Source organism: Ensifer adhaerens (genome assembly GCF_000697965.2).
Taxonomy (GTDB): domain Bacteria; phylum Pseudomonadota; class Alphaproteobacteria; order Rhizobiales; family Rhizobiaceae; genus Ensifer; species Ensifer adhaerens.
On the sequence record NZ_CP015880.1, the window covers coordinates 2907142 to 2962007 of the forward strand.

The 54866-nt window shown below is 62.5% G+C and carries 55 protein-coding genes, 1 tRNA gene and 2 pseudogenes (2 of these 58 only partly in view); 31 read left to right on the forward strand and 27 right to left on the reverse strand.

Features of this window, described 5'->3' with window-relative positions:
* Positions 1-93, forward strand: partial view of a cupin domain-containing protein gene (locus FA04_RS14180; RefSeq protein ID WP_034806580.1) — the final stretch only. The gene continues 345 nt to the left of window position 1, outside the view; 93 of the gene's 438 nt are visible here — the last part of the coding sequence; its start codon lies off the left edge, out of view; its stop codon occupies positions 91-93.
* A 12-nt stretch (positions 94-105) separates the two neighbouring features.
* Here FA04_RS14180 and yddG read toward each other — a convergent pair whose 3' ends face one another.
* Together yddG and FA04_RS14190 are read right to left on the reverse strand one after the other, a co-directional pair.
* Positions 106-996 (reverse strand): aromatic amino acid exporter YddG, encoded by an 891-nt coding sequence (yddG, locus tag FA04_RS14185; protein ID WP_034806577.1) that lies wholly within the window; start codon positions 994-996, stop codon positions 106-108.
* Positions 997-1093: 97 nt separating this feature from the next.
* A complete protein-coding gene (locus FA04_RS14190; RefSeq protein ID WP_034806574.1) occupies positions 1094-1870 on the reverse strand; it encodes a DUF3108 domain-containing protein in 777 nt (258 codons plus the stop codon).
* Between the two features lie 387 nt (positions 1871-2257).
* Between FA04_RS14190 and rpmB the strand changes: the two genes are divergently transcribed.
* Positions 2258-2548 carry a 50S ribosomal protein L28 gene (gene rpmB, locus FA04_RS14200; RefSeq protein WP_034806568.1) on the forward strand — a complete coding sequence of 97 codons (291 nt, stop codon included), beginning with the start codon at positions 2258-2260 and terminating at the stop codon, positions 2546-2548.
* Between the two features lie 171 nt (positions 2549-2719).
* A complete protein-coding gene (locus FA04_RS14205) occupies positions 2720-3361 on the forward strand; it encodes a VUT family protein (RefSeq protein ID WP_034806565.1) in 642 nt (213 codons plus the stop codon).
* 103 nt (positions 3362-3464) lie between these two features.
* Here FA04_RS14205 and FA04_RS14210 read toward each other — a convergent pair whose 3' ends face one another.
* From FA04_RS14210 to FA04_RS14230, 5 genes are all read right to left on the reverse strand, one after another.
* Entirely contained in the window at positions 3465-3917 is a 453-nt protein-coding gene (locus tag FA04_RS14210; protein ID WP_034806561.1) for a GNAT family N-acetyltransferase, read from the reverse strand.
* Positions 3918-4187: 270 nt separating this feature from the next.
* Positions 4188-5192, reverse strand: coding sequence for an esterase-like activity of phytase family protein (locus FA04_RS14215; RefSeq protein ID WP_034806556.1), 1005 nt, complete (start codon positions 5190-5192; stop codon positions 4188-4190).
* Positions 5193-5376: 184 nt separating this feature from the next.
* Entirely contained in the window at positions 5377-7272 is a 1896-nt protein-coding gene (gene cobT / locus FA04_RS14220; RefSeq protein ID WP_034806554.1) for a cobaltochelatase subunit CobT, read from the reverse strand.
* A 105-nt stretch (positions 7273-7377) separates the two neighbouring features.
* Positions 7378-8373 (reverse strand): cobaltochelatase subunit CobS, encoded by a 996-nt coding sequence (gene cobS / locus FA04_RS14225; RefSeq protein WP_034806552.1) that lies wholly within the window; start codon positions 8371-8373, stop codon positions 7378-7380.
* Positions 8374-8447: 74 nt separating this feature from the next.
* Entirely contained in the window at positions 8448-9083 is a 636-nt protein-coding gene (locus FA04_RS14230; RefSeq protein WP_034806549.1) for a J domain-containing protein, read from the reverse strand.
* 145 nt (positions 9084-9228) lie between these two features.
* On the opposite strand from FA04_RS14230, the gene FA04_RS14235 reads away from it, so the two are divergent.
* The gene (locus FA04_RS14235) at positions 9229-9510 is read left to right on the forward strand and encodes a BolA family protein (RefSeq protein WP_034806546.1); all 282 of its coding nucleotides are present in this window, start codon (positions 9229-9231) and stop codon (positions 9508-9510) included.
* Between the two features lie 15 nt (positions 9511-9525).
* Here FA04_RS14235 and FA04_RS14240 read toward each other — a convergent pair whose 3' ends face one another.
* Genes FA04_RS14240 through FA04_RS14250 form a run of 3 tightly spaced genes read right to left on the reverse strand, consistent with a single transcriptional unit; the run spans position 9526 to position 12546 of the window.
* Positions 9526-10833 carry an HlyC/CorC family transporter gene (locus FA04_RS14240; protein WP_034806542.1) on the reverse strand — a complete coding sequence of 436 codons (1308 nt, stop codon included), beginning with the start codon at positions 10831-10833 and terminating at the stop codon, positions 9526-9528.
* The gene (aroB, locus tag FA04_RS14245; protein WP_034806539.1) at positions 10830-11963 is read right to left on the reverse strand and encodes a 3-dehydroquinate synthase; all 1134 of its coding nucleotides are present in this window, start codon (positions 11961-11963) and stop codon (positions 10830-10832) included. Before aroB ends, FA04_RS14240 begins: the two co-directional genes overlap by 4 nt.
* Positions 11956-12546, reverse strand: coding sequence for a shikimate kinase (locus tag FA04_RS14250; protein ID WP_034806536.1), 591 nt, complete (start codon positions 12544-12546; stop codon positions 11956-11958). Before FA04_RS14250 ends, aroB begins: the two co-directional genes overlap by 8 nt.
* A 235-nt stretch (positions 12547-12781) precedes the next feature.
* On the opposite strand from FA04_RS14250, the gene FA04_RS14255 reads away from it, so the two are divergent.
* From FA04_RS14255 to FA04_RS14275, 5 genes are all read left to right on the forward strand, one after another.
* The gene (locus FA04_RS14255; protein WP_034806731.1) at positions 12782-12931 is read left to right on the forward strand and encodes a hypothetical protein; all 150 of its coding nucleotides are present in this window, start codon (positions 12782-12784) and stop codon (positions 12929-12931) included.
* Entirely contained in the window at positions 12928-13884 is a 957-nt protein-coding gene (locus tag FA04_RS14260; RefSeq protein ID WP_034806533.1) for a site-specific tyrosine recombinase XerD, read from the forward strand. Before FA04_RS14255 ends, FA04_RS14260 begins: the two co-directional genes overlap by 4 nt.
* A 64-nt stretch (positions 13885-13948) precedes the next feature.
* Positions 13949-14902, forward strand: coding sequence for an acetyl-CoA carboxylase carboxyltransferase subunit alpha (locus FA04_RS14265; RefSeq protein WP_034806530.1), 954 nt, complete (start codon positions 13949-13951; stop codon positions 14900-14902).
* 280 nt (positions 14903-15182) lie between these two features.
* A complete protein-coding gene (locus FA04_RS14270; RefSeq protein ID WP_034806527.1) occupies positions 15183-16625 on the forward strand; it encodes a L,D-transpeptidase family protein in 1443 nt (480 codons plus the stop codon).
* Entirely contained in the window at positions 16625-16861 is a 237-nt protein-coding gene (locus FA04_RS14275; RefSeq protein WP_034806524.1) for a sulfurtransferase TusA family protein, read from the forward strand. Before FA04_RS14270 ends, FA04_RS14275 begins: the two co-directional genes overlap by 1 nt.
* Positions 16862-16906: 45 nt before the next feature.
* On the opposite strand, the gene FA04_RS14280 is transcribed toward FA04_RS14275, so the two are convergent.
* Complete coding sequence (locus FA04_RS14280) at positions 16907-18082, reverse strand: CobW family GTP-binding protein (protein WP_034806522.1); 1176 nt, start codon at positions 18080-18082, stop codon at positions 16907-16909.
* 12 nt (positions 18083-18094) lie between these two features.
* On the reverse strand, positions 18095-19165 hold the full coding sequence (locus FA04_RS14285) for a D-alanyl-D-alanine carboxypeptidase family protein (RefSeq protein WP_034806728.1): 1071 nt from the start codon (positions 19163-19165) through the stop codon (positions 18095-18097).
* 201 nt (positions 19166-19366) lie between these two features.
* Here FA04_RS14285 and FA04_RS14290 point away from each other — a divergent pair, with 201 nt between their 5' ends.
* Together FA04_RS14290 and FA04_RS14295 are read left to right on the forward strand one after the other, a co-directional pair.
* Positions 19367-20530 carry a M20 aminoacylase family protein gene (locus tag FA04_RS14290; protein ID WP_034806520.1) on the forward strand — a complete coding sequence of 388 codons (1164 nt, stop codon included), beginning with the start codon at positions 19367-19369 and terminating at the stop codon, positions 20528-20530.
* Positions 20531-20549: 19 nt separating this feature from the next.
* Entirely contained in the window at positions 20550-21014 is a 465-nt protein-coding gene (locus FA04_RS14295; RefSeq protein ID WP_034806518.1) for an Lrp/AsnC ligand binding domain-containing protein, read from the forward strand.
* A gap of 68 nt (positions 21015-21082) precedes the next feature.
* Here FA04_RS14295 and FA04_RS14300 read toward each other — a convergent pair whose 3' ends face one another.
* Entirely contained in the window at positions 21083-22135 is a 1053-nt protein-coding gene (locus FA04_RS14300; RefSeq protein ID WP_034806516.1) for an NAD(P)-dependent alcohol dehydrogenase, read from the reverse strand.
* A 217-nt stretch (positions 22136-22352) separates the two neighbouring features.
* Here FA04_RS14300 and FA04_RS14305 point away from each other — a divergent pair, with 217 nt between their 5' ends.
* Complete coding sequence (locus tag FA04_RS14305; protein ID WP_034806513.1) at positions 22353-23291, forward strand: AraC family transcriptional regulator; 939 nt, start codon at positions 22353-22355, stop codon at positions 23289-23291.
* Between the two features lie 30 nt (positions 23292-23321).
* Here the strand turns inward: FA04_RS14305 and FA04_RS14310 are convergent, their stop codons facing one another.
* Complete coding sequence (locus tag FA04_RS14310; protein WP_034806510.1) at positions 23322-23756, reverse strand: Lrp/AsnC family transcriptional regulator; 435 nt, start codon at positions 23754-23756, stop codon at positions 23322-23324.
* Between the two features lie 126 nt (positions 23757-23882).
* Between FA04_RS14310 and FA04_RS14315 the strand changes: the two genes are divergently transcribed.
* Entirely contained in the window at positions 23883-26939 is a 3057-nt protein-coding gene (locus FA04_RS14315; RefSeq protein ID WP_034806506.1) for an aminotransferase class III-fold pyridoxal phosphate-dependent enzyme, read from the forward strand.
* Between the two features lie 118 nt (positions 26940-27057).
* The gene (locus FA04_RS14320; protein WP_034806725.1) at positions 27058-28068 is read left to right on the forward strand and encodes an amino acid ABC transporter substrate-binding protein; all 1011 of its coding nucleotides are present in this window, start codon (positions 27058-27060) and stop codon (positions 28066-28068) included.
* Between the two features lie 100 nt (positions 28069-28168).
* On the opposite strand, the gene FA04_RS14325 is transcribed toward FA04_RS14320, so the two are convergent.
* On the reverse strand, positions 28169-31093 hold the full coding sequence (locus FA04_RS14325; RefSeq protein WP_034806503.1) for an aminotransferase: 2925 nt from the start codon (positions 31091-31093) through the stop codon (positions 28169-28171).
* Between the two features lie 115 nt (positions 31094-31208).
* Positions 31209-31952, reverse strand: coding sequence for a histidine utilization repressor (gene hutC, locus FA04_RS14330; protein ID WP_034806500.1), 744 nt, complete (start codon positions 31950-31952; stop codon positions 31209-31211).
* A gap of 136 nt (positions 31953-32088) precedes the next feature.
* Between hutC and hutF the strand changes: the two genes are divergently transcribed.
* The 6 genes from hutF to FA04_RS14360 all read left to right on the forward strand — a co-directional run bounded on the left by hutF (position 32089) and on the right by FA04_RS14360 (position 38409).
* Positions 32089-33465 (forward strand): formimidoylglutamate deiminase, encoded by a 1377-nt coding sequence (hutF, locus tag FA04_RS14335; protein WP_034806497.1) that lies wholly within the window; start codon positions 32089-32091, stop codon positions 33463-33465.
* 36 nt (positions 33466-33501) lie between these two features.
* Positions 33502-34536: an ABC transporter substrate-binding protein gene (locus FA04_RS14340; protein ID WP_034806494.1), complete on the forward strand. Its 1035-nt coding sequence runs from the start codon at positions 33502-33504 to the stop codon at positions 34534-34536.
* 143 nt (positions 34537-34679) lie between these two features.
* Positions 34680-35537, forward strand: a complete 858-nt coding sequence (locus FA04_RS14345; RefSeq protein WP_034806492.1) for an ABC transporter permease — start codon at positions 34680-34682, stop codon at positions 35535-35537.
* Positions 35530-36357, forward strand: a complete 828-nt coding sequence (locus FA04_RS14350) for a quaternary amine ABC transporter ATP-binding protein (protein WP_051659742.1) — start codon at positions 35530-35532, stop codon at positions 36355-36357. The genes FA04_RS14345 and FA04_RS14350 overlap by 8 nt, the downstream gene beginning before the upstream one ends.
* Positions 36350-37831 carry an HAL/PAL/TAL family ammonia-lyase gene (locus FA04_RS14355; RefSeq protein WP_034806489.1) on the forward strand — a complete coding sequence of 494 codons (1482 nt, stop codon included), beginning with the start codon at positions 36350-36352 and terminating at the stop codon, positions 37829-37831. The genes FA04_RS14350 and FA04_RS14355 overlap by 8 nt, the downstream gene beginning before the upstream one ends.
* Positions 37828-38409: a HutD/Ves family protein gene (locus FA04_RS14360; RefSeq protein ID WP_034806486.1), complete on the forward strand. Its 582-nt coding sequence runs from the start codon at positions 37828-37830 to the stop codon at positions 38407-38409. The genes FA04_RS14355 and FA04_RS14360 overlap by 4 nt, the downstream gene beginning before the upstream one ends.
* A 21-nt stretch (positions 38410-38430) precedes the next feature.
* On the opposite strand, the gene FA04_RS14365 is transcribed toward FA04_RS14360, so the two are convergent.
* Positions 38431-38871: an acetyltransferase gene (locus FA04_RS14365; RefSeq protein WP_034806719.1), complete on the reverse strand. Its 441-nt coding sequence runs from the start codon at positions 38869-38871 to the stop codon at positions 38431-38433.
* Between the two features lie 311 nt (positions 38872-39182).
* On the opposite strand from FA04_RS14365, the gene FA04_RS35160 reads away from it, so the two are divergent.
* From FA04_RS35160 to FA04_RS14375, 3 genes and pseudogenes are all read left to right on the forward strand, one after another.
* Complete coding sequence (locus FA04_RS35160; RefSeq protein WP_156133954.1) at positions 39183-39341, forward strand: hypothetical protein; 159 nt, start codon at positions 39183-39185, stop codon at positions 39339-39341.
* 216 nt (positions 39342-39557) lie between these two features.
* Positions 39558-39923 (forward strand): hypothetical protein, encoded by a 366-nt coding sequence (locus FA04_RS14370; RefSeq protein WP_034806483.1) that lies wholly within the window; start codon positions 39558-39560, stop codon positions 39921-39923.
* 144 nt (positions 39924-40067) lie between these two features.
* Positions 40068-40496: pseudogene (locus tag FA04_RS14375) on the forward strand (DUF3164 family protein); the annotation flags it as partial.
* Here the strand turns inward: FA04_RS14375 and FA04_RS14380 are convergent.
* Together FA04_RS14380 and FA04_RS14385 are read right to left on the reverse strand one after the other, a co-directional pair.
* Positions 40471-41220 carry a hypothetical protein gene (locus FA04_RS14380; protein WP_034806466.1) on the reverse strand — a complete coding sequence of 250 codons (750 nt, stop codon included), beginning with the start codon at positions 41218-41220 and terminating at the stop codon, positions 40471-40473. The pseudogene FA04_RS14375 and the gene FA04_RS14380 sit on opposite strands and share 26 nt — an antisense overlap.
* A 93-nt stretch (positions 41221-41313) precedes the next feature.
* Positions 41314-42081 carry a hypothetical protein gene (locus tag FA04_RS14385; protein WP_034806463.1) on the reverse strand — a complete coding sequence of 256 codons (768 nt, stop codon included), beginning with the start codon at positions 42079-42081 and terminating at the stop codon, positions 41314-41316.
* A gap of 95 nt (positions 42082-42176) precedes the next feature.
* On the opposite strand from FA04_RS14385, the pseudogene FA04_RS14390 reads away from it, so the two are divergent.
* A pseudogene (locus FA04_RS14390) lies at positions 42177-42461 on the forward strand (phage protein GemA/Gp16 family protein); the annotation flags it as partial.
* Positions 42462-42592: 131 nt separating this feature from the next.
* On the opposite strand, the gene FA04_RS14395 reads toward FA04_RS14390, so the two are convergent.
* The 3 genes from FA04_RS14395 to FA04_RS14405 all read right to left on the reverse strand — a co-directional run bounded on the left by FA04_RS14395 (position 42593) and on the right by FA04_RS14405 (position 44975).
* Positions 42593-42669, reverse strand: a tRNA-Met gene (locus tag FA04_RS14395).
* Between the two features lie 135 nt (positions 42670-42804).
* Positions 42805-44058 (reverse strand): tRNA 2-thiouridine(34) synthase MnmA, encoded by a 1254-nt coding sequence (gene mnmA, locus FA04_RS14400; RefSeq protein ID WP_051659745.1) that lies wholly within the window; start codon positions 44056-44058, stop codon positions 42805-42807.
* 167 nt (positions 44059-44225) lie between these two features.
* The gene (locus FA04_RS14405) at positions 44226-44975 is read right to left on the reverse strand and encodes a helix-turn-helix transcriptional regulator (RefSeq protein WP_034806462.1); all 750 of its coding nucleotides are present in this window, start codon (positions 44973-44975) and stop codon (positions 44226-44228) included.
* Between the two features lie 478 nt (positions 44976-45453).
* Between FA04_RS14405 and sciP the strand changes: the two genes are divergently transcribed.
* Both sciP and FA04_RS14415 read left to right on the forward strand, forming a co-directional pair.
* Positions 45454-45729: a CtrA inhibitor SciP gene (sciP, locus tag FA04_RS14410; RefSeq protein WP_003527546.1), complete on the forward strand. Its 276-nt coding sequence runs from the start codon at positions 45454-45456 to the stop codon at positions 45727-45729.
* 206 nt (positions 45730-45935) lie between these two features.
* Entirely contained in the window at positions 45936-46217 is a 282-nt protein-coding gene (locus FA04_RS14415) for a GNAT family N-acetyltransferase (RefSeq protein ID WP_034806461.1), read from the forward strand.
* Positions 46218-46545: 328 nt separating this feature from the next.
* Here the strand turns inward: FA04_RS14415 and FA04_RS14420 are convergent, their stop codons facing one another.
* Positions 46546-46896, reverse strand: coding sequence for a flagellar export protein FliJ (locus tag FA04_RS14420; RefSeq protein ID WP_034806460.1), 351 nt, complete (start codon positions 46894-46896; stop codon positions 46546-46548).
* Positions 46897-47337: 441 nt separating this feature from the next.
* Between FA04_RS14420 and ctrA the strand changes: the two genes are divergently transcribed.
* Positions 47338-48039: a response regulator transcription factor CtrA gene (gene ctrA, locus FA04_RS14425; protein WP_025424706.1), complete on the forward strand. Its 702-nt coding sequence runs from the start codon at positions 47338-47340 to the stop codon at positions 48037-48039.
* A gap of 274 nt (positions 48040-48313) precedes the next feature.
* Here ctrA and FA04_RS14430 read toward each other — a convergent pair whose 3' ends face one another.
* Both FA04_RS14430 and chpT read right to left on the reverse strand, forming a co-directional pair.
* Entirely contained in the window at positions 48314-48676 is a 363-nt protein-coding gene (locus FA04_RS14430) for a response regulator (protein WP_034806707.1), read from the reverse strand.
* Positions 48677-48929: 253 nt separating this feature from the next.
* Complete coding sequence (chpT, locus tag FA04_RS14435; protein WP_034806457.1) at positions 48930-49580, reverse strand: histidine phosphotransferase ChpT; 651 nt, start codon at positions 49578-49580, stop codon at positions 48930-48932.
* Positions 49581-49854: 274 nt separating this feature from the next.
* On the opposite strand from chpT, the gene FA04_RS14440 reads away from it, so the two are divergent.
* Together FA04_RS14440 and FA04_RS14445 are read left to right on the forward strand one after the other, a co-directional pair.
* Positions 49855-50448 carry a DUF1134 domain-containing protein gene (locus FA04_RS14440; RefSeq protein WP_082572792.1) on the forward strand — a complete coding sequence of 198 codons (594 nt, stop codon included), beginning with the start codon at positions 49855-49857 and terminating at the stop codon, positions 50446-50448.
* A gap of 161 nt (positions 50449-50609) precedes the next feature.
* Positions 50610-51773, forward strand: a complete 1164-nt coding sequence (locus tag FA04_RS14445) for a hypothetical protein (protein WP_034806704.1) — start codon at positions 50610-50612, stop codon at positions 51771-51773.
* A gap of 46 nt (positions 51774-51819) precedes the next feature.
* On the opposite strand, the gene FA04_RS14450 is transcribed toward FA04_RS14445, so the two are convergent.
* Both FA04_RS14450 and FA04_RS14455 read right to left on the reverse strand, forming a co-directional pair.
* Positions 51820-52656: a TrmH family RNA methyltransferase gene (locus FA04_RS14450; protein ID WP_034806450.1), complete on the reverse strand. Its 837-nt coding sequence runs from the start codon at positions 52654-52656 to the stop codon at positions 51820-51822.
* A 4-nt stretch (positions 52657-52660) separates the two neighbouring features.
* Entirely contained in the window at positions 52661-53044 is a 384-nt protein-coding gene (locus tag FA04_RS14455; protein ID WP_034806447.1) for a hypothetical protein, read from the reverse strand.
* A 29-nt stretch (positions 53045-53073) separates the two neighbouring features.
* On the opposite strand from FA04_RS14455, the gene FA04_RS14460 reads away from it, so the two are divergent.
* Positions 53074-54102: an RluA family pseudouridine synthase gene (locus FA04_RS14460; protein WP_034806444.1), complete on the forward strand. Its 1029-nt coding sequence runs from the start codon at positions 53074-53076 to the stop codon at positions 54100-54102.
* A 210-nt stretch (positions 54103-54312) separates the two neighbouring features.
* Positions 54313-54866, forward strand: the 5' portion of a protein-coding gene (rpoH, locus tag FA04_RS14465; protein ID WP_034806441.1) for an RNA polymerase sigma factor RpoH. The gene runs 352 nt beyond the window's last position; the window shows 554 of its 906 coding nt (coding positions 1-554); the start codon lies at positions 54313-54315; the stop codon falls past the right edge of the window.

Here is a 54866-nt window from a genome sequence, read left to right on the forward strand (position 1 = left end):
GATTGGACGCTGGTTGGCTGCACGGTCGCGCCGGCCTTCGATTTTGCCGCCTTCGAGATGGCAGCCCCCGACTGGCAGCCGCCGACCCGATAGCGATCTTTCGGACTACTCCGCCGGCTGGGTGGCCGCGGCATCCTTGCGCAAGATCAGATCCTGGGCGGCGAGCACCGCCCCGCCGGTGACGAACAGGCAGGCAAGCGCTATGCGCCAGGATGGCTCGGCAAAGCCGAAGAGGATCAGGATCAGCGTCGAGAGCACCGGTGCTGCATAGCTCGAAACGCCGAGAAGCTGGATGTCGCCGTTCTTCACCCCGAAGTCCCAGGCATAGAAGGCCGCCCCCACCGGCAAGAGGCCGAGGCCCGCGACCGCCAGCCACTCGAAGGTCGTCGCCGGCCAGACCGTCGTTTCGAGCGCGAGATGGCAGACGAAGGACAGGATCGAGGTGGCAAGGCAGAAGCCGGTGACCACATCGGTCGAAACCGCCTCGAAGCGGCGTGTGATCAGCGAATAACCCGACCAGGTAAAGGCGCAGAGGAAGGCCGCGCCATAGCCGATGAGATAGGCACCGTCGAAGGCGACGCCGTTGCGCGCGACGATCAGGATCGTGCCGACGAGGCCCGCAAGCGCGCCGGCGATGTGATACCAGCGCAGCCGCTCCCCCGGCAGCAGTGCCGAACCGACAACGATCAAGAGCGGCCAGAGATAGGCGATCAGCCCGGCCTCCACCGCCGGCGCATTGCGCAGCGCCGTGAAGTAGAGGAAGTGATAGCCGAAGAGGCCGGCAATGCCCGTGATCCAGACCTTCGCCGGCTGCTTGAGCAGCGCCAGGCGCTCCGGTTTTGCCACAAGCACCGCAAGGCCGGGCAGGCTGCCGATCAGGAAACAGATTGCCGAAAGCTGGAACGGCGGCATCTTGCCCGATGCCGCCGTGAACAGCGCGAGCAGCGACCACATCAGGATGGCCGAAAAACCGATCAGAGTTGCCTTGAGTTTCATAGTCGTCCCCGGGCGCGATTTCTCTCAACGGAAACCTGCGCCGTCAAAATCACGGTGCTTGCTGGTATTTAACCTTTTAGTTGCACGCGATCGCGCGTCAACCACCAAATCGCGTCGCCGAGACCGTGACCGGCCCGAGCTTGGTGGGGATGCGGACATAGACGGGGGCATAGACATTCATGGTCTCAGCCTTGGCGAACCAGATTTCCATCGTCTGCAGTCGCCGCAGATATTCGACGTCCTCGCGGCCCTTCTTGTAGCCGGCCTTCGGCACGAAGCGGATGCCGCAGACGATCACCTCGCCTTCGAAGCCCTTCGTCTTGAAAGGCCTGGTGCCCTTCGGCGAAAGCTTGATGTCGAGCCGCGACTCGCCGTCGAAAATCGGCAGGGTGTTGGGGCAGACGCGCGCTTGCGCCGGAATGATCAGCCCCGAAAGCGGATCGAGAACGTTGCGCATGTCGCGCGAGGTGACCGGCACCCAGTTCTTCGGCAAAGGCGTGCGCTTCGGCGTCATGCTCGCATGCACGACATTGCCGTTGCGGTAGGTAACGCTGATCGCCCGGCTCTTCGAGCCACTGCGATAGGACATCGAATATTGCGACGCGCGCAGGTAATCCTTGTCGACAACGCCGGAAACCTGTGTCTGGCCCGACGTGCGGCTGAGGATATCGAGCAGGCCCGCCGATTTCAGCGTCCCCGATATCGTGTAGCGATTCTTCTGAACCTCGGTGTGGAATGAGGCGCGCGCCACCGGCAGACCGGACAGCGAGATGCTGTAATCCGTCAGATGCTCGGCATCGGCGGCCGATGATGCTGTGGAAAACAAGACCGCCGAAAGCAGCATTGCCCCGCGAAAGCCATTTCGCAACTTCATGCCTTTAGGAATCCATCACTTGAACATCGCCGCAATACCCTGAAATGCAGGGTGTTTACGGCTTTTCTGCGCCATTTCGCTGTCGCCGGCTACGCGGTCGGTCCAATCACGGAACCAAACCGTCGTGTGTCCTCGGTCAAGAAATAGCGCATAGCAAAACCGCTTGGAATGGGTCTCACGCACCATTATTGTTGCCCGGATAGCGCTTCGCATGGGCAGATCGGCCGGGAAAAACCGCGGTTTTCCGAGAATGCAAGAGGTTTGGCTTGACGGGCGGGCCGTCTCTGACTATAGAACCGCGACTTTCCAATAATGGCCTAGGAACGCGGCCTGGGCTCTGGGCCCGCTACCGCATTGTCCGGCGGCGATAAAGAGAATAGGTGTACCATGTCCCGTAGTTGCGAATTGACCGGCAAGGGCGTCCAGTCGGGCAACAATGTAAGCCACGCCAACAACAAGACCAAGCGCCGGTTCCTTCCGAACCTGTGCAACGTCACGCTGATTTCCGATGCTCTCGGCCAGCGCTACCGCCTGCGCGTTTCCGCAGCTGCTCTCCGCTCGGTTGAACACCGTGGCGGCCTCGACGCCTTCCTGCTGAAGTCGGACGAGAACGAGCTGAGCATGCGCGCTCGCCTGCTGCGTCGCCAGATCGTCAAGAAGGTTGCTGAAGCCGCCTAATCGGCGCCAGCGCACCGTCTTTGACACGCGTTTAAAAGGCTTGCGGGTTCATCCGGCAAGCCTTTTTCTCGTGCGCACGTTTCTTAACCGATACGCGCTTTTGCCTTCATCGGCCGGGTGCACTGCCCTGCTTTCATCCCTCTAGCTGGTGGCATACCCCAGGATAAAAAAATGCTGATCAACCGCACTTTCTTCGTCTATGTCGCGCTGATGACCCTCGTGGTCGTCGCCTCGAACATCCTCGTTCAGTTTCCGCTACCGGGCTCGATTGCCGGTATGCAGCTCGGCGATCTCCTCACCTGGGGCGCCTTCAGCTATCCCTTCGCCTTCCTGGTGACCGACCTTACCAACCGCCAGTTCGGGCCGCGCATCGCGCGTCGCGTGGTAGTCGCAGGCTTCATCGTCGCCATTCTGCTCTCCATCGTCGCCGCCACGCCGCGCATCGCTATCGCGTCGGGCTCGGCCTTCCTGTTCGGTCAACTCCTGGACATATCGGTGTTCAACCGGCTCCGCCGTCAGAGCTGGTGGCATGCGCCGCTCGCAGGCTCGCTGATCGGCTCGGCGCTCGATACCGCAATGTTCTTCTCCTTTGCGTTCGCACCGTTCTTCGTGTTCTTCGGCCCGAACGACAGCTTTGCGCTGGAAACCGCACCGCTCCTCGGCGTACTTGCGGCTGAAGCACCGCGCTGGATCTCCTGGGCGGTCGGTGACTTGAGCGTGAAGATCCTCTGCGGCCTCGTCATGCTGCTCCCCTATGGCGCGCTGATGAGCATCGTGAAGCCCATGCCCGCTGCGGAAAAGCAGGCGGCCTAAGGGCCGCCTGCCGGCACGCCTCGGCCCGCGCCGAAGCGGCGACCGGGCGTCGATTGCAAGGCGCGGGGAAGAGCAGCAGCCGCCCTTCCCCGCGCCTCACCTTCTAGCGCTGCTTCAAAAGCATCTGAGCGTTTTCGAATGGCAGCCCTTCGTCGTCTTCCGACCGCCGGGACTGTTCTTCAAAGCCGAGGTTCTCGTAGAAGGCATAGGCCTGCGAATTGGCGGTGTAGACCTCCAAGCGGAGCTGCCCCTTCAGCTGCAGGGCATGCGAAACCAACAAGCGGCCGATGCCGGCACCCTGGTGTCGCGGCGAGACAAACAGCCCGCCGATGAAATCGTCGAGCAAGCTGACGAACCCGGCCGGTTCGCCGTCCCGGATGGCGACCCAAGTCTCCGCGTTCGGCAGATAGACGGTCTCGATCAACAGGCGCTGTTCACGCAACCGCGCCTCGCCGACAAAAGCGTGCGCCGTTATCGAGGCCTCGAACCAGATGGCCGACAGTTCTTCCAAATCCGCAGCACGATAGGCGCGGATCATCAAATCCATTTTTTTCATGGTTTTTCCGTTCAATAGATATGCGTCAAGAGGGACGCCTGTTCGGCGCCTTGAACAACCGCGAATGCGGGTAAATTTTCAGCCTCTGCGCATAAATCTCCTTCAACGGACAATCGGCCAATAGGCCTTTGCCGGGACACCGTCAAGCATCGGACGGGCTTGTTCGGGCCTCTGCGCAGCCGCGCCGAGCGAGACGGCTCGATCCTTCACCGGCTCTTGGCCGGATCTCCACACGATCGGGCGGATCGCACTGTTCAGGAGTTGGCTGGCTTACTGTGTCAGCGCGGTGTTGAGCCGGAACTCCAGCATCAGGTTGCGCTCGAGGATCGAATGGTTGTCGTCGGAGACGACGATGACCCGCACGTCGCCGTCGGGACGCACGACGACGTCGAGGCCTTCCATGTTGTCGATCTGGTAGCCCATGTCCGCTTCGAAGAGGACTTCGCCGTCGACGACCGCGCCGGGCTTGATCTTATCGCCTGGGACCCGACGGATCTGCATGCCGAGACCCGAGCCGAAGGAGAAACGTCGCTCCAGCAGCAAGAGGTCGCCGTTCGGCAGGAAGGCGCCATCGGTTGCCGCATAGGGATCCTTGCGCACGACGCTGAATGCGCCGCGCTGTGGCCCGTCGAGGATACCGGCCAAAAGATTGTCCGCCTTGTCGACGCTGCGTTCGGCAATGGCGATCATGGCGCCCGCGAGGGGGCTGTCCTTCGGCGAGACCGCGATCGTCTCAATGCCGGCGTTGCTGCGCAGCTCGCTGATCGGAAACGGCAATGCCAGGCTTCCGATCGGCTTCGAGCCGGCAAAACCCGGATCCGGATAGATGTCGATGCGATGGGCCTGCTCGTAACTGACGATCGCCTGGCCTTCTCGAAGGGCAAGCCCTTCGGAATCCACCTTCCATTTCGCCAGGCCGACATCACCGTTACGATCCGCCATCGGCGTGGCGGTCAGGTTGGTGATACCGGAAAGCCGACCCTGCTCGTCGCGGGTTACCGCACCTTCCAGCCAGTGGCCGGTATCCATGACGGCGACGAAAGAGCTGCCGTCAGGACGAAAGCGGATTGCCGAAACCGCGCCGAACAGCGGATTTGACGAGGTCATCTCCAGACCACCGAGAAACTCCAGGGCGCCAAACCGTGTGGCGCTGGAACCCACAGCGAAATTACTGATCTGGCGGCTGCGGATCGGCAGGTCTTCGCTATCGGAAGCGGACCATGCCGGGCAGGCCGAAGCCAGGAGGAAAAGGGCTAGGAGACCGCGGCCAAGCATCAAGAGAAGTACCTTCAGGGGGCATCGGGAATGACGCGGCGTGCGCTCAAAGTGAGCCCGCCACGCATGGTAGCTTGGTAGACTGTAAAACTATGTCCGTAAATTGACTTCGGCCGCCAGCGATGCGTGCAGGTGCCGATTGGCAGCTCGGAGGCGATGTTCCACCGCCCCCAAGGGGGAAGCATCACCCGGCGCGGCGAAGACGCGAAGAACCGCGGCGCTGGCTTTCGTCCTCGAAGAGTGCGGCCAGCTGTTCGGTCATCGCGCCGGCAAGCTCATCGGCATCGACGATGGTGACGGCACGGCGATAGTAGCGCGTCACGTCGTGGCCGATACCGATCGCCAGCAGTTCCACCGGCGAGCGCGTTTCGATCTGCTCGATGACCGCGCGCAGGTGACGCTCCAGATAGTTTCCTGGATTGACCGACAGCGTCGAGTCGTCGACCGGCGCGCCGTCCGAAATCATCATCAGGATGCGCCGCTGTTCGCGCCGCGCCATCAGCCGCTCATGCGCCCAAATCAACGCCTCGCCGTCGATGTTTTCCTTGAGCAGGCCTTCCCGCATCATCAGGCCGAGATTGCGTCGTGCCCGGCGCCACGGAGCGTCGGCAGACTTGTAGACGATGTGTCGCAGGTCGTTGAGGCGACCCGGGGCCTGTGGCTTGCCGCCGGCCAGCCACTTCTCGCGTGACTGCCCACCCTTCCACGCCTTGGTGGTAAAACCGAGGATCTCGACCTTGACGCCGCAGCGCTCGAGCGTGCGCGCCAGGATATCGGCGCAGGTGGCGGCAACCGTGATCGGACGGCCGCGCATCGAGCCGGAATTGTCGATCAGCAGCGTCACGACGGTATCGCGGAAGTTGGTGTCCTTTTCGCGCTTGAAGGAAAGCGGCTGCATCGGATCGATGATGATGCGCTGAAGCCGCGCCGAATCGAGATACCCCTCTTCGAGATCGAACTCCCAGGAGCGGTTCTGCTGCGCCATCAGGCGGCGCTGCAGCCGGTTGGCAAGGCGGCCGACCGCGCCTTGAAGATGGGCAAGCTGCTTGTCGAGGAAGGCGCGCAGCCGGTCGAGCTCGGCCTCGTCGCAAAGCTCTTCCGAGGCAATCGTCTCGTCGAACTCGCGGGTGAAGACGGCGTAGTCGACCTTCTCGTTGAAGTCGGCGAAGGGCTGGTTCGGACGCTTGACCTCGCCGGGCGTTTCGCTGTCCTCGTCGCCTTCGTCCTGGAGATCGTCGTCGGAGATCTCCGCGCCGTCCATCTCGCCTTCTTCCATCTGCTCTTCGGCAGCCTGGTTCTCGTCGGCGGGTGCGGCATCGTCGCCGGCTTCCTCGTCGCTGGCGTTCTCGTCCTGCTCCTGGCTGCGCGGCTGGTCTTCGTCGGTCTCGCTTTCCTGCTCGTCCGGCTCGTTGTCGTCGTCACCGTATTTCTCGGCGACTTCCATCGAGGTCAGCATGTCGCGAACGACCCGGGCAAAGGCCTGCTGGTTGTTGATCGTCGACGACAGGTGCTCAATGTCGCCGGCAGCCTTGCCCTCGATGAACTCGCGCCAGAGGTCGAGCACCTTGCCGGCAGACGCCGGCGGCTTCTGGCCCGTCAGCTTCTCGCGCACCAGCAGCGCTACGGCCTCGCCGAGCGGCGCGTCCGCCTGGCGCTCGATCGTTGCGAAATTCGCCTTGGCGTATTTCTCTTCGAGCATGACGTTGAGGTTCTTGGCGACACCCGCCATGCGCAACGACCCGATCGCCTCGACACGAGCCTGCTCCACCGCATCGAAGATCGCGCGGGCGTCCGCCCCTTGCGGCGACATGGTCGCGTGGATCCGCGCATCGTGACAGGCCTTGCGCAGCGCCATGCTGTCACCGAGCCCGCGGGTCACGGCAAGTTCCTGCAGGGTCGGGCGCTTGGAAAGTTCCGGCAGACGGATGCGTTCGCCGGTCATGCCCGGCCGCTCGTTGGCGAAGGCGACTTCCACCTCGGCATCGCCCGCGATCGATCGGATGCAGCCGGAAAGCGCCCGCTTGAACGGTTCCGCAGCATTCTCGCGCGTGGTTGGCTTTGCCTTCGAATTCGAGCTCACGACAGTTCCTTCTTCAGCCAGAGGCGACGGCGCCCCAGTGGGGCGTCATCCGGTTTGCCACAGCGTCATGACCCGCCCTCCCAAAGGGGACGGCAGGCCGTGGGATCAGGCGGTGGCTTCGAGCACGATGTTGGCAGCGCTTTCCTTCAGCTCGATGCCGAAGGCGCGCTGGTAGTGCTCGGCGACCAGCGCCCGCTCCAGCTCGTCGCACTTGTTGAGGAAGGTCACGCGGAAGGCGAAAGCGATGTCGCCGAAGATGTGGGCGTTCTCGGCCCAGGTGATGACCGTACGCGGGCTCATGACAGTCGAGAGATCGCCATTGATGAAGGCTGCGCGCGTGAGGTCGGCGACACGTACCATCTTGGAGACGGTCTCGCGGCCCTTGTCGGCGGTGAAGCCCTTGACCTTGGCGGCGACGATGTCGACTTCCTTGTCGTGCGGCAGGTAGTTCAGCGTGGTGACGATCGACCAGCGGTCCATCTGCGCCTGGTTGATCTGCTGCGTGCCGTGATAGAGGCCGGTCGTGTCGCCGAGGCCGACGGTGTTGGCGGTCGCAAACAGGCGGAAGGCCGGGTGCGGACGGATGACACGGCTCTGGTCGAGCAGCGTCAGGCGGCCGGAGGATTCCAGCACGCGCTGGATGACGAACATGACGTCCGGGCGGCCGGCATCGTATTCGTCGAAGACGAGCGCGACATTGTGCTGGTAGGCCCAGGGCAGGATGCCGTCCTTGAATTCGGTGACCTGCAGGCCGTCCTTGACGACGATCGCGTCCTTGCCGACGAGGTCGATACGGCTGACATGGCTATCGAGGTTGACGCGCACGCACGGCCAGTTGAGGCGCGCGGCGACCTGCTCGATATGGGTGGACTTGCCGGTGCCGTGATAGCCCGACACCATCACGCGTCGGTTGTGGGCGAAGCCTGCGAGAATGGCGAGCGTCGTTTCGCGGTCGAAGAGGTAGTCCGGATCCAGATCCGGGACATAGGCGTCGCCCTTCGAATAGGCAGGAACGCGCAAATCCGTATCAATACCGAAAACCTCCCGGACGGAAATCGTGGTGTCGGGGAGGTTGGAAATGTCGAGGTCAATCTTGCTCATCATGTCTCCAGAGCGGCCACCGGACGGCACCCGCGCATTCGCCTGCAAAAGTGCTTCTGTATTAATCCGGGTTGTTAGCAGAAACCAGCCTGTTTTAACAATTGGTAGGCCTGAATAACCGCGCGAAAACGCTCTTCCGATCCTCTATCTCCGCCATTGGCATCGGGGTGATGCTTCTTGACGAGGTCCTTGTAGGCCGCCTTGATGTCGGCAGTGGTCGCCGAGGCTCCGAGACCAAGCGTTTCGAAGGCCTTCGCCTCGAGCGTCTTCAGCTTGCGCTGGCGTGGCTCGGGACGACCGGATCGCGCCCGCGCCTCGCTGACAAAGCCGAAGGGATCGCGCATGCGGGCCTGGGCGCCGGCAGAGCCAGACCGCGTCTGCGACTGGGTCGGGCCGTTCTTGGCGTTCTTGTTGACGCCGACGGTCCAGGTGGGCCGATGACCGGTGATCGCTTCCTTCTGGTAGCGGGCGACCTCGCTGTCGGAGAGGCCGGAGAAGAAGTTGTAGCCCTTGTTGTATTCCTTCACGTGCTCGAAGCAGAACATGAAGTACTGCCCCTCGGCGTTGCGACCGACGGGCGCCCGGTGCACACCCTTCTGATCGCAGCCGTCCCACTGACAGACGGGAGCCGCCGGCTCTGCCTGCGGCTCGACCTTGCGCCGGGTTCGAATGCGATCGAAGTATTTTGAATCGAGTCTCATGGCGCTCATTATGGGGTTTGGCGGGAGTCACAACAAGAATTGACAAAGCGGAATGTTGCTGGCTTTGTGCGGGCATTTTGCGCCGCCGTGCCAGCGATTACCGGGTTCTTAACTGCGAGGGGGCGCCAAGCAAACAGCAAAATGGGACGGAAGAATGTCGCTCACCGAGACCATCGAAAAGAAGCTGATCGAGGCCTTCCACCCTGAACGGCTCGAGGTCATCAACGAGAGCCATCAGCATACCGGCCATCAGCCGGGCTTCGATGGTACCGGCGAGTCCCACATGCGGGTGCGTATCGTTTCTAGCGCCTTTGCCGGCATGAGCCGTGTCGCCCGCCACCGCGCCATCAATGATCTCCTGAAGCCAGAACTCGACGCCGGCCTGCATGCGCTCGCCGTCGAGCCGGCAGCCCCCGGCGAGCCGACCCGCTGGTAGAGGCAATCGCGGCCATCACGCCGGCGGAGCACCCTCTTCCGCCGGACGGATGCGCAGCTTGGTAATGCGGTTCTTCACCCGCTTCATCACGATGAAGCGTTTGCCGTGGAAGGTGAAGGCCTGGCGCTCCTCCGGAATGCTCTTGGACTCGTGGATGACCAGACCGGCCACCGTCGTCGCCTCCTCGTCCGGCAGCGACCAGTCGAGCGCGCGGTTGAGATCGCGGATCGGCACCGAGCCATCGACGACGATCGAGCCATCGGCTTCCTGGCGCACGCCCTGAATGTCGAGGTCGTGCTCATCGGCGATATCGCCGACGATCTCCTCCAGAATGTCCTCCAGCGTCACCAGACCCTGAACCTGACCATACTCGTCGACGACGATCGCCAGATGCAGTTTGCGACGCAGGAACGCGTTGAGTTGATCCTTGAGGTTGGTCGTGTCCGGCACGAACCAGGGCTTCTGCGCGATCTTGACGATATCGAGGTTTTCCGGCTCGACATTTGGTTCGGCCAGCGCCCTCAGCAAATCCTTGGAATGCACGACGCCGATGATGTTGTCGGTCGACCCGCGCCAGAGCGGCAGCCGCGTGAACGGGCTTTCGAGAATATCGCGGACGCAGGTTTCCGGCGGCTCGTCGGCATTGATCGCCCGCATGCTGGTGCGGTGGATCATGATGTCGGAGATTTCAAGCTCGCCAAGATCGAGCACGCCGCCGAGCCGATCGCGGTCGGCCTTGATCACCGAGCCCTCGCGGTGCAGCAGGTCCACGGCGCCGCGCAGTTCCTCATGCGCCGACAGCATAGACATGTCGGAGGCCAGGTTGATGCCGAAGATGTTAAGCAGGCGCCGGACGATGCCGTTGACGAGGCTAGAAACCGGGCCGACGACGGCGACGAAGAGACGGACGAGCGGTGCCACGGCAATCGCGAAACGATCCGGCGAAGCAATCGCCCAGCTCTTCGGCAGTACTTCCGAGAAGATGACGAGCAGCACGGTCATGGCGAGTGTGGCGATCGCCACGCCGCTGTCGCCGAAGAGACCGATCAGCAGGCTCGTCGTCAGTGACGAGGCAAGAATGTTGACGAGATTGTTGCCGATCAGCAGCGCGCCGATCAGCCGGTCGCGACGCTCGATCAGCCGGTTGACGATGCCGGCGCGCTCTTCGCCGTTATTTTCCAGCGTATGCATACGCGAGCGCGACGCGGCGGTCAGCGCCGTCTCCGAACCCGAAAAGAAGCCCGAAAGCACAAGCAGGCAGAAGACTGACAGGATCGACAGCCAGTACTCCGCCAGGAAGGCAATGAAGGCTTCGCCGGTCATTGCGGGTGCTTTTCCCTCAGGAAGCTCAGAACCTCGGAGGATGGGACGTCATCAGCGACGAAGGACTGGCCAATACCCTTCGTCAGGATGAAGGTGAGCTTGCCGCCCTTGACCTTCTTGTCCTGGGCAATCGCGTCCATCAGCCGTTCTGCCGGAGGCAGTGTACCGGGAATTTCCGACATGCGCGTCGGCAGGCCGACGGCCCTCAGATGCGCCTCGACACGGGTTGCATCGTCGGCGCTCGCAAGGTTCATGCGCGTCGAGAACTGATGCGCCAGCACCATGCCGATCGAAACGCCCTCACCGTGCACCAGCCGGGCGCTGTCGTATTCGGTCGCCGCCTCCAGTGCATGGCCGAAGGTGTGGCCGAGATTGAGCAGCGCGCGCAGGCCATTTTCGCGTTCGTCCGCCGCCACGACGTCCGCCTTGGCCTGGCAGCTGACTGCGATCGCCTCAATGCGGGCGCTACCCCCCGCAAAGACCGCCTGCCAGTTGTTTTCGAGCCAGGCAAAGAAGTCCGGCTTGTCGATCAGCCCGTATTTCGCGACCTCGGCATAACCGGCGCGGAATTCGCGCTCGCTCAAGGTGTCGAGCACGTCGGTGTCCGCCAGCACCAGATCCGGCTGGTGGAAGACACCGATCAGGTTCTTGCCGTGCGGCGAATTGATGCCGGTCTTGCCGCCGACGGAGGAATCCACCTGCGCCAAGAGCGAGGTCGGTATCTGGATGAAGCGCGAGCCGCGGCGCACGATGCCGGCGGCAAAGCCGGTGAGGTCACCGATGACGCCACCGCCAAGCGCGATCACCGCATCGTTGCGCTCGATCCGGGCGCCAAGCACCGTTTCGCAGACCGGAATCAGATGTTCGAAGCTCTTGGTCTTTTCGCCGGCGGGAAGCACCAGCGACACGGCGTCGATGTCGCACTCCCCAAGGCTCGCCATGAGCGGCTCAAGGTAGCGCGGCGCGACGTTCTCATCGGTGATGACGGCCATCTTGCGCCCCTTGAGGCGGGCGGCGATTTCCTCACCGGCCGCCGCAATCAGCCCGGGACCGATCAGGATGTCGTAAGAACGGTCACCGAGGTCGACACGGACCTTGCGTTCGGCTGCAGGCATCGCATGGCTATTCATGGGTCTTCTTGTCCTGGTACTCGATGACGGCGGTGAGGACATCCTCGACCATCGTCTCTTTCTTCACATCGCGCGACAGCACCGTCAGGTCCGCTTCGGCGTAGATCGGGTAACGCGCATTCATCAGGTTTTCGAGCGTCTGCTTCGGGTTCTCGGTCTTCAGCAGCGGCCGGGTGTCGCGCTTGTTGACCCGCTCCCAGAGCACGTCGAGCTCGGCGTTCAGCCAGACCGTCAGGCCACCCTTCTTGATCTGGCGGCGCGAGCGCTCGTTGATATAGGCGCCGCCGCCGGTCGAGACCACGCGCGGACCGCTGCGCAAGAGCCGCTTCAGCACCCGCGTTTCAAGCGCCCGGAACTCGTCTTCGCCATAGCGGGCAAAGAGATCGCTGATCGTCATGCGCGAGACGCGCTCGATCTCATGGTCGGAATCGACGAAGGGAATGCCAAGCGCCTGAGCCGTCAAACGACCGATTGCCGATTTGCCGGCGCCCATCAGGCCGATGAACACGAGATTACGTTTACCGAGTACAAGCTTCGCCCGCTCGGCAAGCGTTGCGGAAACCGGTTCGATCACGTCGTTCATTGGACTTCTTATTCCCCATTCCCTTTCGGTATCGACAAATCGGGGTGTAGCGTCAAGTCGTCGCTCGCGTCCGCTCACGGTTCTTGAACTCGGCGGAAGCGGCGTTCATATAGGTCTGGCACCCGCCACAGCGTCGCGCGCTCATTCCGAGCGCCTGAAACGCACTGGCCGTTTGAACGCCTGCATGTATCCTTACGTCCGCTTCGATCGAAAGGCACATGCAGAGGAGATTGAAATGCCGACCCTCTTCCGGTTCCTGTTCTTCTGCGCCGTAATTGCCGGGATAGTGTACGGCACGATGATCTCTCTCGTCACCTTCGTCGAGCCGACGGAGCGCGACGTCACCGTGAAGATCCCGTCCGAACGGGTGAACAAGACCCAATGAGCGATCTTTCCGCCGCCCATGTCGAGGCTTTCCTCGAAATGATGAGCGCCGAGCGGGGTGCAGCGGTCAATACGCTGCAATCCTACGAGCGTGACCTCGAAGATGCCTCCTCGCATCTGCGCACGCTCGGAACCGGGCTGACCGGGGCGACACCAGATGACCTTCGCGGGTATCTCGCCCATCTCGCCGGTCAGGGCTTCAAGGCCTCCTCGCAAGCGCGGCGGCTTTCGGCGCTCAGGCAGTTCTACAAATTCCTCTACGCCGAAGGCATGCGCGGCGACGACCCGACCGGGATCCTCGACGCGCCGAAGAAGGGACGTAGCCTGCCGAAGACGCTGAGCGTCGACGACGTCTCGCGCCTGATCGGCCAGGCGGAGACCGAGGCGGCAGCCGGCGGTACCGACCACCTCGCCAAATTGCGCATGCATGCGCTGATCGAACTGCTCTATGCGACCGGCATGCGCGTCAGCGAACTCATGTCGCTGCCCGCAAGCGTGCTCGCCCAGAACGGCCGCTTCCTCGTCATCCGCGGCAAGGGCAACAAGGACCGCCTCGTTCCGCTATCACAGGCAGCGATCCGGGCCATGCGGGCCTATGGCGAGGCGCTCGCCGAGGAGATTGCGCGCGAGGAAAGTGGCAACCGAGAGAGCCCGTGGCTCTTCCCCTCCTCGGGCAAGCAGGGATTCCTGCCGCGCCAGGTTTTTGCCCGCGATCTGAAATCGCTGGCCGCGCGCGCCAGCATTCGCGTCGCCACGATCTCCCCGCACGTGCTTAGACATGCCTTCGCCAGCCACCTGCTGGCCAATGGCGCCGACCTTCGCGCGGTGCAGGAACTGCTCGGTCACTCGGACATTTCAACGACACAAATCTATACACATGTTCTGGAAGAACGGCTGCACAACCTGGTGCAAAACCATCACCCTCTTGCCAAACAGGCGAAAAAACAGGATTAGGACCGCCGGGCAGGCTGGTTTCGGCCCGCAGACCCTTGTCGCAAAATGATCGGAAACGCATCTCATGCACAACTATCTCGATTTCGAAAAGCCCATCTCCGACCTCGAAGGCAAGATTCTCGAATTGAAGAAGCTCGCCGGCGAAGACGAGAGCGTGAACACTTCGGATGAGATCGAACGCCTGGAGACGCGCGTCCGCGACGCGATGGTCGAGATCTATTCGAAGCTGACGCCGTGGCAGAAGACCCAGGTCGCCCGCCACCCCTCGCGCCCGCACTTCCTGGATTATGCCGCCGAGCTCTTCACCGAGTTCACGCCGCTTGCCGGCGACCGCAACTTCGCCAACGACGACGCCATCCAGGCCGGCCTTGCGCGCTTCCGCGGCATGCCGGTCGCCGTTCTCGGCCAGGAAAAGGGCAACGACACCAAGTCGCGCATCAAGCACAATTTCGGCAGCCCCCGTCCGGAAGGCTACCGCAAGGCGATCCGCGTCATGGAAATGGCTGACCGCTTCGGCCTGCCGCTGATCACGCTGGTCGATACCGCAGGCGCCTACCCGGGCGTTAACGCCGAAGAGCGCGGCCAGGCGGAAGCGATTGCCCGCTCCACCGAGATGTGCCTCAACGTTCGCGTGCCGATCGTCACCGTCGTCATCGGCGAAGGCGGCTCCGGCGGTGCGATTGCGATCGCCACCGGCAACCGCGTGTACATGCTCGAGCATGCGATCTACAGCGTCATCTCGCCGGAAGGTGCAGCCTCTATCCTGTGGCGCGATTCCACCCGCGCCAAGGAAGCGGCCAGCAACATGAAGATCACGTCCGAGGATCTGAAAGCGCTCGGCGTCATCGACGGCATCATTCAGGAACCGGTCGGCGGCGCGCACCGCGACCCGAACGCGGTCATCGGCCGCACCGGAACCGTGATCGCCGACGCGCTCAAGGAACTTTCCGGACGCGATGGCGACCAGTTGCGCACCGATCGCCGACAAAAATATCTGAATATCGGCCGTAACCTCTAAGCCGGATCGGCAGTCCTTAAGCGGGAGCGGGGTGGAAATCCCACGACCTTCCCCTCGCCCGATCTGATGGCCCGCGATTGCGGAAGCGGATTTCGCAACTGCAAAGCGGAGTGTGGCCAAATCTTGGCCATATTCATGAGGTCATGAACAGCGCATCGGCAGGGCCACCCTGCAGGGTTAAGAATTCGTGAAGTATAATCGCTTAGTGATTCTCTAAAAGGCCCACCCTCGCGGACTTGGGCTTTCCTAGTCGAGTTTGGGTTTGAACGGGCCTCTGCTGATGCGTTTCTGGAACCTTTTAGCTTCCGCCGCCATTGTCGCCGCGCTTGCCGGCTGCACCAACGAAACGCTGGATGCGACGACATCGGTCGATATCAAGTCCGTCAGGAACAAGACCGAGTATCAGGTCTCTGCCCCGATGGTCAAAAAGATGAGCGAGCTCGGGATGCAGAAGCAAGCCCCGATCGCACTGCGCATCTTCAAGGAAGAAGGCACGCTCGAGGTCTGGAAGGCCAATACCGCCAACCGCTTCCAGCTTTTGAAGACCTACAAGATCTGCGCCTGGTCCGGCAAGCTTGGACCCAAGGTGAAGGAAGGCGACCGGCAGGCGCCGGAAGGCTTCTACCCGCTCTTCCCGCGCCAGATGAACCCCAATTCCAACTACTATCTGGCGATCAACACCGGCTATCCCAACGCCTACGACAAGGCGAACGGTCGCCAGGGCACACACCTGATGATCCACGGCGCCTGCTCGTCGTCGGGCTGCTACTCGATGACCGACGAGCAGATGATCGAGATCTTTGCGCTCGCCCGCGATAGCTTCAAGGGCGGCCAGGAAAGTGTTCAGCTGCAGGCCTTCCCCTTCCGCATGACCGCGGAGAACATGGCGCGGCACCGCGACAATCCGAATATCGACTTCTGGAAGATGCTGAAGGTCGGCTACGACCAGTTCGAAGTCACCAAGCGTCCGCCGGAAGTCAATGTCTGCGAGAAGAAGTACGTCTTCAACCAGCAGGCCTCCGGCCCGTTCAATCCGGGTGGCCAGTGCCCCGCCATGTCGACGCCGCCGGCCCTGCAGGTGGCGATGGCGAGCTTCGAAAAGAGCTACCAGACCGACTACGACAAGGCGATGAAGAAGTATGACGGCATGGTCTGGTACGAACCGAGCGAAGCCGAGCGCAAGGCGATCGTCGCCAAGCAGCGCGTCGGCCGCGAACTCGCCTATGCGCCGACCGGCAACTCGCTTGACGCCGGCAAGATGATGAAGGCGAGCGATCTCGAAAAGAAGATCGCCTTGCAGAAGGAAGCGGAAGAAACCAAGCAGGCCGTCGAGATCCAGAAGAAGGAACTCGAAAAGGCGACCGATGGCGGCAAGCACGTCCCGGTCCCGGCCGCCAATCCCATTCCGCAGCCGGTGATGCAGGCGGCCGTCGAGCAGCCGAAGAAATCCTTCTGGAGCCTGTTCTCCAAGAGCGAGCCGGAATTGCAGATGCCGGCCCCGGTCGTCATCACGCCTGAACAGCAGGCTACTGCCGCGCCGCTGACGCAAGCCGCCCCGGCAACGACGGCAAAGCAGGCGAAGGCGCCGGCCCCTGCCGCCCAGCAGCAGGCCGCTGCCGTGACCACGGCAACGACACCGTCAGCCGATGCGGCCGTCGAAGCGCCTGTTATGACGGAAGAGCCGCCGAAGAAGCGGCCGTTCTGGAAGATCTGGGGCAATTGATGCCGGACGAACAGAAGATCGTCTATGACCTGAGGGGGCTTAAATGCCCCCTTCCCGTTTTGAAGACGCGTAAACGCATGACTTCGCTGGCGCCGGGCGCTTTGCTGGAGATTGAGACCACCGATCCGCTGGCGGTGATCGACATTCCACATTTCTGCAACGAGGACGGCCACAAGCTTGTAGAGGCCGCACCCGCCGACGGCGGCCACCGGTTCCTCATCCGCAAGGGCGCGTAAGACGCCACGTCTGCCGCGCGGCAACGCTTCGATTACTGAGGCGATTTAGAACCGCATGCCTGGCACGGCGAGCGGATTGTCGGACAAAGCTTGGGCGTCTGGCCGGTCGATGCGCGGCTTGCCGGTGAACGCGTCGAAGAGGTCGCGGACGAAGGCCTCTTCCAACCCCTTGGTGATCAGCACCATGCGCGTGCGACGGTCGTTCGGGTCCGGCCAGGCGGCGAGCCGCTCCGGCGTGTGGAAGACGTTCTGCACGCCATGCAGCACCAGCGGCCGGTCCGGCCTGTCGGCAACCGCGACGATCGCCTTCATCCGGAGCAGCTTCTCGCCATGCGCCGAGCGCAGGAGATCGATGAACATGTCGAGCGCCATAGGCTCGATCGGCCGGTCGTGCACGATGCTGAAGGAGCGGATGTCGCCGCCATGTCGCGTCACATCGTGATGGTGATGATGATCGTGCCCATGATCATGGTGGTGATCGTGGTGGTGATCGTGGTCGTGATGATCGTGACCGTGGTCATGGTCATGATCATGGTGGTCGTGGTGCGCCTCGTCCTGCAGCCAGCGGCCGACATCAGCGATCTTCGACGAGGGGTCGTAGAGGCCACAATCGAACAGCTCTGCGTGCCCGGCTTCGGCGCTGTCGCCATCGATCAGCGGCGCGCGCGGATTGAGCGCGCGGATCCGCGCCGTCAGCGCATCACGCTCCGACGTTTCGGCAAGGCCTGTCTTGCTGATGACGATGCGATCGGCAACGGCAATCTGCTTCAGCGCTTCCTCGTGATTGGCGATCGTCTGCAGGCCGTTGACGGCGTCGACGACGGTGACCACGCCATCCAGCCGGAAGTTCTGCGCAATGACCGGATTGCCGATCACCGATTGCAGCACTGGCGCCGGGTCGGCAAGGCCGGTGGTTTCGATAACGACGCGCTTCAGCGGCTTGATCTTGCCGGTCTGCATGCGGTCCATGAGATCGGCAAGCGTATCGACCAGTTCGCCACGCACGGTACAGCAGAGGCAGCCGTCGGAAAGCTCGATGACCCCGTCGCTGGAGGCTTCCACCAGCAAATGATCGATCGACACGTCGCCGAACTCGTTGATGATAACGGCCGTATCCGAGAGATCGGGATCCTTCAGCAGCCGGTTGAGCAGCGTCGTCTTGCCCGCACCAAGGAAGCCGGTAAGGATCGAGACCGGCACCGCCGACAAGGGACTAACCATCATGCACTCCGATCAGAAGGTCGGCCGCGGCACCGGGATCGGCACATTGGCGACATCGCCCTGGCCGGCCGGGTCGCCGGCAAGCTTCGGCGCTTTTTCGCCGCTGCCGGCGATCAGCCCGGCGAAGGCAAGCTTCAGTGGCCGGTTGATTTCGTGGATATAGGGCGAGAGCAGCTTCTGGCGGCCGGCTTCGTCGCGACCCTCGCTGCGAACCTTCGCGGCCGCCTTCGAGCAGATCTGCTTGCTGACATCGGCCACCATGTCGCGCGTCTCGCCATAGGCCGGGATCTGCACCAGCGACGGCTTGCCGTTGCCGTTCGTCGTCAGTGCCATCTGCAGGAGCCGTGCGGACTCATCCGCACGCGCACCGAGGCTGTCCTCGCCGAGCACGACCGAGACGACGCTGCGCCCCTCGCGGGTGGCGGATGAAACCTGGTTGAAGCCGGAGGCGCAGATGAAGCCGGTCTTCATGCCGTCAGCGCCTTCGAAGCGGCCGATCAGCATGTTGTAGTTCGGATAATCCTTCTTGCCGGTGGTGAAACCTTCCAGCGAGAAATAGGAGGCGTATTGCGGAAACTCGCGCTTGAGCGTGATCGCGAGTACCGCAAGGTCGCGGGCGGTCGTGTACTGGCCGGGACCAGGCAGACCGTTGGGATTGATGAAGTTCGAGGAGGTCATGCCGATGCGGCGGGCCTCGGCATTCATCCGCTCGATGAAGGCGGGCTCCGAACCGGCGACCGTTTCGGCGATCGCGACCGCAACATCGTTTGCCGACTTCACCAGCATCATCTTCAGCGCGCTGTCGAGCGTCATCGCCTGGCCGGGCTTGTAGAACATCTTGCTCGGCGGCTCGGCGGCGGCGTTCTTGGTCATGATGACCGGGCTCTCGAGCGTGAGCTGACCGGACTTGATGGCGCGGAAGGCCGTGTAGGCCGTCATCAGCTTGGTCAGCGACGCCGGATACCATTTCTGGAAGATATCCTGGTGCTCGTAAACCTTCAGCGAATTGACGTCGACGACCAGCCTTGGATTGGCCGCAGCCGGCAGCGCCGCAAGAAGTGTGGCGCATGTCGCCGCCGTCACTCCGAGCGCCTTCATCTTGCCACGCGTGAAAAATCCTGCTGTCACCACGATAGGACCTCGAAAATCCGCTGTTGCCTCGTCTCGTCCGGCTATTTAGCCTATATGGCGAGGAGATGGCAAAGCCCATTCACGGGCAGTCGTGCCAATCCACACCGATACGCAGATACAATTAGTGATCGAACAGACCGACAGGACGAAACGATGCCGATACTTAACCGTGCCGCCGAGCTCCAGAATGAAGTCACCGAATGGCGGCGCCACCTGCACAGGAATCCGGAGCTCCTGTTCGCGGTCGAAAATACGGCAGCCTTCGTCGAAAAGAAACTGAAGGAGTTCGGCGTTGACGAAATCGTGACGGGGCTTGGCCGCACCGGCGTCGTCGGCCTCATCCGCGGCAATCTCGGCGCGGGCCGCACCATCGGTCTGCGCGCCGACATGGACGCGCTGCCGATCACCGAGACGAGCGGCAAGGACTGGGCCTCTGAGACATCCGGCAAGATGCATGCCTGCGGCCACGACGGCCACACGGCCATGCTTCTCGGCGCGGCGAAGTATCTCGCCGAAACCCGCAACTTCGCCGGCCAAGTCGCGGTCATCTTCCAGCCTGCAGAAGAAGGCGGCGGCGGCGGCAACGAGATGGTCAAGGACGGCATGATGGAGCGCTTTGCCATTGCCGAAGTCTACGGCATGCACAACATGCCGGGCATGCCCGTCGGCCAGTTCGGCAGCCGCGTCGGCCCGATCATGGCCTCGACCGACGAGTTCACCATCACCATCAAGGGCCGCGGCGGCCATGCGGCCCAGCCGCACAAGACGATCGACCCGATCATCGTCGGAACGCAGATCGTGACCGCCTTGCAGACGATTGCGTCGCGCACAGTCGATCCGCTCGCCTCCGTCGTCGTCTCCGTCACCAAGTTCAATGCCGGTTTCGCCCACAACGTCATTCCGCAGGAAGCCGTGCTTGGCGGCACCGTGCGCACCCTCATGCCTGAGGTGCGCGAGATCGGCGAAAGCCGCATCCGCACGATTGCCGAGGGTGTTGCCCAGATCTACGGCGCGACCGTCCAGGTCTCCTACAACCGCAACTATCCGGTAACTGTGAACCATGCCGACGAGACCGGTTATGCCTTGCAGGCGGCAGCCGAGATTGCCGGTGCCGGCAATGTCCAGCCGTCGCTCGATCCGATGATGGGCGGTGAGGATTTCTCCTACATGCTGCTTGCCCGCCCCGGCGCCTTTATCTTCATGGGCAACGGTGACACCGCCGGGCTGCATCACCCGGCCTATGACTTCAACGACGAGGCGATCCCGCACGGCATTTCCTACTGGGTGAAGCTCGCGGAAACGCGGCTTGCCGCCTGAGGCACGGTTGGGAGGCACGATGCATCAGATCGACAAGATTGACCGACGAATTCTCAACATTCTCCAGGCGGACGGCCGCATCACCAATCTGGAGCTTGCCGATCGCATCGGCCTGTCGCCGACCGCGACCAGCGAACGTCTGCGCCGGCTGTTGAAGGAAGGATACGTCTCGGGCTTCGGCGCGCGATTGGACCCGCAGAAGCTCGGCTTCGGGCTGCTGGTCTTCATCGAGGTCATGCTCGACAAGACGACGCCCGACGTCTTCGACCAGTTCGCCGCCGCCGTCAAACAGGCGCCGGCCGTGCTCGAATGTCACATGGTGGCAGGCGGCTTCGACTATCTGGTCAAGACGCGGTTCGAGGACATGGCGGCCTACCGCAACTTCCTCGGCCAGGTTCTCTGGACGCTCCCGGGCGTCAAGGAGACCCGCACCTATGCTGTCATGGAAGAGATCAAGAACGACGGGCCGCTGCCGCTGGTGTGAGCCTCTGTCGCAGAAAAATAAAAGAACGGCCCGGGATCTACACAGATCCCGGGCCGTCTGCTTTCAGCTTAGGCGGCGTCCTGCAGCGATGCCATGTCGATGACAAATCGATAACGCACGTCGCTCTTGACGACGCGTTCATAGGCTTCGTTGATCTCTTGGATGCGGATCGTTTCGATTTCCGAGACGATGTTGTGCTCGCCGCAGAAGTCGAGCATTTCCTGGGTCTCCTTGATCGAGCCGATCATCGAGCCGGAAATGCTGCGGCGCGCCGGCACCAGCGAGAAGGCATGCACCGGCACGGCGTTCTCCGGAATGCCGACCAGCACCAGATCGCCATCGACCTTGAGCAGGTTGAGGTGGGCGTTCCAGTCGATCTCGGCGGCAACCGTGCAGATGATCAGGTCAAACGTGCCCGCCAGCGCCGTGAAGGTCTCGGGGTCGTTGGTGGCATAGTAGTGATCGGCGCCGAGCTTCAGCCCGTCTTCCTTTTTGGAAAGCGTCTGGCTGAGAACGGTCACGTCTGCGCCCATGGCATGCGCCAGCTTGACGCCCATATGTCCGAGACCGCCCATGCCGACGATCGCGACCTTCTTGCCGGGACCGGCCTTCCAGTGGCGCAGCGGCGAATAGAGCGTGATGCCGGCGCAAAGCAGCGGTGCCGCAGCGTCGAGCGGCAGGTTCTCGGGGATCGACAGAACGTAGCCTTCCTTGACGACGATGCTGTCGCAGTAGCCGCCCTGGGTCGGTGTCTTGCCGTCGGCTTCGACGCCGTTATAGGTCACGACCAGGCCGGGCATGTAGTGTTCCAGATCCAGATCGCGGGTAGCGCAGGTGGTGCAGGAATCGACGAAGCAGCCGACGCCGGCGCGGTCGCCGACCTTGAACTTGGTCACCTTGGAGCCGACCGCCGTGACGATGCCGACGATCTCGTGGCCCGGAACCATCGGGAAGGCCGAGTTGCCCCATTCGTTGCGGGCCTGGTGGATGTCCGAGTGGCAGACGCCGCAATATTTGATCTCGATCACCACGTCGTCGTCGCGCGGTTCGCGGCGTTCGAAGGTGAAGGGCGTCAGCGGCTTCGACGCATCGGTCGCCGCATATCCTCTTGCAATGGCCATCAGTCTGTCCTCATTTTGGGAAAGGGTGCAGGTCCGGAGGGAGCCCGGCCTGACGCATCAGAACTATGAGGGTGCGCACGCTGCAAGCGTTAGAGCGATCCTGCAAAGTTTTTGCACGATCCTACAAGATTGACAGCGACATCCTGGAGATGGCACGTCGAGACCCTATCTGAGCGTTGCCTCGCACAACGCTAAGCCGCTGGAAAGACCTGAGATTATGACAGCCACGCGACAGACCGCCCGTCCCGAGATGATCGACGTCATTGCCCGGTTTGCCAAAACCGACGGTGATCACATGACGCAGATTGCCGGCCTGAGCCTGCACCGCCACGGCGGCGACGCCCCGGTCAACTGCTCCGCCTACAGGCCGAGTTTGGCGATCATCGTGCAAGGAGCAAAGCGCGTGGTGCTCGGCGAAGAGACGCTGATCTACGGCGCCTCGGATTATCTGCTGACGTCGATCGACCTGCCGGTTCTGTCCCAAGTCTGCCAGGCCTCTGCAGACGAGCCCTATCTCAGCATGGCCTTCACGCTCGATCCCGGTAAGATCCAGGCGCTGCTTGCGTCCCTGTCGCAGCTGCCGACACCCGCCGCCTCCGTGCGCGGCATGAGCGTCAGCAAGATCACTGTCGAACTCGAAGATGCCGCACTTCGCTTGCTGCGTCTGCTCGAGCGGCCGGACGATATCCCTGCGCTGCTGCCACTGATCGAGCAGGAAATCCTCTACCGGCTTTTGACCGGGCCGCACGGCCATCGCCTCAGACAGATGGCGACGACCGACAGCCAGCCGCATCAGGTCGGCCGCGCAGTCGCCTGGCTGAAGGAACACTATTCGCGGCCCTTGCGGATCGACGATCTCGCCAACCGTGTTTCCATGAGCGTCTCGTCGCTACACCATCACTTCAAGGCGATCACCGCGATGAGCCCCCTGCAATACCAGAAACAGCTTCGGTTGCAGGAGGCCCGGCGGCTGATGCTGGAGGAGAGTCTCGACGCCGGCGATGCCGGCCATCAGGTGGGTTATGAAAGCCAGTCGCAGTTCAGTCGCGAATATGCCCGCCATTTCGGCGAGCCACCGATGCGCGACATCGGCCGCGTGCGCCGCTCGCTGCTCGAACGGCTTGCTCCGCAAGCGGAGATGCTGAGCGAGGGCTGACGAGGCGCCCTCGGTTCCGCTGGCGGCGTATCAGCTTCGCTCGATATCCCGCCTAAGCACGATCGAGGTGGTCAGATCCTCGACATTGTCCATCGTCGCCACCTCGTTGCGCAGCTCGTTGAGCGCATTGATCGAGCCGACCTCGACCTCGACGACGAGATCCAGCTGGCCGCTGACGGAGGACACCTTGCGGACCGCAGAGAAACCGGCAAGCCGGTCGAGCACGCCGATCGATGGCGTGCGCTTCAGCGTCACCAGCAGAAAGGCCTGAATCGTGCCCTCGTCCAGCTGGCCGATATCGGCGCGATAGCCGCGAATGACGCCGGCCTTTTCCAGTCGCGTGACCCTCTCGGTCGTCGCGCTTCTGGAGAGCCCGATCCGGCCCGCCAGCGACTTCATCGGGATCCGCGCCTCCTGCGACAGAATGCTGAGGATGGTGCGGTCGATCGCGTCGATGTCCTGCATGTCCCCTCCTCCGTGCCTGCCGACAAGATGACGGTTATTATAAACATAGTGCCGGTGCAACCGGCATATTGCCGGATGCATCGGAGCACAGCCCATGCAAATCTCGTCATCGAGATGAGGATCCCCATGAACGATATGCTGAAGACCACGCCCGACTTTTCGACCGAAGCGGCAGCCGCCTTGCTGAAGGAGCATTACGGCCTCTCCGCTACGCTGTCGCTGCTTGCCAGCGAACGCGATCAGAACTTCAAGGTCGAGGCTGAGGACGGCAGCATCTCCATTCTGAAGATCATCAATGGTGCCGAGCCCGAGGTCGAAAGCGATTTCCAGACCGCACTGCTCAGCCACGTCGGCGCCCATGCCGCCGACCTGCCGGTGCCGCATATCCGCCCGACGCTGTCAGGCGCGAGCCTTGCTTCGACCACGAGCACGCGCGGCGTCACCCACCGCCTGCGGCTCGTCAGCTGGGTCGAGGGCCTGCCGCTTGCCGAAACCGGGCGCAACGATGCGGCGCTACAGTCGCTCGGACGGATGCTCGGCCGCTTCGATGCCTCGCTCAAGGGCTTCATGCATCCGGGCGCGCTACGCGATCTCGACTGGGATATCCGCCATGCCGGCCGCTCGACCGACCGGCTGCACCACGTCACCTCGGCCGAAGACCGTGCCTTGCTCGAACGCTTCCTTGTCCGCTTCGAAAAGTCCGTGGCGCCACGGCTTGCAACCCTCCGCGCCGCCGTCATTCACAACGACGCCAACGATTGGAACGTCCTGGTCGATAAAGTCGATCACGACACCATTTCCGGCCTCATCGATTTCGGCGACGCCCTGCATGCGCCCGTGATTGCAGAGGTGGCGATCGCCGCCGCCTATGCCGGGCTCGACCATCCCGATCCGATCGGCGCCGCTGCGGCAATCGCCCGCGGCTTCCATGCGGAGTATCCGCTGGCGGAAGAAGAGGTCGATCTGCTCTTCGATCTCATCGCCATGCGCCTCGTCACGTCGGTCACGATCTCGGCGTCCCGTCGCGCCCATACCGACGACAATCCCTATCTCGCCATCAGCGAACGGCCGGCCTGGACGCTTTTGCGCAAGCTCGACCGGATGAATCCGCGTTTCGCCACCGCCATCCTGCGGCATGCCTGCGGCTTCGAGGCAACATCCGGTGCCCGCAAGGTTTCCGCCTGGATCAACGCGAACCGCAAGTCGCTGAAGCCACTGCTCGAACGCCCCGCCGCCACCTATCCGGCAGCGCTCGTCCCCTATGGCGACCCCACCCACCCGATGACGATAAAATCCGCTGGCGAACAGCCGGATGAAGCCCAGGCGATCTGGGAAGACTATTGTCGCGCGCATGGCGTCGAACTCGGCATCGGACCTTTTGGCGAGGAACGCACCGTCTATGCCGGCGAGATGTTCGTCTCGCGCTTCATCGACCACACCCGCCGCACTCGCCATCTCGGGCTCGACCTGTTCATGGCCGCCGGCACCAGGCTCTACACCCCGCTTGCCGCAACCGTCGTCAGCGTCGAGATCGAGAAGGACCCGCTCGGTTATGGCTGCCTGATAGCACTTCGCCATGAGCCCGAGGGATGCCCGCCCTTCGTCACGCTCTGGGGTCATATGGCGCACGAAGCCATGGGACGCATCAAGGCCGGCGACCGGCTTGCGGCCGGCGCGCTTGTCGGCGAGATGGGAGCGCCGAAGGAAAATGGCGGCTGGGCGCCGCATCTGCACCTGCAGCTTTCGACCGACACCGCTCTGTCGGCGACCGAAATCCTCGGCGTCGGCGAGCCGCAGTTCCTCGACGTCTGGACCGAACTCTTCCCCGATGCGCGCACTTTCGCCGGCATCGCCGAGGAGTTCTACGAGAAGAAAGGTCGTTCGCACGAGGAGATCGTCAAGCGCCGCAAGGAATTGCTCCTGCCGAACCTTTCGATCTCCTACGACAAGCCGATCAAGTTCGTGCGCGGCGAAGGCGTCTGGCTGATCGACGACAGCGGCCGCGCCTATCTCGATTGCTTCAACAACGTCTGCCACATCGGTCACGCCCATCCGGCAGTGGTCGAGGCGATGGCAAAGCAAGCGGCGATCCTCAACACCAACACCCGCTACTTGCACGACAACATCGTCGCCTATGCCGAGCGGCTGACGGCAACGCTGCCGAAGGAATTGACGGTCGCCGGTTTCGTCAACAGCGGTTCGGAGGCCAATAGCCTGGCGCTGAGGTTGATGCGCGCCCATACGGGCCGCGAGAATGCGATCACGCTCGACTGGTCCTATCACGGCACGACGCAGGAGCTGATCGACATCAGCCCCTACAAGTTCCGCCGCAAGGGCGGCAAGGGTCCGAAGCCGCATGTGCATGTGGCAACCATTCCCGACAGTTACCATGCGCCGGCCGACTGGCCGGCCGAGGAACACGGCAAGCGTTTTGCCGAAAGCGTCGCCGAACTGATCCAGGCCATGAAGGCCAAGGGCGAAGGCCCGGGCTTCTTCATCGCGGAATCGATCCCGAGCGTCGCCGGCCAGGTGTTCCTGCCGGAGGGCTACCTGAAGGAAGTCTATCGCCTCGTACGCGAGGCCGGCGGCGTCTGCATCGCAGACGAAGTGCAGGTCGGTTTCGGCCGCGTCGGCAGCCATTGGTGGGCCTTCGAGACCCAAGGCGTCGTGCCTGACGTCGTCACCATGGGCAAACCGATCGGCGACGGCCATCCGCTCGCAGCCGTCGTCACCACCCGCGAGGTGACCGACAGCTTCAACAACGGCATGGAGTATTTCAATACCTTCGGCGGCAACCCGGTCTCCTGCGCCGTCGGTCTCGCGGTGCTTGACGTGATCGAAGGGCAGGATCTGCGCGGCAATGCGCTTTCGGTCGGCAACTATCTGATAGATGCCTTCCGCGCCATGCAGACCCGCTACGAGGTGATCGGCGATGTGCGCGGCATGGGTCTCTTCCTCGGCATCGAACTTGTCACCGACCGCAAGACCAAAGCACCGTCAACCGAATTCGCCCGCGCCGTCTCCAACGGCGCCCGCCGCCGCGGCGTGCTGATGGGCACCGAAGGCCCGCATGACAACATCTTGAAGATGCGCCCGCCGATGATCTTCTCGAAACGCGATGCCGATCACCTGCTCGCCGTGCTCGAAGAGACTTTTGCGGACGTCGCAAGGACGCTCGGTTAAGGCCGGGTCGAACAGCAGAAAAACCAAACGCAATGACCGGGATGCCCGACACGCATCCCGGCACGAAGACGCATGCCCTAAAAACATCAATGAGGAGAACAGGACAATGAAACTTGGAATGAAACTTGGAGTTCTGGCACTGGCGAGCACGGCATTTCTTGCCGGCACCGCCGCCAACGCCGGCATGCTCGACGTCATCAAGGAACGCGGCGAACTTCGCTGCGGTGTCAGCCAGGGCGTGCTCGGCTTTTCCGCGCCCAACGACAAGGGCGAATGGACCGGTTTCGACATCGACTTCTGCCGCGCTGTGGCTGCCGCAGCGCTCGGCAATCCCGACAAGGTGAAATACGTACCGCTGTCGACCAAGGAGCGCTTCACCGCCCTTCAGTCGGGCGAGGCCGACCTTCTTTCGCGCCAGACCACCTGGACGCTGTCGCGCGACACCGATCTCGGCATGAGCTTCGTCGGCGTCAACTACTATGACGGCCAGGCCTTCATGGTGCGCAACGACCTCGGCGTGAAGAGCGTCAAGGAACTCTCGGGCGCCTCCGTCTGCACCGAGACCGGCACGACGACCGAACAGAACATGGCCGACTATTTCGGCGCCAACAACATCCAGTACCAGGTCGTCGCCTTCGAAAAGGCCGACCAAACGATCCAGGCCTTCAACACCGCCCGCTGCGACGTCTATTCGACCGACGCTTCTGCGCTTTATGCCCAGCGCCTGACGCTGAACGACCCCAATCGTTTCGTCGTGCTGCCGGAAGTCATCTCCAAGGAGCCGCTCGGTCCGGCCGTCCGCCAGGGTGACGATCAGTGGTTCAAGATCGTGCGCTGGACGCTGTTCGCGCTGACCGAAGCCGAAGAACTCGGCATCACCAAGGACAATGCCGCAAAGCTTCTCGAAAGCGGCACGAACGCCCAGAAGCGCTTCCTCGGCATCGAGAACGAAGCCGGCAAGTCGCTGGGGCTCGATCCGAAGTGGGCCTACCAGGTGGTTTCCGCCGTCGGCAACTATGGCGAAGTCTTCGAACGCCACCTCGGCAAGGACAGCCCGCTGAAGATCGATCGCGGTCTCAACAAACTCTGGAGCCAGGGCGGCCTGATGTACGCCCCGCCGGCACGCTGATCTCCCAGGAGCAGTTCCGGCAAAGTCTCCCGTTTGGAATTGCTCATCCAAGGAAAAGCGCCAACGAGACGCCGCGGCCCTCCCCGCGGCGTTTTCGCCTTTACCAGCCTTCCTCCAGCACCCGGCCCAGCATGTCGGCGAAAAAGTCGGCGCTCTCGCAGGATAGGCAGAGCGGCGGCTTGATCTTCAGCACGTTCAGGTGGTCGCCGGTCGGCTGCATGATGACGCCGAGATCGAGCAGGCGGTCGCAGATCGCCGCCGTCTCCTCGGTCGCCGGCGACAGGGTCTCCCGATCGCGCACGAATTCGACGCCGAGATAGAGTCCCATGCCATGCACCGCGCCGATCAGCGGGAAGTGCTGCCCTAGCGCTTCGAGCCGCGCCTTCAGATAGCCGCCGACCACCTGTGCGTTTTCCGGCAACCGTTCTTCGGTCAGGATATCCAGGACCACCTGCCCGACGACGGAGCTCACCGGGCTGCCGCCCGAGGACGAGAAGAAGTACCCCTCCTTCTCCAGCGCATCGGCGATCTCGCGGCGGGTGATGACGGCGCCGAGCGGATGGCCGTTACCCATGCCCTTGGCGACGGTAATGATATCGGGCACGACGCCCTGCTCCTCGAAGCCCCAAAAATAGTCTCCGAGGCGACCATAACCGACCTGCACCTCGTCGGCGATGCAGACGCCGCCGCGGGCCCGCACCATGGCATAGACCGCGTCGAGATAGCCCTTCGGCAGCGGAATACCGCCGGCATTGCCGTAGACCGGTTCGCAGATGAAGCCCGCGAGCTTCTCGTCCGCCGCGTCCAGCTCGGTCAGTTTCTTGACGACGGAGCGCACATAGCTGTCGGTCGTGTCGGCGCCGCGGAACTCGCCGCGATAGGTGTTGGGCGCGGTGACCGGATGCACCCAGGCCGGGCGGGTTTCGAGCGCCTGCGGATTGTCGGCGATCGAGGTCGACACTGCGTCGCTCGCGACCGTCCAGCCGTGATAGGCCTCGAGCAGGCTCACGATGTTGCGCGCGCCGGAATAGGCCCAGGCGAGCCGCAGTGCCAGATCGTTCGCCTCCGAGCCGCTGTTGACCAGAAACACCGTGTCGAGCCCATCCGGCGCGAGCGCTGCAAGCCGCGTCGAGAGTTCGGCGACGGAGGCATAGTGAAAACGCGAATTGGTGTTGAGCAGTGACCATTGCCGCCCCACCGCGGCTGCAAGCCGCGGATGCCCATGGCCGAGAATGGTCACGTTGTTGACCATGTCGAGATAGCTGCGGCCCTCGATGTCGAACAAATGGTCCTTCCAGCCGCGCTCGATCTGCGGTGGTTTCAGGTAGTAGTTCTTCTGCGGCCTGGCGAAGTGCTGCTGGCGGCGGGCAAGCAGTGTTTCGCTGTGCGGCTCCGGCCCATCGCATTCGAAGCCGAGGACGCCGGCCGGCGACGGGCACAAGTGCTTCCACGCCGCCGCCTGACGCGGCACGACGAAAAGCGGAGGCACGAGACCATGCTCGCGGCAAAGCTGGACGCGGATCAGGCCGTAGGAGTGCTGTTCACCAGAGACGACGCCCAGCACGGCACCAGCAACGATCGTCTCCTCGAGGTCGGCACCGGCTCCCACGCCCTCGAGAAACAGGCTGGCTTCGGCCCCTTCGAGCACCAGCAGCCCGTCCTGCCGGACGATACGGGCGGCAAAGGGAGCGACAATCTCGCGACCGGCCTCCAGGCAGATGTCGACATGCAGTGCGAAGGTGGCATCGGGCTTCGGTGACCGCAGCTGGGTCTCCGTCATCCGGTATTCGCCATAGCGCGTCGTCGCGATGCCGATTGCATGGGCGGCGTGTTGCAGCAGCGAGATCGGCAATCCCTGGTGCTGCCAGCGCTCCTCTGGCAACAGCGGGCTCAGGATCGAGAGGTCGATCTGGCGCACGTCAGTGGGGCCGAGCCCCTGGATCAGGCTCTCACCGGTCACTCGGGCCGAGTCCGGTGCGAAGCCGACGGCCGAAAGAATGGCGTGCTCCATCAATGCCGAAGGCACCGACGACGCGACCTCGAAGATCTCCCGCTCATGCGCGGCATTGCCCTCGACGTAAGCATTGTCGGGCTCGCGGGAGAGCTGGTGTTCGGAGCTTGCGACCAGCACCGCAGCGCGCGCGACGATCAGCGGCCAAAGCGCCTTCAGTTCCACCTCGGTCAACGGGCATGCCGCATGAAACGCCTTGACCGCGGGTAGGATGAACCAGGGGTCTCCATCCGCATGATGCAGCAGCGAGGCGCAGGTAACAGCGAGTTCTGCAACCAGCCAGCCATTGAGGATATCGCCGAAGTCGATGACGCCGTCCGGCATCGCCCGGCCGGCCACGTCGAGCCGGCTGACCACATTGTCGTCGGTGACGTCATGGTGGATCGCCTGGGTTCTGAGCTCAGGGGTAAGCGGCTGCAACCGCCGCATGGCACCGACCATCAGTTCAGCGATGCGCTTCTTGCGCTGCTGGTCCGCCATATCGGTAAGCAGATGCAGGACGACGGGGCCGGCGCGCCTCAGATCCCATTGCAGTTCCCGCTCGAGCCCCGGATGCTCGAAGTCCTCCAATGCCGACGCGAGCTGACCCGCCAGGCCGCCGAGAGCAGCCACGGCTTCGCGCGACAGATGTTTGCGCCGGGTGAGCGGTTCGCCTTCGAGATAGGTGAGCAAGCGGATGCGATAATCCGCGCCGCGGACGGCAACGCTCTCGATCGCCTCGCCCTTGAGAGAGGGCACGACCTCAGCAACGCGTGCCGTCGGCAGACGTTTGCCAAGGTGCCGCAAGGCCGCATTCTGCGCTTCCAGTTCCAGCGGTTCGTATTCCGCCCGGCAGATCTTCAGCACATAGCGCCGCTCGCCGGTGTCGAGACGGTAGTTGCGGTCCTGCTGGCTGCCGAGCTCGCTGATCGTGCCCGACAGGCCATAGTGTTCGGCGAGCAGCGAACGCGCCTCCTCGGCGCCGACATCGGGTCTCGGGAGCTCGGTGCGAAGCTTCAGCGGGTCCTCAACCATGATCTCGTCATCCTCCCCTTAGGCGGTCGATCCTCCGAATCGACCGGAATGTTGTCGAGAATAGAGCGGGATCAAGGAAAAGATGTGCGGTTTCCCGATTACACCCACCCGCAACCTACTGCGACATGCCTTCGAGCCGATAGCGCGTGCCGGGATAGAGCAGCCGCGCCGTCGTCACATTGCCTGCGTCCGACCACGTGCGGCGCCGGATCATCAGGCACGGTTCGTTGCGGTCGATGCCGAGCAACTTGCATTCCCAGAGCTGCGGTGCGACCGCTTCGACGATCTGCTCAGTGCGGGTGATCGGCGCCATCGCCGTCAGATAGGCGTTCGGCGTCATCGCCTGGAAATCCTGTTCCAGATAGCGCGGGCAGATCGCCGGATTGACGAAACGATCCTCGATCTGGATCGGCAGGCCGTTTTCCGAGTGCACCATGATCGAATGGAAGACGCGGGCGCCGGTGGCAAGCCCGAGTGCATAGCCGATGTCAGGCGTCGCGACCTCTTCCTTGAGCAGCGTCATCAACGACGTATGGGCGTGGCCACGTTCATGGATCTCGTCGGCGATGTTGCGGACTTCGAGCAGCGCAGTGCTACCCTTGTGCGCGGCGACGAAAGAACCGACGCCCTGCACCCGCGTGATCGCGCCTTCGGTTGCCAGTTCCCTCAGCGCCCGGTTGGCGGTCATGCGGCTGACGCCGAGGTCGGCAACGATCTCGTTTTCCGAGGGGATCCGATGATGAGCGGGCCATTCACCGCTCTCGATGCGGCTGCGGATGAACTGCTTGACCGCCTCGTAGCGCGGCATCGGGCCGTCTTCGAAAGCGATTGTCTCGTTCCGTTTTCCCAGTGCCGTCATCAACTCAAGCCCCGCCTTTCCGCGCCGCCGAACAAATCATGCGCATTCGCCCTCGAATCTTTTCGTTCATTTCACGCTTGCGCGCCAGCGTAAAATATCTATAGTTCCATATACAACTACGTACAGGAAAATGCACATGGCTAGTTTTCCCGTCAACCGGATCTTTGCAGAACGGGCTCTCCTGCCCGGCGGCTGGGCCGAAAACGTCGCGATTTCGCTCGACGCTTCCGGTCGCATCGCAGCGATCGAAACCGGCAGCGCCGCCGCTAGCAGCGACGAGCGCACGGCCGGGCCGCTGATCCCGGCGATCGCCAACCTTCACTCCCACGCCTTCCAGCGCGCCATGGCCGGCCTTGCCGAAGTGGCGGGCAGCGGCGACGACAGCTTCTGGACCTGGCGCGAGGAAATGTATCGCACCGTCGGGCTGGTAAACCCTGACGACGTCGAGGCGATCGCCGCCAAGCTCTACATGGAAATGCTGAAGGGTGGTTTCGGCCACGTCGCCGAGTTTCACTATCTGCACCACCAGGCCGACGGCACCCCCTATGCCGACCCGGCCGAAATGTCGCTGCGCATTCTCGCTGCCGCCCGCACGACCGGCATCGGCCTCACGCATTTGCCTGTCTTCTACGCCCACGCCAATTTCGGCGGCGTCGCGCCCAATCCCGGCCAGCGGCCGTTCCTGCACGATCCTGATCATTTCCTCGCACTGCTTGAGCGGCTCGCGCCGCTCTGCCGCGACGCCGGCCATACGCTCGGCTACGCCATCCATTCGCTGCGCGCCGCAACGCCCGAGGAGATGCGCATCATCCTCGATGCCGCACCCGTTGCCGGTCCGATCCACATCCATGTGGCCGAGCAGACCAAGGAAGTCGACGACAGCCTCGCCTGGAGCGGCCGCCGCCCGGTCGAGTGGCTGCTCGATGAAATGCCCGTCGACGCACGCTGGTGCGCAATCCACGCAACGCATCTGACGGAAAGCGAACGGCAGCGTCTGGCGCGTTCGGGCGCCGTTGCCGGACTCTGCCCGGCGACCGAGGCCAATCTCGGCGACGGCATTTTCCCGGCGGTCGATTTCATGGCCGAAGGCGGCGTCATCGGCGTCGGCACCGACAGCCACGTGGCGACCAGCGTCGCCGAGGAACTGCGGCTGCTCGAATACGGCCAGCGCCTGCGCGACCGCCGCCGCAACCGGCTGGCCACCGGGCCGGGCGCCTCGATCGGCCGAACCATCTTCGACGCGGCGCTCAAGGGCGGCGCCCAGGCCGCCGGTCAGAAGGCGGCCGGCATCACCGTCGGCGCGCGCGCAGATTTCGTCGTGCTTGACGGCAGCAATCCCTACATCGCCGCCGCCACCGACAACCAGATCCTCGACCGCTGGCTCTTTGCACTCGGCGGCGAGACTGTCCGCGACGTCATGGTCGCGGGCGCGTGGAAGATCCGGAACGGACGCCACGACCGGGAGGACGATATCGACCGCGCCTTTGCGCGGGTGCTGATGAAACTGAAGTAATCGTCAAAGCCAAAAATCAAATCAGGGAACAGCTTAATGTCGATCAACAAATTGAAACTCACCCTGGCCGCAACCGGCCTCGTGCTCGCGGCCTCCACCGGCAGCGCCAGCGCTTCGTATTGCGGCGACGGCAAGACCGTCATGTTCGCCGGCATCGATTGGGAAAGCGGCGCCTTCATCACCGAAGTGATGAAGACCATTCTTGCCAAGGGCTACGACTGCCAGGTGGATTCGATCCCCGGCAACTCGGTGACGCTGGAACAGGCAACCGCCAACAACGACGTCCAGATCTTCGCCGAGGAATGGCTCGGCCGTTCGGACGTCTGGAACAAGGCGGTCGAGGAAAAGAAGGTCGTCGCCGTCGGCAAGACCTTCGTCGGCGCCAGCGAAGGCTGGTTCGTGCCGGAATACGTCATCAAGGGCGATGCGTCGCGCAGCCTTGAAGCCAAGGCGCCGGACCTGAAGAGCGTGTCGCAGCTCTCCGACCCCAAGATCGTCGAGCTCTTCGCCGATCCGGAAGAGCCCAGCAAGGGCCGCTTCCTCAACTGCCCCTCGGGTTGGACCTGCGAGGGCGTCAGCTCCGCCAAGCTCGAAGCCTACAAGCTCGGCGAAACCTATGTGAACTTCCGCCCGGGCACCGGCACGGCGCTCGATTCCGCCATCACGTCCGCTTACCTCCAGGGCGAACCGATCCTCTTCTACTACTGGTCGCCGACGGCGATCATGGGCAAGTTCAAGCTCGTGCAACTCGAAGAGCCGGCCTATAGCGAAGAGTGCTGGAAGGAGCTTTCGAGCGCCAACGGCAAGCGCGAGCAGGGCTGCGCCTTCCCGTCGGTCGACGTCTCCTACGGCGTCAACAGCACCTTCGCGCAGGAAGCCCCTGAAATCATCGCCATCCTCGAAAAGGCGACTTTCCCGCTCGACGCCGTCAACGGCAGCCTCGCCTACATGGCCGACAACAAGGTCGACGCGACGGCAGCGGCCGCCGAGTTCCTGAAAACCAAGGCCGATGTCTGGGGCAAGTGGGTTTCGGACGAAGCCCGCGGCAAGATCGAAGCCAGCCTCAAGTAATCGCGACCAGCCGCTGACTTGGGCTTCATCGCCGCGTCTAGCGCGGCGATGAATCCTGATCCGGCGGCCGGCCACATACCCGTGGCAAGTGCCGCCGGCGGCCGATCTGTGTCCGCTGGCAGCCCGAGCAAGGAACGCATCCGATGTTTCCGGATTCTCTCAATCTCTCCATTCGCGGGCCGGTGAACGATTTCATCCAGGCGCTGGTCAGCGGTTATGGCTGGGTCTTCAAGGCGATCAGCGCCGTCATTCTGAAAGCCGTTCTATTCATCGAATGGATCCTGCGCGGCCTGCCCTGGTGGGTCGTCATCCTGATCTTCATGGCGCTCGCCTGGCAAAGCTCGAAGCGCTGGACCCTGACGGTCGCCGTCGGCGTGCTGCTGTTCTTCGTCGGCGTGCTCGGCCTCTGGGACCTGACGATGCAGACGCTCGCCCTGATGCTGATGGCAACGATCGTCTCCGTCGTCATCGGCGTGCCGATGGGCATCTTCGTCGCCAAGAGCCGGACCGTGCGCAGCATCACCCTGCCGGTGCTCGACGTCATGCAGACGATGCCGAGCTTCGTCTACCTGATCCCGGCCTTGATGCTCTTCGGCCTCGGCAAGGTCCCGGCGATCCTCGCCACCATCATCTATGCCGTGCCGCCACTCATTCGCCTTACCGATCTTGGCATCCGCCAGGTCGACCATGAAGTGGTGGAAGCAGCGACCGCTTTCGGCGGCAGCCCCAACCAGATCCTCTTCGGTGTCGAGCTGCCACTCGCTACGCCGACAATCATGGCCGGCCTCAACCAGACGATCATGATGGCGCTGTCGATGGTGGTCGTCGCCTCGATGATCGGCGCCCGCGGCCTCGGCGAGCAGGTGCTGAACGGCATCCAGACGCTCGACGTCGGCAAGGGGCTGGAAGCCGGTATCGGCATCGTCATTCTCGCGATCGTTCTCGACCGCATCACGCAAGGCTTCGGCAAGAGCCGGACGGAGGATCCCCGCAATGGCTGATATCGAGATCCGCAACGTCTACAAGATCTTCGGGCAGGACGCGAAAGCCGCACTCGCCATGGCCAAGGAAGGGCTCAACAAGTCCGAAATCCTCGCCCGCTCCGGTTGCAGCGTCGGTCTCAACAATGTCAGCCTGACGATCGGCGCCGGCAAGATCTTTGTAATCATGGGGCTTTCCGGCTCCGGCAAGTCGACGCTGGTGCGCCATATCAACCGGCTGATCGAGCCGACCAGCGGCGAAGTGGCCTTCGACGGCAGCAACATCCTGGACCTCGACGCCAAAGCGCTGCGCACCTTCCGGATGCACCGCGTGAGCATGGTGTTCCAAAGCTTCGCGCTGATGCCGCATCGCACCGTGCTGCAGAACGTCATCTACGGCCAGCGCGTGCGCGGCCTGCCCAAGGCCGAGGCCCGCGACATCGGCATGAAATGGATCGAGACCGTCGGCCTTGCCGGCTACGACGCCAAGTACCCGCATCAGCTTTCCGGCGGCATGAAGCAGCGCGTCGGCTTGGCTAGGGCGCTGGCCGCCGATACCGATGTGATCCTGATGGACGAGGCCTTCTCGGCACTCGACCCCTTGATCCGCGCCGACATGCAGGACCAGTTGCTGCAGTTGCAGCAGAACCTTTCAAAGACCATCGTCTTCATCACCCATGATCTCGACGAGGCGCTGCGCATCGGTTCGGAAATCGCCATCCTCAAGGACGGCCAGGTGGTGCAGGTCGGCACGCCGGACGATATTCTGGAACGGCCGGCCAACGATTACGTTGCCCGCTTCGTGCAACGCCGACAGGGACGACCGGAAGCCCATGAGTGAGAATGTAGTCCTCGATGCACCACTGACCTGGAAGCAAATCGCAGCGGTCGCCAATGGCGCACCGCTCGCGCTTTCCGATGCAGCACGCCAGCGCATCGTCCACGCTCGCCGGGTCGTCGACGCTCTGGTCGAGCGCGGCATCCGCGGCTACGGCATCAACACCGGTGTCGGCGCGCTCTGCGACGTCGTCATCGACCGCGAGAACCAGCAGGCGCTATCGCGCAACATCATCCTCAGCCATTCCTGCGGCGTTGGCGAACCGCTCGCCCGGCCCGAAGCCCGGGCGGTGATGGCCGCCCAGATCGCCAACTTCGCCCACGGCTATTCCGGCGTGCGCATCGAGACAGTCGAGGCGCTGCTGGCACTGCTCAACGCCAACCTCATCCCCGACATCCCCTCGCGCGGCTCGGTCGGCTATCTCACCCATGCGGCCGCGATCGGCCTCGTGCTGATCGGCCACGGCACCGTCGATGACGGCAAGGGCAAGATCAGCGGCGTCGAGGCGCTCGCGCGGATCGGCCTCAAGCCGCTCAGGCTCGAAGCCAAGGAGGGCCTGAGCCTTGTCAACGGCACGCCCTGCGCCACCGGCCTTGCGGCATTGGCACTGTCGCGCGCTACGCACCTCTTCGACTGGGCGGATGCCGCCGCCGCGATGACCTATGAAAACCTCGGCAGCCAGGCGAATGCCTTTGCCGCCGGTCCATTGGCGCTTCGCCGCTCCAAGGGGCTGGATGAGGTCGGAGCATCCTTGCGCGATTTTCTTGCCGGCAGCCCGATGCTCGCCGAGACCGCCGGCACCCGCACGCAGGATCCTTTAAGCCTTCGTGCCGTGCCGCATGTGCATGGCGCTGCCCGCGATGCACTGGCCCACGTCGCCGAAGTCGTTGACCGCGAGCTTGCAAGCCTCACCGACAACCCGGCCGTGTCGGGCACGCCCGAAGCGCCGGAGGTGCATTCGCAGGCCCATGCGGTGGGCGCTGCACTCGGCCTTGCCATGGACAGCCTGGCCGTCGCCGTTGCCGAAGTCGCTGCCATCTCCGAGCGCCGCATCGACCGGCTCGTCAATCCGCTGGTGAGCCGCCTGCCGGCCTTCCTCGCCGGCGATAGCGGTGTTGCCTCCGGCTTGATGATCGCCCAGTACACCGCCGCCTCACTTGCCGCTGAAAACCGGCGCCTCGCGGCCCCCGCCAGCCTCGATGGCGGCATCACCTCGGCGCTGCAGGAGGACATCCTGACGCATGCGACGCCGGCCGCCTGGAAGGCACTTGCCATCGCCGACAACCTCGAAACGATCCTTTCGATCGAACTGCTTGCGGCGTCGCAGGCCTATGACCTGCAGCCGCGTGGCCGCGCCGCACGCACCGACGCGCTTTACCGGCGCATTCGCTCGGAAATCCCCACCTATGCCGACGACCGGCCGCTCAACGGCGACTTCGCCCGCATGCGCACACTGATCGAAGGAGGCACGCCATGAAGCTGCTTTGCGCGAAAGACTACAAGCGCATGCCCTGGAAGAACGGCGGCGGTGAGACGGTGGAGATCGCCATTTTCCCCGAGAAGGCGTCGCTTGCCGATTTCGACTGGCGCGTCAGCATGGCGACCGTCGCCACCGATGGCCCCTTCTCCAGCTTCCCCGGTATCGACCGCACGCTGTCGATCCTTCAGGGCAAGGGTATGCGGCTGATGATCGAGGGTCGCAAGCCCGCTTTGTTGACCGGCGAGACGGCGCCGCTCCCCTTCCCGGCCGACGTCGCGACATCAGCGACCCTCGTCGACGGTCCGATCGTCGACCTCAACGTCATGACACGGCGCGGCAGGCTCACGCACTCGGTTCAGCGACTGGCACTCGATCATCCGCACAGGGCAGAAAGCCTGGGGGGCACGACCCTCGTGCTTTGCCACGGCGGCGCCGTGCGGTTGACCGCAAGTGACGCCACGGCCGAACTGGCAGCGGGCGACACGGCCGTGCTGACGGGTGCAGCCTCCTTAACCATCGAACCGGCGGCCTCTGCCGTCCTCTTCCTGATCACCATCGACAAGCCGGCCGCCTGATCGGGCGCCGTCTCGCGTCGTTCAGCCGCGCCTCAGATGCAGCAGGGGATAGGGCCGGCCTGCATCGTCGACAGGCGAACGCCCGACCACCTCAAAACCCATTCGCCGATAGAAACCGGCGCCGGACACATTCTGCTCGTTGACGTCAACCGTCAGCACCGGATGCAGGCTCATCGCATGCTCGACAAGCCGCCGACCGACGCCAGCGCCGCGCGCCTCGGCCTGGACGAAGAGCGAGTCGATCTGCGCCCCACTCATGCCCATTAAACCGAGCGCCAGGTCATTTTCATCCGCGGCGATCCAGAACTCGGCGGCCGGCAGATACTGGTCGCGCACCAGCACCTCGATCGCAGCAAAATCCTCCGGCGTCAGGAAATCATGGGTGGCGACAACGGCGCTGCGCCAGATCTCGAAGGTGCGCGGAAAATCGGATGGACGGGAGGGGCGGATGGAGATGGTCATGATGCAATCGCTTCTGAAAATGTGGCAGCGCGAGGCGTGCCGCGCGTCCGGCTGTGGCCAACGCGACTCTGCGAGGGCGTCAGCCTGTGAAGATGTCCGGTCCTGATCCGGTCCCGGACCGCGCACCTTATCCGCAGCCCCGACGATCGCAAGCGATCTCCGCACCTGCGGTTTTCAGGCCACGCCGGTTAAGAATTCAGCAACCATATTCCATGTTCCCCGGGGAACAGCACGATTGACGCCACACGATAGTCTCCATGTCACGGTTCTTAGCCACACATCAACGAACGCAGGGACTGGAGGACAAGGACATGATCAAAACCGCTTTCGGCGTCAACGTCACCGTACTGGTCTTCTCGATCACCGTGATCGCCATCATGCACTTCGCCCTGTCCCAATATCGCGCAGCCGAAATCGCCAACATCGACCTGCCGGACTACACGACGATCACTTCGTCGATTCATCGCTGAAGCGACCTACCCCGCGGCGGCAGCCGGGCAGCATGCCTGACTGGTTTCTACGCACACCCTCTCAAGCCGCATCTGCAGGCGCTGCGATCGACGATGGCGGCGCCTTTTTGCATCGATCATCAGCCCCATGTATGGCCAGAGGGATTATGATAGGGGACGCTGACTGAACGAATCGCCGCTCAAGACAGCGTAGCAACATATCCAGGAAGGCCCGAAATGACGGATCCGCAAAACGAACTGAAACTCAGCGCGTTCAAGTTCCACGAGCAGGCCGTCCGCGCCTCCGTCGGCGGAAAACCGCTCGCACTCGATGCGTTGGAACTCGGCGGCGAAATCCTGGTGGTACTGACCTGGCTCGGCAATTCCGAAAGAGGCCTGCGCAAGCCGGAATACGTCCTGCCCCTGAGCGCCGTGGCGCATCAGGCGCTGAGCAACGATCAGGACGCCAAATACAAATGGGCCATCGGCGCCCCGCTGCCGCAATCGCTCTTTGACGGCAGCGCGTCAAGGCAGTTCCGCAGACAGTTCGGGGTCAAGAGCGGACCGGCGCTGACATTGCCCTTGAAGCCGCCGCACCATTGACGGCGATTGTGCGTGCCTCAGACGAGCGCTTTCGCGTCAGATCTACCTCATCAATCATTGCAATCTTAAAATCGTTAGAGATTGATGCCGTAACCGGCCAGCCACGAGCAGTCATCTCCAGATTGCGGAATGGAACCGTCCCTTGAAGCACTACTTGCTCAGGAGTACGGAGCATCGAAAGGCGGCGCTAAAGGCAACAAGACCTTCATGACCTTCGACGGCCTGATGAAGGTTCAAGTACAAGTGCAGGACGCGGTGGATTTCGGACCTCAGCTCCAAATCGCCAAGGGTCTCGTCGACGAGTGCTTGAACGAATGGTCAGCTGATAGTCGGCCGGAGATACGCGCGATCGTGACGCGGGCGTTCAACACTGACAGAGCCGGCCAGATCAACCGGGCCGAGATCTTCATGCTGCTCCGCTTGGAAATCGAGGATGAGCGCTGGAAGCGGGCCATGGATGCGATCCGCGATGCCATGCGCGTCGTCGGTTCCAAGACGTATGTGCGATGCTACGAGCGATCGTCGATCGCGGCCAATTGGCAGGCCGTCACAATCGATCTAGCGAGGGCCTAATATGGCTTACTTTCACGCCGTATTGAGCGCCGACCGTCTCCAACCCCTCCAACAGCGACGGGATCAAGTTTCGGCAGTACTTCACATAATCGTAGAGCTTCGCTTCGATGCCGTGATCATCAAGCCAGCAACTGAATTCCCACTCTTCTTTGTCCGACTTAGGCATCGGGTCATTAAAGAACCGATAGCAGTTGTCTACCGGTCCGGAAATGTTCTCGGTCCACCTCTGCATGTCCAGGACGCGGTGCGCCAGGTCTCCGCCAAAAAGTTCGGCGCCGGCGATGAACTGCGTGCGGCTGAGGATATCAGCAATCCCTCGCTGAAGATGAAATATGTCCCAATAAACTTTCGCGAGATCCGAAGTTTCTGTGCGTCGCTGAAGCTCGGGGAGCTTCCCGTGCCAAGCGCCCAGCTCAAAACCCTGAGGGTTAAGCGCCCGTTCAATCCTAAGTCTGTCACCTCGCAGACCGAGTTCCATCGCCTGCTCGTGTCGCCGGTTAACTTTGACGTCCGCAATTTGCATCGTGTGCACGGTCCACCAGGCGGCCCCAAGCGCAAGAACGCCGGTAATCAGCGTCTGGAAATCGTACAGGACGTTCCGGAAAAAATTATCCGAGGATCCATCGAGCGTTCGAGCCTCGCCGGTAAAGATCAACACAAAAACCGCTGTGGCGATAACAATCGCGAGCGCCACGAAATACGCCCGGTAGCCAGCCGACATCATAAACCTCTCGGGACAATTGCCGATTGCAGAATGCACAGGATTGCTTTCGAGACGGTGAAAGGTAGCCGGTCGGCTGGCCGAACTAGCTTGGGTTCAGCCGTCAGTCGGCTTCTTAGGAAATACGGCATCCATGGGGATCATCCAACCCGACCTGTCTGGCGCCTTCCGAGGCGGCAAATGAAATTGCTCCGCCCATTCATCGATTTCGTCGGCAAGCACTCCGGCCGAGTGGCTCATGACCTCCAGGTAAGCATAGAGGCCGCGATTGTACCATGCCGGCCGGGCAGGCACTTCCTCCTCAGCAAGGATTGGCATGGCGAAGTCATCCGGCAGACGCGCGAGAAGACTACCACTCCAGCCACGAAGCTCTTCGAGGTTTTGCATGACGTCGTGATCGAAGAGGTAGTGACAAGAGGTGACCCGCTCGCTCAACAAATCTTTGCGAAGATTGTGAGCACTCATGCACGCCCGGATGACCTGCCTGACGCTTTCTTTGTCCCAGGCAGGTTGCAATGTATCTTTGTCCAAAAGCTCACTGAACAAGCGAAATTGCTCGCAGTAGTGCCGAAGGCTTTTAGGCAGATATTCGGCGACCCTCGCGACAGCGAGTTTCGATGGAAGCATGGAGATCTCGACCATTTCTCGATGTCGTTGCTCTTGCTTGGCATCACTCTTGATCATCTCGCTGATCGTGTACGCCGCGGCGCCCACTGCCAACAAGCCTGTCAGCAGCGTCTGAAATTCTTTGAGAAACTCGAAGTACCCGTCGCCAGGTTCCCCAAACATTGCCACGGGCAACGTGGCGGCAAGTATTATCACCACCACATGCGTAACCACTCTCGATCCGCGATCGGCGCTCATCGCTTCCCCCTTCCCCGTAGAATAACCCCTAGCTGCAAAAATAAGGCATGCGGCAGTGCAAGTCACGACTGCTGCGCTCTGGTGGGAGGTGTCAGATGAGCAGTTCCCTTGCTGCCATTCATGTCGCCAAGAAGAAACTCGGCCTGGACGATGACACCTACCGTGCCAAGCTCACTCACATCACCGGCAAGGCCTCGACCAAAGACATGACAGAGCAAGAACGTCAGAGAGTGCTCGCCGTCTTCCGAAACGAAGGTTTCCAACCGGCGCCGAGCGCTTCTCGGCCGAACGGTCGTGCCAAGCTCACTGGTCGCTTTGCCAGCAAGCTGCAGTCGCTCTGGATCGCCTGCTACAATCTCGGCATCGTCGCGAACCGCGACGACGCGGCAGTGGCTTTTTTGACAGCTTTAGCGGAATTTACGTTTTTCCGGTTTTGGGTGTCAAAATTCCGGAAAATCGCGGCGAGCTACAGCCGTACAAGCAAACTATTATCGATTCCTTCGGGAACGAATGGTAGCGGAGGAGGGATTCGAACCCCCGACACAAGGATTATGATTCCTCTGCTCTAACCTACTGAGCTACTCCGCCGGGTACCGCGTCAGGGCTTCGAAGTGGAAGCCGTCTTGACTGGACGGGCGGCTTATACGGCCCGCTTCCGCCCACTGTCAACCCAAGTCTCCGGGAAAATGTGAAGTTTTCACAACAGCCCGGAAATCAAGGGCTTCAGGCGGCTGCCTGCGCCGAAAGCAGCGCCTTCAGCGCGGCTTCTGCGCCGGCTTCGCGTTCCGATTTGCGAATAAATCCGCCGCCATAAACGCGCGCATCCTCGCCGACGCCGGAATAGAGCGCGCAGGCTTGGCCGGGTGCAATACCGGCTTCGCCTTCCGCAAGCTCCACATAGATGCCCTCTTCGTCCATCGCGAGCACGGCAGGCGCCGGCTGGCGGGTGGAGCGCACCTTGGCGAAACATTCAAAGCCCCGCGCAGCGGCCACTTCGACGTCCTCATCACCCAGCCAGTTGACGTCGCGCAGGTAGACGCGGCGCGTTTCCAGCGCCTCCTTGGGGCCGACGATGACGCGGCGCGAGCGGGCGTCGAGATAGACGACGTAGAGCGGCTCGCCGGTCGCAACGCCGATGCCGCGGCGCTGGCCGATCGTGTAGTGCAGGATGCCCTCATGCGTGCCGAGCACGCGGCCGTCGAGATGCACGATCTCGCCGGAAAGCGCTGCATTCGGCTTCAGCTTCGACACGATGTCGCTGTACTTGCCCTGGGGCACGAAACAGATGTCCTGGCTGTCTGCCTTCTGGGCGACGACGAGGCCCATCTCCTCGGCGAGCTTGCGGGTCTCGGCCTTGGAGAGATGCCCCAAGGGGAAGCGCAGATAGTCGATCTGCTCCTGCGTCGTTGCAAAGAGGAAGTAGCTCTGGTCGCGATCGGCATCCGTCGGCCGGTAGAGCGCCCGCTGGCCGGCATAGCGCGGTTTCGGGCTCGGGCGCGAGCGGATGTAGTGGCCGGTCGCCAGCGCATCGGCGCCAAGCTCCTTGGCGGTCAAAAGCAGGTCGGCAAACTTGACCGTCTGGTTACAGGCAACGCAAGGGATCGGCGTTTCGCCGGCGATATAGCTTTCGGCGAAGGGATTGATCACCGTTTCGCGGAAGCGCGCTTCGTAGTCGAGCACGTAGTGGGGAATGCCGAGGGTTTCGCAGACGCGGCGTGCATCGTCGATGTCCTGGCCGGCACAGCAGGAGCCGGCACGGTGCACGGCGGCGCCGTGATCGTAGAGCTGCAGCGTGATGCCGAGAACGTCGTAGCCCTCGCGTTTGAGCAGGCCGGCAACGACGGAACTATCGACGCCACCGGACATGGCAACGACGACACGCGTATCTTCGGGCTTGCGGTCAAAATCGAGACTGTTCACGGGATCCAATCCGGCCTTCGGGCGGCAACCTTGCGCCTGCCCTGTTTCACGCTTCATGCGATGCTTTGCCGAGGAACTCTCGGCCCACGGCATCTTCGGCTCCGCGGCGGCCGGCATCAATCGGATGCATAGAGCGCGTCGCGGCACTTTCAGTTCCGCGACATATAGAAACTTGTCCGTCCGGCGGCAAGGCCGGCCGCTGCCGCTGCCCGGCCTTAAAGGCGTCAGATCAGCTTCAATCGCATGGCGCGGGCAATCGCCTGCATGCGGTTGACGGCATCGAGCTTGCGGGTCGCGCTCTTGAAGTAGCTGCTGACCGTGTAGGTCGAGATCCCCAGGATGATGCCGATCTCGTCGCTGCTCTTGCCGGCAGCCGCCCAGCGCAGACATTCCAACTCGCGGCTCGAGAGTTTTTCACGTGCCGTATTGCCGGTGTCGAAGGTGCGCTCCAGGCATTCGAAAAGCTGGACCAGCGTGAGATACAGCGTCGCCCGCTCGACGCCGGCAGGTGCCTCGCGGCGGCCCGAAAGCATGGCGATGAAGGGATCGCCGCCACTCGTGTGCAGCAGCACCGCGAAATGGCGCGCCATCTCCGGATGGGCCAGCAGGCGGTGCACCATGGCCTCGTCCGCGGGCTTGGCCGCAACATCGAGCAGCTCGGCCCCGCCGGTCACCGGCAGCTTGGTGAACCGCAACTTTTCGACCAGCCCGCTCGACTGGAAAGTCTCGCAGGCGTCGTACTGGCGCACCAGTTCGGACGGCCAGTTGCTGAGCACCAGCCGCTCGGAAAAGCGCTGCTGTTCGGCCAGCGGCATGCGCGCGATCATGAAATGGCCGAAGCCATAGCGCGCGATCAACCGCCGCATGAGATGCAGAAGTTCGTACTCGGTGCGGACGGTGGCCGTATCGATGTCCGAAAACATCTCCACCGTTTCAGCCTCGCGCAGCAAGGCCGGTTCATGCGATTCCTTCATCTGCGATCACCACATCCCCGGCGCCACCGCACCGGTCGAGAGAAATACAAACAACGCCCCACATCTTCAGGAGCATGAAATTCACCCGACAGGCGAAATAAAACTGCCGCTCCCGGCCTGCCCGCGAAAGAAACGCGCCCGGTTGTGAAAACTATGACGATGCACCAAGAATGAATGCGGGAGCGTACATACGACGCTCATCCTTATTTCGGGGCTTCGTTACCAAAAATTTTAGTTAAAGTGAAATGTGGTATTTGCATGGCTCCCATGTCAATTCCGGGAGAATCCGGATTGTTCTCAAGCGTTTCCACAAGTCGGGGAAATATTGCCCCAAGATCTAAGGGGCGCCACACGCGGATAAAAGCCCGCCGGAAGTGTCTCAAATTATGAGCAAATTGTTACTTGACGCTTAGGCAAATGTTAAATGTGGCAGGCTAAGGTCACGGTCATATGGTCTTGAGTTTGTGTAGAGAGTCCCATGACCGAAATGATGCGACCACGCGTGAAATATGTCATCGGCCCCGATGGCAGCCCTCTGACGATTGCGGATCTGCCGCCGGCTAATACCCGGCGCTGGGTGATCCGCAGGAAGGCTGAGGTTGTTGCCGCCGTGCGCGGTGGCCTGTTGAGCCTGGAAGAGGCGTGCGAACGCTATACCCTTACCGTCGAGGAGTTCCTGTCCTGGCAGTCCTCGATCAACGATCACGGTCTCGCCGGCCTGCGCACCACTCGCATCCAGCAGTATCGCCACTAGTTCGCCCATCACAGGGCCATAGGTCGCGCGGCGGCTCCGGGTTTCCCGGGGCCGCCGCCGTCGTTTTTCCAGGTCCCGCGCGCACCGGCATTGGTTGCGTTTAACGAACGCTCTGTCCTCCGGCGATGGCGGGGCAGGCGATTCCGATTTGCGGAAAACTGCGCTAGCTTCCACGCAGACAAACCCGTTCATCAAGGAAGGCTGCCATGGAAATTATGCACGAGGAAACCGGATCGCACGGCCGCTATTCGACATCAGTCGAAGGCCATACCGGTGAAATGACCTATTCGCGCACCTCGCCTCAACTGATCATCGTCGATCATACGCTCGTTCCGGATGCTCTGCGCGGCAAGGGTGTCGGCCAGGCGCTGGCCAAGCATGCGATCGAGGAAGCCCGCAGGGGCGGCTGGAAGATCATTCCGCTCTGCCCTTTCATGAAGGCCCAGGCGATGCGACATCCCGAATGGCAGGATGTCATCCAGGGTTGAGACAACCGCGGCAGCCACCGCACAAATCTTAAATCGAAATCGCGACCTTGGCGCGTCTTGAAAGAGGCGCGGCCCTGCAGGCCCCAAAATGAGAAGACCCGCCCGGATGCCGAGGCATCGGGCGGGTCTTTTTGTCTTGTCACGATCGTGCCGGATCGGATCATGCCAGCCGCATGATCCGTCAAGGATGGAACCATCTGCTCCGAAACGGGCAATCGGCCCGTCCAACGGACAAATCCCCCTTGCCGGATCCGGCTCGGGGTTCAAATCACCCTTTGGAACAAGGCGTTACGGCCCGCTGCGCCGGATTTTGGCGCAGGAGCCGCAGCTATGCCCGCAGGCGGGTCGACGTGTCCCGCTCTTCGAGGGCCGCCGCCTTCGCGTATTCAGCCTGCACTTCTTCGAGCGCGAGTTCGGCAGCATCCTGCTGCGTCTTCAGTTCGCGAATGGAAACCTGAAGATTGTCGGCTCTTTGACGTGCGGCCTTGGCGAAGGTGGGATAGGCGAAGTGCTGGGGATCGGAGATACCCGACTTCTTCTCCTCGAAAATAATCTGATTTTCCAGATCCTTGGTCATCCGTTCGAACTCAGCCATCATCATCTGAAGCTGGTTCAGCTGACGCTGCTTCTCCCGGACCTGAAATTCCTTCAGGCGGACAAGGCTCTCACGTGCTTTCATACGCAATACTCCCGTGGATAACGAGACCCCGGTTACTGATTTGCCCGCGAGCCGGCCCGAACAGGGCCGGAAACGAAAAATCTTCAGCGATATTAACAAAAGCCTACCGCTGGTAACCTTTCGTTTACGGGCATCGTTAATCATAGGCGTGATGATTTAAGGCTCCGTAAATGCTGAGGCACGAAATGTGACCGCCCCGGCATTAACGAGTCAGAAGAGTCAGATAACGGCATTTCCTCATGTTTCACATGAGATTAGCCGTTCTGGATTCACGTTTGAAATCAGGAGACTGCTAAAAATATTTAACAAACTCGATACACCTTGCCAGAGGGAATCAGAATTTGTTAACCATTTGGTGGCAGCCTCCAAATCAGGCAACGACTGGATCCGTATCGCGTAAGGGTGCCACGACAACCTTGGGCGGCGGAAAAGGGGAAGAATATGCGGGTTCTATTAATTGAAGACGACAGTGCAACGGCTCAGAGCATTGAGCTGATGCTCAAGTCCGAGAGTTTCAACGTCTACACCACCGATCTCGGTGAAGAAGGCGTCGATCTCGGCAAACTTTATGACTATGACATCATCCTTCTCGACCTCAATCTGCCGGACATGTCCGGCTACGAAGTCTTGAGAACGCTGCGTCTTTCCAAGGTGAAGACACCCATCCTGATTCTTTCGGGTATGGCCGGCATCGAAGACAAGGTTCGCGGCCTGGGCTTCGGCGCAGACGACTACATGACCAAGCCGTTCCACAAGGACGAACTGGTCGCTCGCATTCATGCGATCGTCCGCCGCTCCAAGGGCCACGCCCAGTCGGTCATCTCCACCGGCGAGCTCATCGTCAACCTGGATGCCAAGACGGTTGAAGTCGGCGGACAGCGCGTCCACCTGACCGGCAAGGAATACCAGATGCTCGAGCTGCTCTCGCTGCGCAAGGGCACGACGCTCACCAAGGAAATGTTCCTGAACCACCTCTACGGCGGCATGGACGAGCCGGAACTGAAGATCATCGACGTCTTCATCTGCAAGCTGCGCAAGAAGCTTGCAAACGCCGCCGGCGGCGCCAACTACATCGAAACCGTCTGGGGCCGCGGCTATGTGCTGCGCGAGCCGGATGGTGCCGAATACGCCGAAACTGCCTGATTCCCCGCCAGGGCTTGCACCGATCCCCGCATGATGCGGGCCCGACATTCAAGAGTTTCGCAAAACCCGCCTATGAGGCGGGTTTTGTTTTGCGCGCAAACGACCACGCTTGCCGGTCCTGCAATGCCCGGCGGATGCCAGGGTTGCGCGCGCCTGCACCCTCCCCTTCCCCGACGCTCGAAAATCTGATCCGCTCGCCCGCTCCGCACACAACAAAAAGCCGCGGCAAACGCCACGGCTTGATTTTGCTGCAAACAGATCAGGATAAGGCGGCTCAGGCCGCCATCGACTGGCTCGCGAAAACGCTGGTCAGGATCTTGCGGTCGAAAGGCTTCAGCAGGAAGTCGTCCGCGCCAGCGCGCTTGCCGGCCATCATCTTCTTCAGGTCTGCCTCGACGACGCAGTAATAGATCCGCACCGAAGGGCCGTTCGGCAACCGCCGAATATTGCCGATGAGCTCGAGCGCGCCTTCGAGGCCCGCGTCGATGATCAGGATGTTCGGGAGTTCCGCTTCGCAGCGCACAAGCGCCTCGAGGCTGTTCGACGCCTCGTAAACCATGAAGCCCATGCCGGAGAGGATACGTTTTCCAACTTTCCGCACGACATCCGAGCCGTCGGCAATCATCAAACGTCGCATGTCCAACTCCCTTCGCCACTTACCTATACGCGTATCGGCATTCTTGAAACAACTCTATACAAATTTGGGAAAGATTTCGTTACGGAGTTTGCTTAACGAAGCTTTTCCGAGCAGGATCAACACGCTGAAAACATTAAATTTTCCAGAATACGAGCGAGATCGAAACGCATATGGCAGATACGTTTCCGCCGGATGCGATGGCACCCGGCGGCTGTCGAGAAGTCACGAAATCGGAATACCTGGCGCCGCCGAATTAAACCTCAGGCTGCATTTTGGCCGTAAAGATGATTTCCTCGCCGGTCGAGGTAACGGCGATTTCCATGCGCGCCTCCTCGCCGAGAAGCACGGTGTAATAGGGCTGGATCGAATGGGCATCGACCGCCTCTTCCGGCGTGCCGGACAGGAGTTCCACCAGCCTCGGCGGTACCCGCATCATCCGGCCCTTCGCAACGAGCGTGAACGCGGCGTCGAATTCCGGATTTTCGAGCGTCACGTCGATCGAGCCGCCGCGCGGAATGGCGCCGTAGGCAATCAAGAAGAGGTTCAGAAGCAGCTTGACCCGGTTCTTGGCGATGATCGCCCGCGGGCCGTGCCAATTGACCTCGGTCTTCTTCTCGGCAGCGGCAAAATCCTTGGCGGCCTTTTCCGCTTCGCCGGTGTCGATCGACGCGCCGACCGAACCCGAGGCACCGAAGGCAAGGCGCGCAAACTTCAGCCGGACAGAGGCGTTGAGCGCGCTCGTGCGGATGAGGTCCATCGCATCGGCATCGGCGCCGCCCTCGTCGAGCAGTTCCAGGCCGTTGTTGATGGCGCCGACCGGGGAAATGATGTCGTGGCAAACCCGGCTGCACAGAAGCGCGGCCAGATCGGGTCCCGTCAATGTCAGGTTCGGATTCGTTGCCATCTTAGTTCCTTGTTTGGTGCCATCGGCCGTCGCCTGGAGCACGCGCCGTGGTCACGCCGGTAAACCCTCACGCGTGAAGACGCAAGTCATGAGCTGCCCGGCGCAGCCGTTCATCAGTGGAACATAATGACACCACATTTGGTAAACCGATTGTTAAGACCATCAGTTCAAATTGCATGGCATTGGTCCAGACCCCAACTGGCCGAGCAGTGATCTGACTGTCGGCCACTGCAAACCCGCAAGCGAGCAATTTTCGCGCCTGACGGAGGATATGATGCATCAGATCATGAAGGCAGCCACATCGGCTGGCCGTGTTGTCCTGGCCACGATGTTTCTGGTCGCCGGCGCCCTGTCCGCTGCGCACGCCCAGTCGGCGAACAACAACAGCCAATACACAATGCAGGAAATCGTCGATGCCGGTCACGGCTTCTTCGGCGAAACCTCGGGCGGCCTTGCCAAGGTCGTCGAACGTGCCTTTGAACGCTACGGCCTGCCGAACGGCTACATTCTCGGGCAGGAAGGCTCAGGCGCGTTCATCGCCGGCCTCACCTATGGCGAAGGCGAGCTCAACACCAAGAATGCCGGACAGCACAGCGTCTTCTGGCAGGGTCCGTCGCTCGGCATCGACTGGGGTGGCCAGGGCAGCCGCGCCATGATGCTCGTCTACAATCTGCCGAGCGTGCCGGCGCTCTACAAGCGCTTCGGCGGCGTCTCCGGCTCGGCCTATGTGGTTGCCGGCGTCGGCATGACGGTGCTGACCGACGAGAACATCGTCGTGGTGCCGATCCGCACCGGCATCGGCGCGCGCCTCGGCGTCAATGTCGGCTACCTCAAGATGACCCAGACCCCCACCTGGAATCCCTTCTAAGACCGTTGCCGGACCTGCCTGTCGCAAAATCCGGCACCATAGACTTGCAGCGCACGAAACGTCATGTTTAGTGCAAGGAAGCGGAAGATGGAGCGCCTGCCGTGCCCTTTGTGGCCGGGCAGGCGGTTCGGTTTCCGGTCCAGTTTCGAAACGGCCAGCTCGTGATCCAATTCTCGCTTCTCTTTGCCCTGGGCTTTCTGACGGCGATCATCATCGGTCTCCTGGTCGCACCGGCGATCCATCGCCGGATCGTGCGTTTCGCCGAGGACCGGCTGAAAGCGACGATGCCGCTCAGCCCTCAGGAGGTGCGCGCGCAAAAGGATACTGCCCGCGCCGCCTTTGCCGCCGAGAATGCCCGCACGCTTCAGGCCCTGAAGCGCGAACGGGACAAGGGCGTCTCACTGATGCTCACAAATGAGAAGAGCCTGCAGGAAGCCCGTCGCCTCAGTGGCGAAAACGCCGATCTGCACGCCCAGCTGGCCGACATGAACGTTGAGGCGGCAGACATGCGCTCGGCCATCCGCCAGTTCGAACAGCGGCTGGAACGCATGAAGGCGACCCTCGACAGCGTCGAGCGGGACAACGCCGGCAAGGCTGACGAGATCAGAAAGCGCGACGCCCAGCTCGCCCAGGATGCGGCCCAGACCGACAACCTGCGGATCGATCTGGCTGCGCGCGAGACCGAGGTCGAGCATCTGAAGAGCCGGATTGCCACGCTGCGCGACGAGCGCGAAGCCCTGCGCAGCGACTTGAAGACCGAGACCACCCATGCAAAGGAAATGGAGCTCCGGCTGTCGCGCGACGGGACCCGCCTGCACCGGTTGGAAGACAAGCTTGCGCGCGAAATGGCGACCAGCGCCGATCGCGAGAGCGCGCTCGAAAGGCGCGCCGGGGAAATCGAGAGATTGAAAGCCAAGGTCAAGGACACCAACCAGGAAATGCGTGACGCCGCCAAGGCTCTCCGCGCCGCGGGCGTCGCCTTTCCCCTGCGCCGCGACCGCAAGCCGGCATCCGAACCGGCCGCCAACGGCGCCGCGGAACCGGCCCAATCCGTAGGAGGGGAGCCCGGCTCCATCGTCGCCGCCGACGACCTGCGCAATCGCGCCACCGCCCTTTCGGAGCGCCTGACCAACTCCAAGTCCGCAGCCCATGACGAGGCGCTTCGTGATGAAGTCGCGGCAATCGCCGCGGGCATGGTCGCACTGACGGCGACGAACGAAGGCGCCGCCTCCCCCATCCTCGGCCTGCTCTCGGGCGAGGAAGAAGGCACCGGTAACAGGAAAAGCCTGGCAAAGCGCGTCAAGGACATCCTGCCGCGCGAGTAGTGCGCGCAGCGGTCGGAATCACCTGCCCTTACACCAGTGCGAACCGTCAGATCCGGCCGTTGATCAATGCCACCTGGTGCAATGCGATGCCCGCCGCGGTCGACACATTGAGGCTGTCGAGCCCAGGACGCTGGCGGATGCGCGCCGTCTGGATCGCCGTCATCACCGATTGCGGCAGCCCCTCGCCCTCGGTCCCCATCAGAAGCGCCGTGCGCTGTGCCGCCGGGATCGCCCCGATGTCGATCGTTCCCGCCGGCGACAGGCCCCAGATTGCAAAGCCCGCATCCTGCAGCTGCTGCAGCATGACGGCAACGGACCCTTCGCGGGCAAAAGGCACCGTCAGCACGGAACCGACGGAAACGCGGATCGCCTTGCGGTACATCGGATCGCAGCTCGTCTCGTCCATCAGCACCGCATCGACCCCGAAAGCCGCGGCGTTTCGGAAAAGCGCACCCATATTGTCGTGGTTGGAGATGCCGCAGGCCGCCAGCACCAGGCTCGACGCGGGTAGCGACGCGATCAGCGCGTCGCGATCCGGCTCGCCTTCGCGGCGCCCGAGTGCCAGCACGCCGCGATGCATGTTGAAGCCGGCGATCGCGTCGAACACCTGCGCATTCGCCACATAGACCGGCACGTCAGGCGGGAAACGCCGAAGAATGTCGCCAACGCCCTCCAGACGGTTTTCCAGAAGCAGGAGGGCCTCGGCCGCAAAGCCACGGCCGGTCTCGTGCGCGGCAGCCAGCATGCGCAGCACCACGGTGCCTTCGGCGATGAAGCGACCCTGCCGCCCCGTCAGATCGCGCTCCTTGATCGAGACGAAACCGGCGATCCGGGGATCGGCGGGATCGTCGATGCGCAAGACGGGCGGGAGGGCGCCTGGCATGCCGTCAGTTCGTCCGAACGGTAATATCCGCAACGATGCGGCCGGTGCCGATGTCGAAGACGATGGCGCGCGGCTCGGCGCCGGGCAGGTTGCCGTAGAACAGCACCTGCGAGCCCGAAAGCGCGACATTCGTCACGGTGAAGCCTGCGGGCAGCGCGGCAACGGCGTTGAGCGGTGCCTCGCTCGGGACGACGGCAGCGGACGTCTGGGCCGGCGCTTTCTCATCCGTGCGTGTCAGCTTGTAGACAATCGTTCCAAGGACAGCCATAAGCATGACCAACATGACGCCGGCCGAGACGAGCTGCAGCTTCACCATCTTGCGGCGGACATTTTCCATCGCCGGATCTAGCGGCTTGTCTTCCTGGTCGTCGGGCTCGATTGCGGTCATGGCTGGCCTTTTTTCGGATATTTAGCGGAATGAACGACCCCTTTAAACAAGCAACGGCCAATAGGAAAGTCCTGACGGCGGGCGAGGATGCCGCAGGGCGGCTCGATTCCTTCCTGACGGACGCACTTTCGGGTGAATTCTCCCGCAACCGCATCAAGGCCCTGATCGAACAGGGTGCGGTGTCAGTCAACGGCAAGCCGGTGAACGAACCGAAAAAGAAGGTACAACCGGGCGACGTTTTCGAGATCGACCTGCCCGAGCCGGAAGATCCCGAGCCGAAGGGCGAGAACATTCCCCTCGACGTGCTCTATGAGGACAGCGACCTGATCGTGCTGTGCAAGCCGGCCGGCCTTGTCGTGCATCCGGGCGCCGGCAACTGGACCGGCACGCTGGTCAACGCCCTGATCCACCATTGCGGCAGCAGCCTGTCGGGCATCGGCGGCGTCAAGCGCCCCGGCATCGTCCATCGCCTCGACAAGGAGACGAGCGGCGTCATGGTCGTCGCCAAGAACGATGCGGCCCATCGCCATCTCTCGGACCAGTTTGCCGACCACGGCCGCACCGGCCCGCTCGAGCGCGCCTACCGGGCGGTCGTCTGGGGGCGGCCACGGCAACTGAAGGGTACGATCGACGCGCCGCTCGGCCGCGCCGGTGACCGGACGAAGCGCGCGGTCAAGCGCGAGGACAGCGACGACGCCCGCGAGGCGATTACCCATTACGAGGTGGTCGAGCGCTATCTCGAAAAGCCCGACGGCACCTCGCTCGCCTCGACCATCGAATGCCACCTGGAAACGGGCCGGACCCACCAGATCCGCGTGCACATGGCTCATATCGGCCACCCGCTGATCGGCGACCCCGAATACGGCGCCGCCTTCAGAACCAAGGCGAACCTTCTGCCGGAGGCCGCCAAGACCGTCGTCAACCAGTTTCACCGCCAGGCGCTGCATGCCTTCATGCTGCAGTTCGAACACCCCTCGACCGGCGAGACCATGCATTTCGAAGCACCGATGCCGGCCGACATGGCAGCGCTGATCGACGCGCTGCGCAGCGGGGAGTGACCGCCCCTTGAAATCCGGCGAAAGAATTCCGATTTAAGGCGAGCCTCTATTCGTGACATTTCCGTCGCTCCGGCGTCACATGCTTGTGAACCGGACTCCTTGAATCATGCTTTCGCCGTACTTATTTTCTACGTTCGTGGGGTCTTGACGAAGACCCACATGCCCGGCTTGCCGACCGGAGGCCGGAGACTAAAAAGGGGGGTGCTTCATATGGCCCGAAACAATTTGCCGTCCATTGCCGCTGGAGAAGGCGGCCTCAATCGTTACCTCGACGAAATTCGCAAGTTCCCGATGCTGGAGCCGCAGGAAGAGTACATGCTCGCCAAGCGGTACCAGGAACATGACGACCGCAAAGCGGCCCACAAGCTCGTCACCAGCCACCTTCGCCTCGTCGCCAAGATCGCAATGGGTTATCGCGGCTACGGCCTGCCGATCGGCGAAGTCGTGTCGGAGGGCAACGTCGGCCTGATGCAGGCCGTGAAGAAGTTCGAACCCGATCGCGGCTTCCGTCTCGCCACCTACGCAATGTGGTGGATCAAGGCGGCGATCCAGGAGTACATCCTGCGCTCGTGGTCGCTGGTCAAGATGGGCACGACCGCCAACCAGAAGCGGCTGTTCTTCAACCTGCGCCGCCTCAAGGGCAAGATCCAGGCACTCGATGAGGGTGACCTGAAGCCGGAGCAGGTCAAGGAAATCGCCACCACGCTCAAGGTGAGCGAGGACGAAGTCGTGTCGATGAACCGCCGCCTGTCCGGCGACGCCTC

What these genes read in the sequence shown, in the direction of transcription:
- yddG (WP_034806577.1), bottom strand. Translation starts at nt 996, where the DNA reads ATGAAACTCAAGGCAACTCTGATCGGTTTTTCGGCCATCCTGATGTGG.
- FA04_RS14190 (WP_034806574.1), bottom strand. Translation starts at nt 1,870, where the DNA reads ATGAAGTTGCGAAATGGCTTTCGCGGGGCAATGCTGCTTTCGGCGGTC.
- rpmB (WP_034806568.1), top strand. Translation starts at nt 2,258, where the DNA reads ATGTCCCGTAGTTGCGAATTGACCGGCAAGGGCGTCCAGTCGGGCAAC.
- FA04_RS14205 (WP_034806565.1), top strand. Translation starts at nt 2,720, where the DNA reads ATGCTGATCAACCGCACTTTCTTCGTCTATGTCGCGCTGATGACCCTC.
- FA04_RS14210 (WP_034806561.1), bottom strand. Translation starts at nt 3,917, where the DNA reads ATGAAAAAAATGGATTTGATGATCCGCGCCTATCGTGCTGCGGATTTG.
- FA04_RS14215 (WP_034806556.1), bottom strand. Translation starts at nt 5,192, where the DNA reads ATGCTTGGCCGCGGTCTCCTAGCCCTTTTCCTCCTGGCTTCGGCCTGC.
- cobS (WP_034806552.1), bottom strand. Translation starts at nt 8,373, where the DNA reads ATGAGCAAGATTGACCTCGACATTTCCAACCTCCCCGACACCACGATT.
- FA04_RS14230 (WP_034806549.1), bottom strand. Translation starts at nt 9,083, where the DNA reads ATGAGCGCCATGAGACTCGATTCAAAATACTTCGATCGCATTCGAACC.
- FA04_RS14235 (WP_034806546.1), top strand. Translation starts at nt 9,229, where the DNA reads ATGTCGCTCACCGAGACCATCGAAAAGAAGCTGATCGAGGCCTTCCAC.
- FA04_RS14240 (WP_034806542.1), bottom strand. Translation starts at nt 10,833, where the DNA reads ATGACCGGCGAAGCCTTCATTGCCTTCCTGGCGGAGTACTGGCTGTCG.
- aroB (WP_034806539.1), bottom strand. Translation starts at nt 11,963, where the DNA reads ATGAATAGCCATGCGATGCCTGCAGCCGAACGCAAGGTCCGTGTCGAC.
- FA04_RS14250 (WP_034806536.1), bottom strand. Translation starts at nt 12,546, where the DNA reads ATGAACGACGTGATCGAACCGGTTTCCGCAACGCTTGCCGAGCGGGCG.
- FA04_RS14255 (WP_034806731.1), top strand. Translation starts at nt 12,782, where the DNA reads ATGCCGACCCTCTTCCGGTTCCTGTTCTTCTGCGCCGTAATTGCCGGG.
- FA04_RS14260 (WP_034806533.1), top strand. Translation starts at nt 12,928, where the DNA reads ATGAGCGATCTTTCCGCCGCCCATGTCGAGGCTTTCCTCGAAATGATG.
- FA04_RS14265 (WP_034806530.1), top strand. Translation starts at nt 13,949, where the DNA reads ATGCACAACTATCTCGATTTCGAAAAGCCCATCTCCGACCTCGAAGGC.
- FA04_RS14270 (WP_034806527.1), top strand. Translation starts at nt 15,183, where the DNA reads ATGCGTTTCTGGAACCTTTTAGCTTCCGCCGCCATTGTCGCCGCGCTT.
- FA04_RS14275 (WP_034806524.1), top strand. Translation starts at nt 16,625, where the DNA reads ATGCCGGACGAACAGAAGATCGTCTATGACCTGAGGGGGCTTAAATGC.
- FA04_RS14280 (WP_034806522.1), bottom strand. Translation starts at nt 18,082, where the DNA reads ATGGTTAGTCCCTTGTCGGCGGTGCCGGTCTCGATCCTTACCGGCTTC.
- FA04_RS14290 (WP_034806520.1), top strand. Translation starts at nt 19,367, where the DNA reads ATGCCGATACTTAACCGTGCCGCCGAGCTCCAGAATGAAGTCACCGAA.
- FA04_RS14295 (WP_034806518.1), top strand. Translation starts at nt 20,550, where the DNA reads ATGCATCAGATCGACAAGATTGACCGACGAATTCTCAACATTCTCCAG.
- FA04_RS14300 (WP_034806516.1), bottom strand. Translation starts at nt 22,135, where the DNA reads ATGGCCATTGCAAGAGGATATGCGGCGACCGATGCGTCGAAGCCGCTG.
- FA04_RS14305 (WP_034806513.1), top strand. Translation starts at nt 22,353, where the DNA reads ATGACAGCCACGCGACAGACCGCCCGTCCCGAGATGATCGACGTCATT.
- FA04_RS14310 (WP_034806510.1), bottom strand. Translation starts at nt 23,756, where the DNA reads ATGCAGGACATCGACGCGATCGACCGCACCATCCTCAGCATTCTGTCG.
- FA04_RS14315 (WP_034806506.1), top strand. Translation starts at nt 23,883, where the DNA reads ATGAACGATATGCTGAAGACCACGCCCGACTTTTCGACCGAAGCGGCA.
- FA04_RS14320 (WP_034806725.1), top strand. Translation starts at nt 27,058, where the DNA reads ATGAAACTTGGAGTTCTGGCACTGGCGAGCACGGCATTTCTTGCCGGC.
- FA04_RS14325 (WP_034806503.1), bottom strand. Translation starts at nt 31,093, where the DNA reads ATGGTTGAGGACCCGCTGAAGCTTCGCACCGAGCTCCCGAGACCCGAT.
- hutC (WP_034806500.1), bottom strand. Translation starts at nt 31,952, where the DNA reads ATGACGGCACTGGGAAAACGGAACGAGACAATCGCTTTCGAAGACGGC.
- hutF (WP_034806497.1), top strand. Translation starts at nt 32,089, where the DNA reads ATGGCTAGTTTTCCCGTCAACCGGATCTTTGCAGAACGGGCTCTCCTG.
- FA04_RS14340 (WP_034806494.1), top strand. Translation starts at nt 33,502, where the DNA reads ATGTCGATCAACAAATTGAAACTCACCCTGGCCGCAACCGGCCTCGTG.
- FA04_RS14345 (WP_034806492.1), top strand. Translation starts at nt 34,680, where the DNA reads ATGTTTCCGGATTCTCTCAATCTCTCCATTCGCGGGCCGGTGAACGAT.
- FA04_RS14350 (WP_051659742.1), top strand. Translation starts at nt 35,530, where the DNA reads ATGGCTGATATCGAGATCCGCAACGTCTACAAGATCTTCGGGCAGGAC.
- FA04_RS14355 (WP_034806489.1), top strand. Translation starts at nt 36,350, where the DNA reads ATGAGTGAGAATGTAGTCCTCGATGCACCACTGACCTGGAAGCAAATC.
- FA04_RS14360 (WP_034806486.1), top strand. Translation starts at nt 37,828, where the DNA reads ATGAAGCTGCTTTGCGCGAAAGACTACAAGCGCATGCCCTGGAAGAAC.
- FA04_RS14365 (WP_034806719.1), bottom strand. Translation starts at nt 38,871, where the DNA reads ATGACCATCTCCATCCGCCCCTCCCGTCCATCCGATTTTCCGCGCACC.
- FA04_RS35160 (WP_156133954.1), top strand. Translation starts at nt 39,183, where the DNA reads ATGATCAAAACCGCTTTCGGCGTCAACGTCACCGTACTGGTCTTCTCG.
- FA04_RS14370 (WP_034806483.1), top strand. Translation starts at nt 39,558, where the DNA reads ATGACGGATCCGCAAAACGAACTGAAACTCAGCGCGTTCAAGTTCCAC.
- FA04_RS14380 (WP_034806466.1), bottom strand. Translation starts at nt 41,220, where the DNA reads ATGATGTCGGCTGGCTACCGGGCGTATTTCGTGGCGCTCGCGATTGTT.
- FA04_RS14385 (WP_034806463.1), bottom strand. Translation starts at nt 42,081, where the DNA reads ATGAGCGCCGATCGCGGATCGAGAGTGGTTACGCATGTGGTGGTGATA.
- mnmA (WP_051659745.1), bottom strand. Translation starts at nt 44,058, where the DNA reads ATGAAGCGTGAAACAGGGCAGGCGCAAGGTTGCCGCCCGAAGGCCGGA.
- FA04_RS14405 (WP_034806462.1), bottom strand. Translation starts at nt 44,975, where the DNA reads ATGAAGGAATCGCATGAACCGGCCTTGCTGCGCGAGGCTGAAACGGTG.
- sciP (WP_003527546.1), top strand. Translation starts at nt 45,454, where the DNA reads ATGACCGAAATGATGCGACCACGCGTGAAATATGTCATCGGCCCCGAT.
- FA04_RS14415 (WP_034806461.1), top strand. Translation starts at nt 45,936, where the DNA reads ATGGAAATTATGCACGAGGAAACCGGATCGCACGGCCGCTATTCGACA.
- FA04_RS14420 (WP_034806460.1), bottom strand. Translation starts at nt 46,896, where the DNA reads ATGAAAGCACGTGAGAGCCTTGTCCGCCTGAAGGAATTTCAGGTCCGG.
- ctrA (WP_025424706.1), top strand. Translation starts at nt 47,338, where the DNA reads ATGCGGGTTCTATTAATTGAAGACGACAGTGCAACGGCTCAGAGCATT.
- FA04_RS14430 (WP_034806707.1), bottom strand. Translation starts at nt 48,676, where the DNA reads ATGCGACGTTTGATGATTGCCGACGGCTCGGATGTCGTGCGGAAAGTT.
- chpT (WP_034806457.1), bottom strand. Translation starts at nt 49,580, where the DNA reads ATGGCAACGAATCCGAACCTGACATTGACGGGACCCGATCTGGCCGCG.
- FA04_RS14440 (WP_082572792.1), top strand. Translation starts at nt 49,855, where the DNA reads ATGCATCAGATCATGAAGGCAGCCACATCGGCTGGCCGTGTTGTCCTG.
- FA04_RS14450 (WP_034806450.1), bottom strand. Translation starts at nt 52,656, where the DNA reads ATGCCAGGCGCCCTCCCGCCCGTCTTGCGCATCGACGATCCCGCCGAT.
- FA04_RS14455 (WP_034806447.1), bottom strand. Translation starts at nt 53,044, where the DNA reads ATGACCGCAATCGAGCCCGACGACCAGGAAGACAAGCCGCTAGATCCG.
- FA04_RS14460 (WP_034806444.1), top strand. Translation starts at nt 53,074, where the DNA reads ATGAACGACCCCTTTAAACAAGCAACGGCCAATAGGAAAGTCCTGACG.